Source organism: Amycolatopsis silviterrae (assembly GCF_042684085.1).
GTDB classification, from domain to species: domain Bacteria; phylum Actinomycetota; class Actinomycetes; order Mycobacteriales; family Pseudonocardiaceae; genus Amycolatopsis; species Amycolatopsis silviterrae.
Map to the genome: position 1 here is coordinate 181,649 of NZ_JBHUKS010000012.1, position 55,100 is coordinate 236,748.

55 protein-coding genes (2 of these 55 running past the window's edge) are annotated in these 55,100 nt (G+C 70.2%); 31 read left to right on the forward strand and 24 right to left on the reverse strand.

The window, feature by feature from the left end; genetic code table 11:
- The 3 genes in view from ACFSVL_RS18300 to ACFSVL_RS18310 are tightly spaced (at most 14 nt apart) and all read left to right on the forward strand, a layout consistent with a single transcriptional unit that may run on beyond the window.
- Positions 1 to 570, forward strand: the 3' portion of a protein-coding gene (locus ACFSVL_RS18300; RefSeq protein ID WP_378305850.1) for a glycosyltransferase family 4 protein. It extends 573 nt beyond the left edge of the window; 570 of the gene's 1,143 nt are visible here — the last part of the coding sequence; its start codon lies off the left edge, out of view; the stop codon is at positions 568 to 570.
- The gene (locus ACFSVL_RS18305) at positions 567 to 1,052 is read left to right on the forward strand and encodes an NUDIX hydrolase (RefSeq protein ID WP_378305644.1); all 486 of its coding nucleotides are present in this window, start codon (positions 567 to 569) and stop codon (positions 1,050 to 1,052) included. Before ACFSVL_RS18300 ends, ACFSVL_RS18305 begins: the two co-directional genes overlap by 4 nt.
- A 14-nt stretch (positions 1,053 to 1,066) precedes the next feature.
- On the forward strand, positions 1,067 to 1,579 hold the full coding sequence (locus ACFSVL_RS18310; RefSeq protein ID WP_378305646.1) for an XdhC family protein: 513 nt from the start codon (positions 1,067 to 1,069) through the stop codon (positions 1,577 to 1,579).
- 39 nt (positions 1,580 to 1,618) lie between these two features.
- Here the strand turns inward: ACFSVL_RS18310 and ACFSVL_RS18315 are convergent, their stop codons facing one another.
- The gene (locus ACFSVL_RS18315; protein ID WP_378305648.1) at positions 1,619 to 3,730 is read right to left on the reverse strand and encodes an elongation factor G-like protein EF-G2; all 2,112 of its coding nucleotides are present in this window, start codon (positions 3,728 to 3,730) and stop codon (positions 1,619 to 1,621) included.
- A 447-nt stretch (positions 3,731 to 4,177) separates the two neighbouring features.
- Between ACFSVL_RS18315 and ACFSVL_RS18320 the strand changes: the two genes are divergently transcribed.
- A complete protein-coding gene (locus ACFSVL_RS18320; protein ID WP_378305650.1) occupies positions 4,178 to 5,746 on the forward strand; it encodes a M4 family metallopeptidase in 1,569 nt (522 codons plus the stop codon).
- Positions 5,747 to 5,857: 111 nt separating this feature from the next.
- Here the strand turns inward: ACFSVL_RS18320 and ACFSVL_RS18325 are convergent, their stop codons facing one another.
- Positions 5,858 to 6,178: an AzlD domain-containing protein gene (locus tag ACFSVL_RS18325; RefSeq protein ID WP_378305652.1), complete on the reverse strand. Its 321-nt coding sequence runs from the start codon at positions 6,176 to 6,178 to the stop codon at positions 5,858 to 5,860.
- The gene (locus ACFSVL_RS18330; RefSeq protein WP_378305654.1) at positions 6,178 to 6,873 is read right to left on the reverse strand and encodes an AzlC family ABC transporter permease; all 696 of its coding nucleotides are present in this window, start codon (positions 6,871 to 6,873) and stop codon (positions 6,178 to 6,180) included. The genes ACFSVL_RS18325 and ACFSVL_RS18330 overlap by 1 nt, the downstream gene beginning before the upstream one ends.
- 70 nt (positions 6,874 to 6,943) lie before the next feature.
- Between ACFSVL_RS18330 and ACFSVL_RS18335 the strand changes: the two genes are divergently transcribed.
- Complete coding sequence (locus ACFSVL_RS18335; protein WP_378305656.1) at positions 6,944 to 7,507, forward strand: helix-turn-helix domain-containing protein; 564 nt, start codon at positions 6,944 to 6,946, stop codon at positions 7,505 to 7,507.
- Positions 7,508 to 7,519: 12 nt separating this feature from the next.
- Here ACFSVL_RS18335 and ACFSVL_RS18340 read toward each other — a convergent pair whose 3' ends face one another.
- Together ACFSVL_RS18340 and ACFSVL_RS18345 are read right to left on the reverse strand one after the other, a co-directional pair.
- Positions 7,520 to 8,542, reverse strand: a complete 1,023-nt coding sequence (locus ACFSVL_RS18340) for an NADPH:quinone reductase (RefSeq protein ID WP_378305658.1) — start codon at positions 8,540 to 8,542, stop codon at positions 7,520 to 7,522.
- A gap of 25 nt (positions 8,543 to 8,567) precedes the next feature.
- Entirely contained in the window at positions 8,568 to 10,166 is a 1,599-nt protein-coding gene (locus ACFSVL_RS18345; RefSeq protein ID WP_378305660.1) for an AMP-binding protein, read from the reverse strand.
- 208 nt (positions 10,167 to 10,374) lie between these two features.
- Here ACFSVL_RS18345 and ACFSVL_RS18350 point away from each other — a divergent pair, with 208 nt between their 5' ends.
- Complete coding sequence (locus tag ACFSVL_RS18350; RefSeq protein WP_378305661.1) at positions 10,375 to 11,550, forward strand: iron-containing alcohol dehydrogenase; 1,176 nt, start codon at positions 10,375 to 10,377, stop codon at positions 11,548 to 11,550.
- Positions 11,551 to 11,603: 53 nt separating this feature from the next.
- On the opposite strand, the gene ACFSVL_RS18355 is transcribed toward ACFSVL_RS18350, so the two are convergent.
- Together ACFSVL_RS18355 and ACFSVL_RS18360 are read right to left on the reverse strand one after the other, a co-directional pair.
- A complete protein-coding gene (locus ACFSVL_RS18355; protein WP_378305663.1) occupies positions 11,604 to 12,152 on the reverse strand; it encodes a TetR/AcrR family transcriptional regulator in 549 nt (182 codons plus the stop codon).
- Positions 12,153 to 12,259: 107 nt separating this feature from the next.
- Positions 12,260 to 13,237, reverse strand: a complete 978-nt coding sequence (locus ACFSVL_RS18360) for an NADPH:quinone oxidoreductase family protein (protein ID WP_378305665.1) — start codon at positions 13,235 to 13,237, stop codon at positions 12,260 to 12,262.
- A 119-nt stretch (positions 13,238 to 13,356) separates the two neighbouring features.
- On the opposite strand from ACFSVL_RS18360, the gene ACFSVL_RS18365 reads away from it, so the two are divergent.
- Positions 13,357 to 14,202, forward strand: a complete 846-nt coding sequence (locus ACFSVL_RS18365; protein WP_378305667.1) for a MaoC/PaaZ C-terminal domain-containing protein — start codon at positions 13,357 to 13,359, stop codon at positions 14,200 to 14,202.
- 64 nt (positions 14,203 to 14,266) lie between these two features.
- Positions 14,267 to 14,743 (forward strand): cupin domain-containing protein, encoded by a 477-nt coding sequence (locus ACFSVL_RS18370; RefSeq protein ID WP_378305669.1) that lies wholly within the window; start codon positions 14,267 to 14,269, stop codon positions 14,741 to 14,743.
- A 236-nt stretch (positions 14,744 to 14,979) separates the two neighbouring features.
- Here the strand turns inward: ACFSVL_RS18370 and ACFSVL_RS18375 are convergent, their stop codons facing one another.
- Both ACFSVL_RS18375 and ACFSVL_RS18380 read right to left on the reverse strand, forming a co-directional pair.
- Positions 14,980 to 16,221 carry a flavin-dependent oxidoreductase gene (locus ACFSVL_RS18375; protein ID WP_378305671.1) on the reverse strand — a complete coding sequence of 414 codons (1,242 nt, stop codon included), beginning with the start codon at positions 16,219 to 16,221 and terminating at the stop codon, positions 14,980 to 14,982.
- Between the two features lie 52 nt (positions 16,222 to 16,273).
- On the reverse strand, positions 16,274 to 16,888 hold the full coding sequence (locus ACFSVL_RS18380; protein ID WP_378305673.1) for a response regulator: 615 nt from the start codon (positions 16,886 to 16,888) through the stop codon (positions 16,274 to 16,276).
- A gap of 22 nt (positions 16,889 to 16,910) precedes the next feature.
- Between ACFSVL_RS18380 and ACFSVL_RS18385 the strand changes: the two genes are divergently transcribed.
- The gene (locus ACFSVL_RS18385; RefSeq protein WP_378305675.1) at positions 16,911 to 17,990 is read left to right on the forward strand and encodes a sensor histidine kinase; all 1,080 of its coding nucleotides are present in this window, start codon (positions 16,911 to 16,913) and stop codon (positions 17,988 to 17,990) included.
- On the opposite strand, the gene ACFSVL_RS18390 is transcribed toward ACFSVL_RS18385, so the two are convergent.
- The 3 genes from ACFSVL_RS18390 to pdxS form a co-directional block, all read right to left on the reverse strand.
- Complete coding sequence (locus ACFSVL_RS18390) at positions 17,950 to 18,699, reverse strand: polysaccharide deacetylase family protein (RefSeq protein WP_378305677.1); 750 nt, start codon at positions 18,697 to 18,699, stop codon at positions 17,950 to 17,952. The genes ACFSVL_RS18385 and ACFSVL_RS18390 overlap by 41 nt on opposite strands.
- A 401-nt stretch (positions 18,700 to 19,100) precedes the next feature.
- The gene (locus ACFSVL_RS18395; protein WP_378305679.1) at positions 19,101 to 19,697 is read right to left on the reverse strand and encodes a hypothetical protein; all 597 of its coding nucleotides are present in this window, start codon (positions 19,695 to 19,697) and stop codon (positions 19,101 to 19,103) included.
- A gap of 229 nt (positions 19,698 to 19,926) precedes the next feature.
- On the reverse strand, positions 19,927 to 20,838 hold the full coding sequence (gene pdxS, locus ACFSVL_RS18400; RefSeq protein WP_037811282.1) for a pyridoxal 5'-phosphate synthase lyase subunit PdxS: 912 nt from the start codon (positions 20,836 to 20,838) through the stop codon (positions 19,927 to 19,929).
- A 413-nt stretch (positions 20,839 to 21,251) separates the two neighbouring features.
- On the opposite strand from pdxS, the gene pdxT reads away from it, so the two are divergent.
- The 3 genes from pdxT (at position 21,252) to ACFSVL_RS18415 (ending at position 23,381) form a co-directional block, all read left to right on the forward strand.
- Positions 21,252 to 21,887, forward strand: coding sequence for a pyridoxal 5'-phosphate synthase glutaminase subunit PdxT (gene pdxT, locus ACFSVL_RS18405; protein ID WP_378305681.1), 636 nt, complete (start codon positions 21,252 to 21,254; stop codon positions 21,885 to 21,887).
- Positions 21,888 to 21,945: 58 nt separating this feature from the next.
- Positions 21,946 to 22,701, forward strand: a complete 756-nt coding sequence (locus ACFSVL_RS18410; protein WP_378305683.1) for a YebC/PmpR family DNA-binding transcriptional regulator — start codon at positions 21,946 to 21,948, stop codon at positions 22,699 to 22,701.
- 158 nt (positions 22,702 to 22,859) lie between these two features.
- Positions 22,860 to 23,381 carry a DUF4262 domain-containing protein gene (locus ACFSVL_RS18415; protein WP_378305685.1) on the forward strand — a complete coding sequence of 174 codons (522 nt, stop codon included), beginning with the start codon at positions 22,860 to 22,862 and terminating at the stop codon, positions 23,379 to 23,381.
- Between the two features lie 14 nt (positions 23,382 to 23,395).
- On the opposite strand, the gene ACFSVL_RS18420 is transcribed toward ACFSVL_RS18415, so the two are convergent.
- Positions 23,396 to 23,839 carry a cupin domain-containing protein gene (locus ACFSVL_RS18420; protein ID WP_378305687.1) on the reverse strand — a complete coding sequence of 148 codons (444 nt, stop codon included), beginning with the start codon at positions 23,837 to 23,839 and terminating at the stop codon, positions 23,396 to 23,398.
- Between the two features lie 153 nt (positions 23,840 to 23,992).
- Between ACFSVL_RS18420 and ruvC the strand changes: the two genes are divergently transcribed.
- From ruvC to ACFSVL_RS18460, 8 genes are all read left to right on the forward strand, one after another.
- Entirely contained in the window at positions 23,993 to 24,595 is a 603-nt protein-coding gene (gene ruvC / locus ACFSVL_RS18425) for a crossover junction endodeoxyribonuclease RuvC (protein ID WP_378305689.1), read from the forward strand.
- Positions 24,592 to 25,188: a Holliday junction branch migration protein RuvA gene (ruvA, locus tag ACFSVL_RS18430; RefSeq protein WP_378305691.1), complete on the forward strand. Its 597-nt coding sequence runs from the start codon at positions 24,592 to 24,594 to the stop codon at positions 25,186 to 25,188. The genes ruvC and ruvA overlap by 4 nt, the downstream gene beginning before the upstream one ends.
- 6 nt (positions 25,189 to 25,194) lie before the next feature.
- Positions 25,195 to 26,283 (forward strand): Holliday junction branch migration DNA helicase RuvB, encoded by a 1,089-nt coding sequence (gene ruvB / locus ACFSVL_RS18435; protein ID WP_378305693.1) that lies wholly within the window; start codon positions 25,195 to 25,197, stop codon positions 26,281 to 26,283.
- A 118-nt stretch (positions 26,284 to 26,401) separates the two neighbouring features.
- Positions 26,402 to 26,857, forward strand: a complete 456-nt coding sequence (gene yajC, locus ACFSVL_RS18440) for a preprotein translocase subunit YajC (RefSeq protein ID WP_378305695.1) — start codon at positions 26,402 to 26,404, stop codon at positions 26,855 to 26,857.
- 218 nt (positions 26,858 to 27,075) lie between these two features.
- Positions 27,076 to 28,773: a protein translocase subunit SecD gene (gene secD / locus ACFSVL_RS18445; protein WP_378305697.1), complete on the forward strand. Its 1,698-nt coding sequence runs from the start codon at positions 27,076 to 27,078 to the stop codon at positions 28,771 to 28,773.
- A 1-nt stretch (position 28,774) separates the two neighbouring features.
- Positions 28,775 to 30,025 (forward strand): protein translocase subunit SecF, encoded by a 1,251-nt coding sequence (gene secF / locus ACFSVL_RS18450; protein ID WP_378305699.1) that lies wholly within the window; start codon positions 28,775 to 28,777, stop codon positions 30,023 to 30,025.
- Positions 30,026 to 30,029: 4 nt separating this feature from the next.
- A complete protein-coding gene (locus tag ACFSVL_RS18455) occupies positions 30,030 to 30,548 on the forward strand; it encodes an adenine phosphoribosyltransferase (RefSeq protein WP_378305700.1) in 519 nt (172 codons plus the stop codon).
- Between the two features lie 551 nt (positions 30,549 to 31,099).
- Complete coding sequence (locus tag ACFSVL_RS18460) at positions 31,100 to 33,439, forward strand: RelA/SpoT family protein (RefSeq protein WP_378305702.1); 2,340 nt, start codon at positions 31,100 to 31,102, stop codon at positions 33,437 to 33,439.
- 155 nt (positions 33,440 to 33,594) lie between these two features.
- Here the strand turns inward: ACFSVL_RS18460 and ACFSVL_RS18465 are convergent, their stop codons facing one another.
- On the reverse strand, positions 33,595 to 34,044 hold the full coding sequence (locus tag ACFSVL_RS18465) for a cupin domain-containing protein (protein ID WP_378305705.1): 450 nt from the start codon (positions 34,042 to 34,044) through the stop codon (positions 33,595 to 33,597).
- 51 nt (positions 34,045 to 34,095) lie between these two features.
- Here ACFSVL_RS18465 and ACFSVL_RS18470 point away from each other — a divergent pair, with 51 nt between their 5' ends.
- Genes ACFSVL_RS18470 through ACFSVL_RS18480 form a run of 3 tightly spaced genes read left to right on the forward strand, consistent with a single transcriptional unit; the run spans position 34,096 to position 36,788 of the window.
- Positions 34,096 to 35,211: a helix-turn-helix transcriptional regulator gene (locus tag ACFSVL_RS18470; protein WP_378305707.1), complete on the forward strand. Its 1,116-nt coding sequence runs from the start codon at positions 34,096 to 34,098 to the stop codon at positions 35,209 to 35,211.
- A 9-nt stretch (positions 35,212 to 35,220) separates the two neighbouring features.
- Positions 35,221 to 36,000: an enoyl-CoA hydratase/isomerase family protein gene (locus tag ACFSVL_RS18475; protein ID WP_378305709.1), complete on the forward strand. Its 780-nt coding sequence runs from the start codon at positions 35,221 to 35,223 to the stop codon at positions 35,998 to 36,000.
- A 41-nt stretch (positions 36,001 to 36,041) separates the two neighbouring features.
- Positions 36,042 to 36,788 (forward strand): N-acetyltransferase, encoded by a 747-nt coding sequence (locus tag ACFSVL_RS18480; protein ID WP_378305711.1) that lies wholly within the window; start codon positions 36,042 to 36,044, stop codon positions 36,786 to 36,788.
- A 7-nt stretch (positions 36,789 to 36,795) separates the two neighbouring features.
- On the opposite strand, the gene ACFSVL_RS18485 is transcribed toward ACFSVL_RS18480, so the two are convergent.
- Positions 36,796 to 37,575 (reverse strand): aminotransferase class IV, encoded by a 780-nt coding sequence (locus ACFSVL_RS18485; protein WP_378305713.1) that lies wholly within the window; start codon positions 37,573 to 37,575, stop codon positions 36,796 to 36,798.
- Between the two features lie 7 nt (positions 37,576 to 37,582).
- Complete coding sequence (locus ACFSVL_RS18490; protein ID WP_378305715.1) at positions 37,583 to 38,467, reverse strand: peptidylprolyl isomerase; 885 nt, start codon at positions 38,465 to 38,467, stop codon at positions 37,583 to 37,585.
- A gap of 136 nt (positions 38,468 to 38,603) precedes the next feature.
- On the opposite strand from ACFSVL_RS18490, the gene ACFSVL_RS18495 reads away from it, so the two are divergent.
- Together ACFSVL_RS18495 and ACFSVL_RS18500 are read left to right on the forward strand one after the other, a co-directional pair.
- Entirely contained in the window at positions 38,604 to 39,188 is a 585-nt protein-coding gene (locus tag ACFSVL_RS18495; RefSeq protein ID WP_378305852.1) for an MBL fold metallo-hydrolase, read from the forward strand.
- Between the two features lie 56 nt (positions 39,189 to 39,244).
- Entirely contained in the window at positions 39,245 to 39,832 is a 588-nt protein-coding gene (locus tag ACFSVL_RS18500) for a hypothetical protein (RefSeq protein ID WP_378305854.1), read from the forward strand.
- A 359-nt stretch (positions 39,833 to 40,191) separates the two neighbouring features.
- Here ACFSVL_RS18500 and ACFSVL_RS18505 read toward each other — a convergent pair whose 3' ends face one another.
- Together ACFSVL_RS18505 and ACFSVL_RS18510 are read right to left on the reverse strand one after the other, a co-directional pair.
- Complete coding sequence (locus ACFSVL_RS18505; protein ID WP_378305717.1) at positions 40,192 to 41,898, reverse strand: YibE/F family protein; 1,707 nt, start codon at positions 41,896 to 41,898, stop codon at positions 40,192 to 40,194.
- Positions 41,899 to 41,956: 58 nt separating this feature from the next.
- The gene (locus tag ACFSVL_RS18510; RefSeq protein WP_378305719.1) at positions 41,957 to 42,934 is read right to left on the reverse strand and encodes a GlxA family transcriptional regulator; all 978 of its coding nucleotides are present in this window, start codon (positions 42,932 to 42,934) and stop codon (positions 41,957 to 41,959) included.
- Positions 42,935 to 43,032: 98 nt separating this feature from the next.
- On the opposite strand from ACFSVL_RS18510, the gene ACFSVL_RS18515 reads away from it, so the two are divergent.
- From ACFSVL_RS18515 to ACFSVL_RS18525, 3 genes are all read left to right on the forward strand, one after another.
- On the forward strand, positions 43,033 to 43,731 hold the full coding sequence (locus tag ACFSVL_RS18515) for a DJ-1/PfpI family protein (RefSeq protein WP_378305721.1): 699 nt from the start codon (positions 43,033 to 43,035) through the stop codon (positions 43,729 to 43,731).
- Between the two features lie 75 nt (positions 43,732 to 43,806).
- Complete coding sequence (locus ACFSVL_RS18520) at positions 43,807 to 44,151, forward strand: STAS domain-containing protein (protein WP_378305723.1); 345 nt, start codon at positions 43,807 to 43,809, stop codon at positions 44,149 to 44,151.
- Between the two features lie 61 nt (positions 44,152 to 44,212).
- The gene (locus ACFSVL_RS18525) at positions 44,213 to 44,581 is read left to right on the forward strand and encodes an SPW repeat protein (RefSeq protein WP_378305724.1); all 369 of its coding nucleotides are present in this window, start codon (positions 44,213 to 44,215) and stop codon (positions 44,579 to 44,581) included.
- A gap of 4 nt (positions 44,582 to 44,585) precedes the next feature.
- Here the strand turns inward: ACFSVL_RS18525 and ACFSVL_RS18530 are convergent, their stop codons facing one another.
- The gene (locus ACFSVL_RS18530) at positions 44,586 to 45,332 is read right to left on the reverse strand and encodes an SRPBCC family protein (protein ID WP_378305726.1); all 747 of its coding nucleotides are present in this window, start codon (positions 45,330 to 45,332) and stop codon (positions 44,586 to 44,588) included.
- Between the two features lie 126 nt (positions 45,333 to 45,458).
- Between ACFSVL_RS18530 and ACFSVL_RS18535 the strand changes: the two genes are divergently transcribed.
- Positions 45,459 to 47,207 carry a pyruvate dehydrogenase gene (locus ACFSVL_RS18535; protein ID WP_378305728.1) on the forward strand — a complete coding sequence of 583 codons (1,749 nt, stop codon included), beginning with the start codon at positions 45,459 to 45,461 and terminating at the stop codon, positions 47,205 to 47,207.
- 260 nt (positions 47,208 to 47,467) lie between these two features.
- Here the strand turns inward: ACFSVL_RS18535 and ACFSVL_RS18540 are convergent, their stop codons facing one another.
- The 5 genes from ACFSVL_RS18540 to ACFSVL_RS18560 all read right to left on the reverse strand — a co-directional run bounded on the left by ACFSVL_RS18540 (position 47,468) and on the right by ACFSVL_RS18560 (position 53,656).
- On the reverse strand, positions 47,468 to 49,369 hold the full coding sequence (locus tag ACFSVL_RS18540; RefSeq protein WP_378305856.1) for an ABC transporter ATP-binding protein: 1,902 nt from the start codon (positions 49,367 to 49,369) through the stop codon (positions 47,468 to 47,470).
- A 104-nt stretch (positions 49,370 to 49,473) separates the two neighbouring features.
- Positions 49,474 to 51,207 carry an ABC transporter ATP-binding protein gene (locus ACFSVL_RS18545; protein ID WP_378305730.1) on the reverse strand — a complete coding sequence of 578 codons (1,734 nt, stop codon included), beginning with the start codon at positions 51,205 to 51,207 and terminating at the stop codon, positions 49,474 to 49,476.
- A 40-nt stretch (positions 51,208 to 51,247) separates the two neighbouring features.
- Positions 51,248 to 51,874 (reverse strand): TetR/AcrR family transcriptional regulator, encoded by a 627-nt coding sequence (locus ACFSVL_RS18550; RefSeq protein WP_378305732.1) that lies wholly within the window; start codon positions 51,872 to 51,874, stop codon positions 51,248 to 51,250.
- Between the two features lie 274 nt (positions 51,875 to 52,148).
- On the reverse strand, positions 52,149 to 53,333 hold the full coding sequence (locus ACFSVL_RS18555; RefSeq protein WP_378305734.1) for a response regulator transcription factor: 1,185 nt from the start codon (positions 53,331 to 53,333) through the stop codon (positions 52,149 to 52,151).
- A gap of 161 nt (positions 53,334 to 53,494) precedes the next feature.
- Entirely contained in the window at positions 53,495 to 53,656 is a 162-nt protein-coding gene (locus tag ACFSVL_RS18560; RefSeq protein ID WP_378305735.1) for a hypothetical protein, read from the reverse strand.
- 569 nt (positions 53,657 to 54,225) lie between these two features.
- On the opposite strand from ACFSVL_RS18560, the gene ACFSVL_RS18565 reads away from it, so the two are divergent.
- Both ACFSVL_RS18565 and ACFSVL_RS18570 read left to right on the forward strand, forming a co-directional pair.
- A complete protein-coding gene (locus ACFSVL_RS18565; protein WP_378305737.1) occupies positions 54,226 to 54,591 on the forward strand; it encodes a VOC family protein in 366 nt (121 codons plus the stop codon).
- Positions 54,588 to 55,100, forward strand: partial view of a S41 family peptidase gene (locus ACFSVL_RS18570; protein WP_378305739.1) — the 5' portion only. Its footprint extends 438 nt past the window's final position; 513 of the gene's 951 nt are visible here — the first part of the coding sequence; its start codon is at positions 54,588 to 54,590; its stop codon lies off the right edge, out of view. The genes ACFSVL_RS18565 and ACFSVL_RS18570 overlap by 4 nt, the downstream gene beginning before the upstream one ends.

Sequence of the window (55,100 nt, forward strand, 5' to 3'; positions counted from 1 at the left end):
GGGTTCGTCGGGCGGTTCACCGAACCGCGCAAGGGCATGGACGTGCTGCTGGAGGCCGCGCGGCAGCTGCTGCCGGAGTTCGAGGACCTGCGGCTGCTGGTGGTCGGCCGCGGCGATCCGGACCAGCTGCGGCGGATGGCCGGGCCGCAGCTGTGGCCGCACATCGAGCTGCTGGGCCAGGTCGACGACGAGACGAAGGCGCGGGCGCTGCGCAGTGTGGACGTCTACTGCGCGCCCAACACCGGCGGCGAGAGCTTCGGGATGATCCTCACCGAGGCGATGGCCGCGGGCACCGCGGTGCTGGCCAGTGGCCTCGACTCGTTCCGGCGTGTGCTCGACGACGGCCGCGCCGGAATGCTCACCACGACCGGCGACCCGGCCTCGCTGGCCGACGGCCTGCGCGAACTGCTGGGCGACCCGGCGCACCGGGCGTCGCTCGCCGCTGCGGCGGGCGAGCGGGTGACGGCGTATGACTGGGGCGTCGTGGTCACCCAGGTGCTGCGGGTCTACGAGACGGCCATCGCGGCGGATCCCCGGCTGGTCGCGGCGGGGGAGCGGGAGCTGGCGTGACGGTGCTGGTGTGGCTGCTCGTGGCGGTGGCCGCGATCGTGGTGCTCGGCGGGCTGTTCCTGGTGGCGACGGCGAACCGGCTCGACCGCCTGCACGTCCGGACCGACGCCGGCTGGGCCGCGCTGGAGGCCGCCCTCGCGCGCCGGGCCGTGGTGGCGCGGGCGGTCGCCGCGGTGCTGCACGACGGCACCGACCTGCACGCCGCCGCCGCGCGGGCGGAAGGTGCCGCGCGGCCGGACCGCGAGGCGGCGGAAAACGAACTGACCCTGGTCCTGGCCCGGATCGACCGGTCCCGGCTGCCGGTGGTCCTCGCCGAGGAACTGACCGACGCCGAACACCGGGTCGTCATCGCGCGCCGCGTGCACAACGACGCGGTGCGGGACACCCTGGCGCTGCGGCGGCGCCGGAAAGTGCGGTATTTCAAGCTGGCCGGGACCGCGCCGCTGCCGGAGTACTTCGAGTTCGCCGAGCCGGAGCTCTGAGGCAGACTGGGCGCATGACGACCGAACCCGATGCCTGCGCCGTCGCCCACGGCGAAGCCGAGGAGCCGCCCGCCGAGCGGACGCTGGTGGCCGTGTTCGCCTCGCCGGTGGCCCGGTACCTGCTGCGCTACGCGGCCGACCTCGGATATCGCGCCGTGCTGTTCGAACCGGACGAAGCGCGCGCGACCGATGCTCCCGACGGCGTCGAGGTCCGCACGACCGCACCCGCTCCGGGACCGGACGCGGACGTCGTGGTGACCGATCACCACCGGCCGGAGCTGGGGACGGTCCTGCAGGCCGCGCTGGCGACGCCGACGCGGTGGGTGGGCGTGCTGGGCAACCCGCGGCATCCGGGCCCGCACGTGGAAGCGCTGCGGGCGCTGGACGTGCCGGAACCGGACATCGCACGGGTGCACCGGCCGGTCGGGCTGAACATCGGCTCGCGGACCCCGGCGGAGATCGCGGTCGCGACGCTGGCAGGGCTGGTGGCGGACCGGAACGGGCGGCCGGGCGGGTTCGAGTTCTGACTCGTGAGTGGCAATCCCGGTTCTAACCGGGATTGCCACTCACGAGGTGGTTACCGCCCCCTCCGGCATCGGCTCGAACCGGGCGTGCCGCCGGGTGAACGTCGCCGTCCCCGACGTCAGTGAGCGCAGGTCCACGGCGTACCGCAGGAGTTCCGCCGCCGGGACCTCCGCGTGCACCACCGTGTGCCCGCCCTCGCCGGATTCCGTGCCCAGCACCCGGCCGCGGCGGGACGACAGGTCGCCCAGCACCGTGCCCAGGTGCTCGTCCGGCAGGCTGACCTCCACCGTGTCCAGCGGCTCCAGCAGCGAGATCCGGCTGGCCGCAGCGGCTTCCCGCAGGGCCAGCGCGCCCGCGGTCTGGAACGCGGCGTCGGAAGAGTCGACGCTGTGCGCTTTCCCGTCGGTGAGCGTCACGCGCACATCCACCACCGGATAGCCGTCCTGGACGCCGCGTTGCAGCTGCGCCCGCACGCCCTTCTCGACGCTCGGGATGAACTGGTGCGGCACCGCACCGCCGACCACCTTGTCCACGAACTCGAACCCGCCGCCGCGCGGCAGTGGCTCCACTTCGATGTCGCACACCGCGAACTGCCCGTGCCCACCGGACTGCTTGACGTGCCGGCCGTGGCCGCGGGCGGGTTTCGCGAAAGTGGAGCGCAGGCTGATCCGCACCGGCTCGGTACCGACGTCCGCGCCGCCCGCGCGCAGCCTCGACAGGACGACGTCCGCGTGTGCCTCGCCCATGCACCACAGCACGAGCTGCCCGGTTTCCGCGTTGCGTTCCAGGCGCAGGGTCGGATCGCCCGCGACCAGCCGGGAAAGGTTGCGGGACAAGGTGTCCTCGTCGCTGCGGGACTTCGCGACGACGGCGACCGGCAGCAGCGGTTCGGGCATCCGCCACGGTTTCATCAGCAGGGGATCGTCCGGCGACGACACGGTGTCGCCGGTTTCCGCCGAACCCACTTTGGTGAGGGCGCACAGGTCGCCCGCCACGCAGTACGGCACCTCGCGCAGGTTCGCGCCGAGCGGCGAGTACAGGTGGGCGACGCGTTCGTCGGCGTCGTGGTCTTCGTGGCCGCGCTCGGCGAGGCCGTGGCCTGACACGTGCACCGCGTTCTCCGGGCGCAGCGTCCCGGAAAACACCCGGACGAGCGAAACTCGTCCCACGTACGAGTCCACCGCGGTGCGCACGACCTCGGCGGCGAGCGGGCCGGCCGGATCGGCGGACAGTGCGTCGTGCTCGGCGCCGTCGGGGCTGGTCACGCCGGGCGGCTGGTGTTCGAGCGGGGAGGGGAACGCGCGCACGATGCCGTCGAGCACCTCGGCGAGCCCGACGCCGGTCGTCGCGCACACGGGGATGACCGGGTGGAACGAACCGCGCGCGACGGCGGTTTCGAGGTCGGCTATCAGGACGTCCTCGGAGATCTCCTCGCCGCCGAGGTAGCGGTCCATGAGGGTCTCGTCCTCGCTCTCGGCGATGATGCCCTCGATCAGCTCGTTGCGGGCCTCGGCGAGCCCGTCGGACGCCGCCGGGTCGGGCTCGCCCACGCGCGGCGGATAGCCGGCGGAATAGTCGTACTGGCGCTGCGTGATGAGCCCGACCAGGCCGTCCGGCGCGGGCAGGTACAGCGGGAGCACACCGGCGCCGAAGGCGGCTTGGCAGGCGGCGATCTCGGCGAGCGCGTCGGCGCGGTGGTGGTCGAGCCGCGACACCACGACGGCGCGCGGCATCCCCACCGACGCGCACTCCTCCCACACCGCGACGGTGGCGGCGTCCACGCCCTCGGCGGCGCAGACGACGAACAGCGCGGCGTCCGCGGCGCGCAGCCCGGCGCGCAGCTCGCCCACGAAATCGGCGTACCCCGGCGTGTCGATGAGGTTGATTTTGTGCCCGGCGTGCAGCACCGGGGCGACGGAAAGCCCGACCGAGCGCTGCTGGCGCACCGCCGCCGGGTCGTGGTCGCACACCGTGGTGCCCTCCACGACCGAACCGGCGCGCGGCACGGTGCCGGACGCGGCGAGCAGTGCCTCGGTGAGCGTGGTCTTGCCGGAGCCGGAAGGCCCGACGAGGACGACGTTGCGCACCTTGGCGGGGTCGTCCACAGCGACGGCGGCCCCGGTGTCGGTACTCCTGTTCTGCTTGTCGGCCATAGCGGCCTCCTCAGCGACGGCGGATGAAAAAACTGTGTCCCCGATCACACACCCGCGACCCGCCGGGAGGCAAGGCGCACGGCCCGGGACCAGCCGTTCGCCCAGCGGCGGCTCCCGGCGGCCCGGCCCGCTCGATTCCACTGTGGACAGCCCGCGAAGCCACTGTCCACCAAGGATTTACCGGGGAATTCCCGCCGGATTCATCCGGTACGCCGGACTGCTGCCGAGGTGGGGTGTCTGGCGATTCGTGGGCGGAAAGCGGATATTCCGGAATGCGCGCACCGGAAATCGGGACGAATGCTGTCGAAGTTGATAACTTAACGACCTTCGTCGGTTGCCCGGAGTTGGGAAAAACCCGACTCTTGGCGGGGTTCGATCCCATTCCACTTCCGAATCCGGCCCCCACCCCCGGGCCTGATCCGGCCTGTCCGGAGGAGAACACCGCCGATGAAATCGCGCCGACCGCTCGTGCTGCTCGCAGCCGGGGTGCTGGCCGGGGCCGTCACCACGGCCACCGCCGCCCACGCGCAGCCCCTCGAACCGCAGAGTCCGCAGGCCGCCGAAGCGCTGGCGGCCAACGCCGCGCAGGCGCTGGTGGCCTCCCGGCCCGCCGCGCTGCACGCCGGCAAGGACGATGTTTTCCAGCAGCACAAGGTGATCTCCTCGGTCAACGGGCTGAAGTACGTGCCCTACGACCGCACCTATAAGGGAATGCCGGTGGTGGGCGGCGACTTCGTCGTGGCCACGAACTCGGCCGGGCAGGTCCTCGCCACGTCGGTCGCGCAGACCGCCGCGATCGACCTTCCCAGCACGTCGCCGAAGCTGACCGCCGGTCAGGCCGAGACGATCGCCCGCGGCCAAGTGCCCACTGTGGACAGTGTGCGCCCGGCGCAGCTCGCCGCTTATGCCCTCGGCAGCCCGAAACTCGCCTGGACGACCCAGGTGACCGGGCGGAACGCGGAGGGCCCGAGCAAGCTCGACGTCGTGGTCGACGCGATGACCGGCAAGGTGCTGAAAACGAAGGAACACGTGGCCTACGGCGACGCGCAGGCGGTGTGGAACGGCCCGGAGCCGCTGCACATCGACACCTCTTCGGACGGCGCCGGCGGCTACTCGATGACCGACCCGACCATCGGGAACGTCGCCTGCCAGGACGCCGACACCCAGCAGACCTTCACCAAGTCGACCGACAGCTGGGGCAACGGCGACGAGACCGACCGGGAAACCGGCTGCGCCGACGCCCTCTACGGCATCCAGCAAGAGAACAAGATGCTGTCGCAATGGCTGGGCCGCAACAGCTTCGACGGCAACGGCGGCGGCTGGCCGATCCGCGTCGGCCTCAACGAGCAGAACGCCTACTACGACGGCACCCAGGTGCAGGTCGGCAACAACACCGCGGGCCAGTGGATCGGCTCGATCGACGTGATCGCGCACGAGTTCGGCCACGGCATCGACGACCACACGCCCGGCAGCATGTCCGGCGGCGGCACCCAGGAATTCGTCGCGGACGTCTACGGCGCCGCGTCCGAATGGTTCGCCAACGAGCCCGCGCCGTACGCGGTCCCGGACTTCCTCGTCGGCAACCAGGTGGACCTCGTCGGCAGCGGGCCGATCCGGAACATGTACGACCCGTCCCAGCTCGGCCACGCGAACTGCTACGACAGCTCGATCCCCGGCACCGAGGTGCACGCCGCGGCGGGCCCCGGCAACCACTGGTTCTACCTGCTCGCCGAGGGGTCGAACCCGACCAACGGCCAGCCCGCCAGCCCGACCTGCGACAACTCCTCGGTCACCGGGCTCGGCGTGGAAACCGCGGTGAAGATCTTCTACAACGCGATGCTGCTGAAGAACAGCGGCAGCTCCTACGAGAGCTACCGCACCTGGACGCTGACCGCGGCGAAGAGCCTCTTCCCGAACAGCTGCACCGAATTCAACACCGTGAAAGCGGCCTGGGACGCGGTGAGCGTGCCCGCGCAGCAGGAAGACCCGACGTGCGGCGCGGTCGCCGCTCGATGACCGGAAATTGATTTCCGCGCCGACGGGAGGGGGAGGCGAGCACTCGTCTTCCCCTCCCGTTCGCGTTTTTCGCGCCCGGTGAATTCCGCCGCCTGAATTCGCCGCGGAGTTTTACGGAACCCCGGCGAGCCGCAATAACGCGGCAGTCGCCGCGGCGGCGATGACGACCAGCACGAACGGCGCCTTACGCCAGGCAAGCACCCCGCCCACCAGCACCCCGGCCGGCCGGGCGATCCCGGCGAATTCATGCCCTTGGGTCAACGCGCTGGTCGCCACCAGCGCGGCGAGCAGCACCACCGCGGAGAGAGTCATCAGCCGTTCGGATCGCGGGGACAGCCGCACCCGGGTGCGCAGCATCGGCCCGGCGAGCCGGAACGCGAACGTTCCCGCCGCCAGCGCGAGCGTCGCGACGATCAGTTCCGCGCCGTCCATCAGTGCGCTCCTTCCAGCGACTTCGGTTCTTTCGCCGCCGCGCCGGCGACCACTCCGACCAGCGCGAGGAGCACCGGCAGGCCCGCCGGGAGCAGGGGAGTGGCGGCGAGCGCGACCACCACGCCGATCAGCACCGGCAGCCGCGCCGCCCGGTCTTTCAGCGACGGCAGCACCAGGGCCAGCAGCACCGCCGGGAAGGCGGCGTCCAGGCCGAACGCGTCGGTGTCGCTGATCGCGGACCCGGCGAACGCGCCGGCCACGACCCCGAGGTTCCAGCACACGAACAGCCCGATGCCGCACGCCCAGTACGCCGCCCGGCGCCGGTCCGCCTCGCGCTGGGCCAGCGCGAACGCCACCGATTCGTCGATCATCAGATGGCTTCCGGTCAGCCGCCCGAGCAGCCCTCGGCCGAGCGCGTCGCCGACCGCGAAGCCGAACGGCACGTGCCGTGCGTTCACCAGCAGCCCGGCGGCGACCGCGGCGAGCGGATTGCCGCCCGAGGCGACGATGCCGACGAACATGAACTGCGACGCGCCGGCGAAAACCAGCAGGGACAGCAGCATCGGCGCCCACAGCGGGAAGCCGGAGCCCACCGCGATGGCGCCGTAGGACACGCCCACGAGGGCGTCGGCCAGGCACACGAGGCCGATGTCGCGGGCGAGCCCGCGATCGAGTGTTCGCCAAATCGAACGCATAGTGTCCTATGCTGAACACGTCCGGCCCTGTTCGTCAAGGCGAACGACAAGACTGATGGAGCGAACACACATGCCGAACGAGAGCACCGGCGCGCCGCTGGACATCATCGCGGCGTCCCTGCGCCGCGAACGGGCCCGCGCCGGCCTCTCGCTGACCGAGGTCGCGCGCCGCGCCGGCCTGGCGAAATCCACGTTGTCCCAGCTGGAATCGGGATCCGGCAACCCGAGCGTGGAGACGCTGTGGGCACTCGGCGTCGCGCTGGACGTGCCGTTCTCGCGCCTGGTCGAGCCGGAGCGGCAGGAGGTGAAGGTGATCCGCGCGGGCAAGGGGCCGACGGTGTTCGCCGAACACGCCGACTACGCGTGCACGCTGCTGTCGGCCTGCCCGTCCGCGGCCCGCCGGGACGTCTACCTGGTGCGCGCGGAACCGGGCATCCCGCGGCGGTCGGATCCGCACATGAGCGGCGTGGTCGAGCACACCGTGCTGTGCGCCGGGCGGGCCCGGATCGGCATCATGGACGACCCGGTGGAGATGCTGCCGGGGGACTACATCTGTTATCCCGGGGACGTGCCGCACATCTTCGAGGCGCTGGAGCCGGGGACGTTCGGGGTGGAGATTTCCGAGTACAACTGACCGGCTGGCGGGCTAAGCCGGGGCCACGTCGACCAGAACCTTCCCCAGTACGCCGCCCGCGACCGCGCGATGGGCCTTCGCGACGCGGTCGAGTCCGTACCGGTGGATCGGCAGCCCGTGCTCGGTGCCGACCTCCAGCGCGCCGTCCGCCGCGGCGGCGTGCACGTCGGCCAGGGCATTCGCTTTGCTTTCCGCATCGGTCGTGTAGGTGAAGGTGAAGTCCAGCTGCACGTTCTTGACCAGCATTTCCCGCGACGGGATCGGGAGGTGGTCGCCGTTGCCGTAGCTGTAGACGTTGATGTTGCCGCCGTGGGCGAGCACGGCGAGGTCGGTCGCCAGGTTGCTGCCCAGGTCGACCTCGACGATGTGGTGCGCTCCGGCGGGCGACAGTTGCGAGACGCGCGCGGCGACGTCCTCGGTGCGGTAGTCGATGACGTGGTGGGCACCGGCTTTTCGGGCGAGTTCCGCCTTTTCCGGGCTGCTGACGGTCGCCAGGACGGTCGCGTCCGACCAGGCCGCCAGCTGGATCGCGGCGTGGCCGACCGCGCCGGCGCCACCCTGGACCAGTACGGTTCGGCCGGTCATGGTTCCGGGGCCGAGGCGGTACGGTCCGCGCGCCGAAGTGGTCAGGGTGCGATGTGCGGTCAGCGCCGGAATGCCGAGGCTGGCGCCGACGTCGAAGCTCGCGTTGTCCGGCAGCGGCACGACGTGGTGAGCGGGCACCGAGACGAACTCCTGCGCGGTACCCGCCGGGCTTTCGGAGGCGACGTCCCACAGCCAGACCCGTTGGCCGGGCGAGAAATCGCGGACGTCGTCGCCGACCGCGTCCACGACGCCGGCGCCATCTTGGTGCGGGACTTGCTCCGCGAACCGCAGCCCTGACGATTGGCCCGAGCGGCTGCGCCAGTCGGTCGGATTCACCCCGGACACGACGACGCGGACCCGGACCTCGCCCGGCGCGACGGCGGGGAGGTCCCGCTCGACGAGCTGAAGCACCTCCGGGCCGCCGGTGCCGCGGTAGACCACTGCCTTCACGAATCAACCTTTCCGAGCATTGTCGTCAGCGCGCGAGCTTGATCCCGGCGGCTTCGCGATCCCAGGTGTCGGCAGTGACGGCCGATTCCCGCAGGACCGCTTTCTGGATTTTGGCGGTGGGCGTCTTGGGTAATTCCGGCACGAACCGGATGTACCGGGGGATCATGTAGTACGCCATCCGCGGTTCGAGGAAACGGATCAGTTCCACCGGGTCGAGGTCGGCTCCGGGAACGGTCGCGATCACCGCCAGCACTTCGTCTTCGGAAATCTCGCTCGGCACCGGGACAACGGCCGCCTCGCGCACGCTCGGATGCGCCATGATTTCCGCTTCGACCTCCATCGACGAGATATTCTCGCCGCGCCGGCGGATCGCGTCCTTGAGCCGGTCGGCGAAGTAGTAGTTGCCGTCGGCGTCCTTGCGCGCGGTGTCCCCGGTGTGGAACCAGCCGTTGCGCCAGGCCTTCGCGGTCGCCTCCGGCATCCGGAAGTACCCGTGGGACAACGCCCACGGCGCGTCGGTGCGGAGCACGATCTCGCCGACCGAACCGGTCGGCACCTCGCGGTCGGCCTCGTCGACCAGCCGGATTTCGACGCCGGGCCGCGCCTTTCCGCAGGTCCCCTTTTCGGCCGGATTCGGCCCGGACACGATCGGCGCGGACAATTCCGTCATGTTGTAGATCGTGTAGACGTCGACGCCGAACCGCTTCGAGAAAGCCGCGATGTCGTCGAGGAGCGGAACGACGAAAATCTTGGCGAGCGGATTGTCCGCGTCGCCGGGTTCCGGCGGGCGCCGGTTCACGAAATTGGCCATCACTCCGAGCAGGAAAACCATCGTGGCCCTGGTCTCCTGGATCTGCCGCCAGAACTGCTCGCCGCTGAACCGTTCGACCACCGCGACCGAACCGCCGTTCAGCAGCATCGCGTAGAGCAGGGTCGAGCCGCCCGCGTGGAAGGCGGGCATGTTGATGAGGAACCGGTCGTCGGCTGTCATGATCGGCATCGAGACCGGGCCGAGGGCCGACCACGCCTGCATGTACGAGGTCAGCACGCCTTTGGACGGGCCGGTCGTGCCGGAGGTGTAGAGGATCGCCTGGGTGTGCCAGGGCTCGACGGGGGTGCCCGGTTCGGACACCTCGCCGTCGAGGTTCGGGAGCTCCGCCGCCCGGAGCACCGGGAGGTCGTCGAGGCCGGGATCGCCGTCGCCGACCTGGACCGCGAGGCGGAGGCCGCCGGGCCGGTCGATCTCGGCCAGGCGGGGCAGCAGGTCCGCGTCCGCGACGATGATCTCGGCCTCGGCGTTGTCCAGCACGTGCGCGAGAAGGCCGCCGCGATATGCCGTGTTGATCGGCACGAACACCGCGCCGAGATAGTTGATCGCGAACCAGAACCGCACCACGTCCGGGCCGTTGGGGAGCCAGCACACGACGTTGTCGAACTGCCGCACGCCCAGCGCTTCCAGCGCGGCGGCGGTCCGCCGGACCTCGCGCAGCAGATCGGCCCGCGTCCAGGCCGGTCCTCCGTCGAAGACCGCGAAAACCTTGTCCGGGTCTTCGGCCGCGCGGCGTTCGAGCAGGTACCGCAGCACCAGCTCCTCGCGGGGCGGGACCCTCGGATCCACAGGCACGGCGGGCTCCCTTCGGATCACTTCTCGAACGGTCGGTACAGTTTCACGCTCAGCGCGGCGCGTCAAGTGCGGAAACGTGCCGGAGGCGCTCGACTAAATACCGGATGACCGGTACAGTTCTGCTCGCTGCCCGGCCGGACCTGCGACGATCCGGCCGCGAGCCGGCCGCGAGCCAGTCACAATGACGTGCGAAACCCGGAGGTTCCCCATGCCCGAAGTGCTGACGTTCGAGATGCCGCGGGTCGAAACTGTCGTCCAAGGCGCCGGAGCGGTGCGCGAGATCGGCGCGGAACTCGACCGCCGGGGGCTGCGGCGCGTGTTCCTCGTGACCGGCAGGTCGGTCGGCGGGAGCGAGGCGTTCGCGAAGCTGGCCGCCGGCCTCGGCGACCGGGTCGCCGGGACGTTCTCCCGGGTCAAGGCGCACAACCCGGTCGAGCTGATCGTGGAGCTGATCGGACAGGCGCGTGCCGCGCAGGCGGACGCGTTCGTCGCGGTAGGCGGCGGTTCGCCGTGCGACGCCGCGAAACTGGCCGCGGTCGGACTCTGCGAGGGCTCGGACTCGGTCGAAGATCTCGCCCGCAACTACCTGGAGTTCGAGTACCCGAGCACGATCCGGCAGCGTCCGCTCACCGGCACGCCGATGCCCGTCTTCGCAGTCCCGACGACGTTGTCGGCGGCCGAATGGGACGGTTTCGCCGGATCCGTCGACGAATCGCGCGACACCAAGGACCTGACGGTCTACCTCGAAGCGACGCCCCGCGTGGTCTTCCTCGATCCCGAGTTCTGCGCGAGCACCCCGCGCGGCCTGTGGGCGACCACCGGCGTCCGGGCGCTGGACCACGCGGTCGAGACCGCCTACGCGAAGAACGCCCACCCCTTCACCACGGCGCTGGCCAACGGTGCGCTGACCATGCTCACCGAGTACCTCCCGCGGTCCGTCCGCGATCCGCACGACCACGAGGCCGCGCTCAAGTGCCTGGAGGCGGCGTGGATGTCCATCATCGGCGTGCACAACGTCTCCCTCGGCCTCTCCCACGCGATCGGCCACCAGCTCGGCGCGGTCGGGATCCCGCACGGGGTCACCTCCTGCATCATGCTGCCGCACGTGATGCGCTTCCTGGAGCCGGTGACGTCCGCCGAACAGGCCCGGATGGCGCAGTCGCTGCAGCGGGTGCAGGGCGACGACGAGGAGCTTCCCGCGGCGGACCGCCTGGAGCGGATCCTCGACGAGCTGGGCGTGCCGCGGCGGGTGTCGGAATTCGGCGTCGGGCGCGAGAAGCTGAACGGCGTCGCGCGGGCCGCGCTGGGCGACATCGTGGTCCGCGAATCGCCGCGGACGGTCGACGAGACGGTGATCCGCGAGCTGCTGGAGGCGGTCTGGTAAGCGGAGCGCGAAAAGGCGGGGCCGGGATCGACCGGCCCCGCCTTTTTCGTTCGCTACCGCGGCTCGCGCAGGACTCCGTTGAGCACCGTGTCGGTGAACAGGTCGGCGATCTCCTCCGGAGTGCGCTCGCCGTCCGGCCGGATCCACGCGTACGAGTAGTTGAAGTGCCCGAGAATGCCTTTGACCACCAGCGGATCCAGCTCGCGGAACTCGCCCGCGCCCGCTCCGTCGCGGAGGATCCCGGCCACCATCGCCTCGTACCGGTCGCGCGCGTCCTGGATGACCGCGCGCCGCTGCCCGGTGAGGGCCTTGAACTCCTGGAACGCGACTGTCCACTCCAGAGCGTGCTCGGCGAGATTGCGCATCGTGGACCGCATGAGCTGCCGGAACCGCTCCTGATGCGCCGCTTCCGCCGCGACGATCCGGCCCGACTGCGTGAGCAGGTCCGACAGCCGGGTGTGGCAGATTTCGAACAGCAGCGTCTCTTTGCTGCCGATGTGGTGGTACAGCGCGCCCCGGCCGATCCCCGTGTCGTGGGAGATCATCTCGATCCCGGTGGCGTGGTAGCCGTTCTCGGCGAACAGCCGGACAGCGGACGTCATGATGCGCTGCCTGGCTTCCGCCCCCGCCCGGTTCGAGCGTCGTGCGGTGCTGCCGGGCTTCACGGGCATAGAACGCTTCCTTCGCTGGTCGACGGGCGGAGACGAGGCTAGCCGATGGCCGCGACGTCGAGAACGACCTTCCCGGACGTGGCGCGGTCTTCGATGGCCTGCAGCGCCTTCGCGGCGTCGGCCAGCGGGTAGACGCCGCCCACCACCGGCCGCACGAAGCCCTCGCGGGCGAGCCGGGAGAGTTCCGCGGCGGAGGCGGCCGCGATGCTGTCGTCCCGCTCGACGAAACCGCCCCAGTACACCCCGGCGACCTCGATGTTCTTGAGCAGCAACCGGTTCACCGCGATCTCCGGGATCCCGCCCGCGGCGAAGCCGATCACCAGGTGCCGCCCCTCCGGGCGCAGCAGGCGGATGGAGTTCGCGAAGTACTCGCCGCCGACCGGATCCACGGTCACGTCGATGCCGTGCGGGGCGGCGGCGCGCACCGCGTCGGCCCAGCCTTCTTCGGCGACCACGACGTGATCGGCGCCGGCGGTTTCGGCGACAGTGACTGTGGCCGCCGAATCGACCACCGCGGTGACCGTCGCGCCGAGGCCCTTGGCGACCTGGATCGCCGCCGTGCCTACGCCGCCGGCGGCTCCGTGCACCAGCACGTGCTCACCCGCTCGCAGGCGCCCGCGCCGGACGAGGGCGAAGTGGACGGTCTGGAAGTTCATCGCGAACGCCGCGCCCTGCTGGAACGACAGCTCGTCGGGCAGCGGGAACGTCACCGCGGGCTTGGCGGCGACCACCTCGGCGTACCCGCCGCGCGGGACGTAGGCGGCGCACCGGTCGCCCGCTTGGACCGCCGCGCCCGCTGGGGCTGACCGGACGATCCCGGCCACCTCGACCCCGGGAACGAACGGGAGTTCCGGCCGGACCTGGTACTGGCCGCGGGTCATGAGGGCGTCGACGAAGCTGACGCCGACGGCCTTCACGTCGATGACGATGTCGCCGCCGGCGGCCTCGGGCTCGGCCACCTCGACCAGCTCCACCGCGGCGGGTCCGTCGAGCGAGGAAATCTGGATCGCGCGCACTGTGCTCCCTCAAATCGGAAAACGGGCCGGCCGGTCCGGAAAAAGGGCGGACCGGGCTCGGCGAGGTTCTGTTACTGTACCGACTGTTCAGTTTTTGGCAAGCGAGGACGGATGGGCCGATGGCGACCGAGCACGTGATCCGAGTACTGCCGACCGACCGCCCCGGACTGGTCCGGTCCGCCGGCCACCGGATCGACGACCGCTGGCTGCGCGCCTTCGCGGCGGCGGTCGGAGACACCCGCGACGAGTTCTTCGATCTCGACCGCGGCATCGTCGGCCACCCGGTGTTCCCGGTCTGCATCGAATGGCCGCTCATCGAACAGGGGGCGCCGGGGATCGAACTGTCCACGGAAACGCTGCGGCTGGGTCTGCACGTCGGGCACCGGATCCGGATGCACCGGCCGTTGTGTCCCGGCGAGGAGGTGCGGACCGAGGCACGGCTGCATCGCGCCGAGGCACGGACCAATTCGGCGCTCATCGTCACCGAGTTCCGCACCACGACGCCCGGCGGAACGCCGCTCGTCACCACGCAGGTGAGCACGCTGTACCGAGGTGTCCGGCTCGAAGGCGGCGAAATCACTGCCCCAGCCGAAAAACCCCGGTCGTCCGGTGCTGCCGAACTCGCCCGGATCGCGACGTTCGAGACCGACGGAACCAACGCGGTCGTCTACAGCGAATGCGCGAGGATCTGGAACCCCATCCACACCGACATTCGCGTCGCGCGTGCCGCAGGCCTGGCCGACACGGTCCTGCACGGTACAGAAATTCTCGCGCGAGCAGTGTCCGCCGTGGCTCCGGGCCGAACTGATCTCACCGGGGTCGAATGCCGCTTCACCAGTCCGGTCTTCCCGGGGATGACGCTGTCGGTCCACGCGGGACAGGCACGTCCCGACGCCGTCGCGTTCGACGTGCGCGCGGCGGACGGGACCCCGGTTTTGGCGGACGGCCTCGTCACGTTCTCGTGACTGGCGCCTGTACACGGGCGGCGCGATAGCGCAGAGTCGGACGAAACATCGGCCAGGAGGTGTGATGACCGGCGAGGAAATCGTGCTAGGTCCCCTGCCCAAGGGGATCACGCCCGCCCGCGAGGGCATGCGGAACAAGGTGTGGAACGTGCTCGGCCACACCTACTCGATGAAGGCGGCCAGCGAGTCGAGCTTCGCGTTCGAGACCCTCGACCCGCCCGGCACCGGCGTGCCGCCGCACGTCCATCCGACCCAGGACGAGCACATCTACATCCTCGAAGGCGTTTTCACCCTCTACCTCGACGGCAAGTGGGAGACCGCGGGTCCCGGCGACACGGTGCGGATGCCGAAGGGCCTTCCGCACGCCTATTACAACCGCAGCGAAGGCATGACCCGGGGGCTGTTCTGGGTGAGCCCGGCCGGACAGCTCGCGACGCTGTTCGACAAGCTGCACAACCTGACCGACCCGGCCGAGGTGGTCCGGGTGTCGGCGCTGCACGACGTCGACTTCCTGCCGCCCGGTTCGGTGGAGGGCGCCTGAACCCCGGGGCTTAAGGCTGCGCTGTGGGGGTGGTTGAGGCGCGTCTGCCCAGGCCGAAGGAGTCGGCGCGGCTCTGGCCTGGCCTCGGCAGGATTGCCGTCCGTGAGGGGAACCCTGCCGGACTCTGATTCCCTCAGGGCTCCCCTCACGGACCTCCGGACCTGGCCATACGGGCAAATCACCGGTTTTGAGTCGGCAGGCGTGGGACCACGCGGCTCAAGCTCCTGGCCTGGGGCTCAGGCGCGGTTCACCTGCTGCTGGGACGCCCCGGTCACCTGGGCGTATCCAGCGATGATCTCCTCGAGGGCGGCCGCGTCGATCACGTCTTCGAGCCGGGAAAAGCCGTCCGGAGCACGCCGTTCGACCTCGTCGATGACGTTCTCCGGGCCGCCCCGGCGGTTGCGCAGCACGATCTCGCCGGTGGCCGCCAGCCGGTCGGCTTCGTAGGCCCGGAGCGCTTCGGCGGGATCGGCGTGCTGGGTCAGGTGCGACGCGAGGCTGGTCGCGTCGAGAATCGCCTGGCCGGCCCCGTTCGAGCCCATCGGGTACATCGGATGCGCGGCGTCGCCCAGCAGCGTCACGCGTCCGTGCGACCACGCGGGCAGCGGATCCCGGTCGCACATCGGGAATTCGAAGATCTCCTCGGTGGCCTCGGCCAGCGCGACGTGGTCGACCCCCGGGCAGCGGAACCGCCCGAGGTGCCGGGCCAGCTCCGCCCGGTCGCCGGCTTTGGCCCAGTCCTGCCGCTCCGGGGGAGGGTCGCCGGGCCGTCCGGTCTGAATGCAGACGGCCCAGTTCGTGAGCCGGGTGCCCGCGGACCGGCCCGGTCCGATCGGGTAGATCACCAGCTTGGCCGCGGTGCCGCCGGACACGATCATCGAACGGCCGCCGCCGAACTCCGGCCAGTCGGTCGCGCCGCGCCACATCAGGACGCCGTTCCAGCGCGGCGGCCCCTCGTCGGGGAACAGCTGGGACCGCACGGCGGAGTGGATTCCGTCCGCCGCCACCAGAACGTCGCCGGTCACGGTGACCGGGGCGTCGCTGTCCCGCACGGCGAAGCGCGCCTGGACGCCGTGCTCGTCCTGCTCGAACCCGGTCAGCCGATGTCCGATCCGCACCGCGCCGGGACCGAGTCGGTCCTCGACCGCTTGCAGCAGCATGCCCTGCAACCTGCCCCGGTGCAGGCAGTACTGGGGGAGCGTGAACCCGGCGTCCAGCCCGCACAGCCTGCGCAGGATCACCTGCCCGAGCCGGTGGGTGTAGAACAGTTCGCGGGTGCGGATGCCGATCTCGTCCAGCGCGTCGAGCAGCCCGAGCGCGGCGAGTTCCTTGACGGCGTGCGGCAATGCGTTGATCCCGACGCCGAGTTCGCCGATCCGTGCGCTCTGCTCGTACACCGCGCACTCGATGCCTTCGCGGTGCAGCCGCAGCGCCGCGGTCAGCCCGCCGATGCCCGCTCCGACGATGACGACCTTCACGGCGACCCCCTTGTCCTCGAACGCTCAGCGTGACGGAGACCGGCCGGGCACGCTACCGCCGACCGGAGGTGCTCCCGAGGACGTCGTCGGCGAGCAGTGCGGCCTGCGTCCGGCTGTCCACCTGGAGCTTCGCGAGCAGGTTGCCGACGTGGACCTTCACCGTGCGCTCGGCCAGCCCCAGTTCGGCGGCGATGTCGCGATTGGACAGTCCGCGGCCGAGCAGGCGCAGCACGTCGCGTTCGCGCGGGGTCATCGCGTCGCCGGCCGGGGTGCGGAGCGTCGCCGCGACCGCCGGGCTCATGGCGGTGATGCCTTCGTGCGCCGCGCGGACCGCGGCCGCGAGTTCGGCGCCGGTGCTGTCCTTGAGCACGAATCCGCTCGCTCCCGCGGCCAGCGCGCGCCGGATTTCGCCCGCGCGGCCGATCGTGGTGAGCATGACGACCTTCGCCGCCCATTCCCGCCGGACCCGGTGCAGGACCTCGATTCCGTCCATCTCCGGGAGATAGAGGTCCAGCAGGACGACGTCGGTGTCGGCGTCCAGCGCGGCGAGCAGTTCGGTGCCGCCGGGGTGCGCGCCGAGCACGTCGAGGTCCGGCTGGGCGCCGAGGATCAGCGCGAGGCCCTCCCGCACCAGCGCGTGGTCGTCGACGACGCGGACCCTGATCACCACGGCAGTCTACGCTCGATTCGTGCGTTGGTTCCGCGACCGGAAGTCGTTGCCAGACCTCGGAACGACCGTGCTCGTCGCCGTCTTGCTCGGGGTCGGCGGGGCATGGGGGTGGGGCGGTCTCGCGCTCGTGACCGCGCAGGTCCTGCCGCTGGCCGTCCGCCGCCGTTTCCCGGGCTGGGTGCTCGCCGTCGTCACCGCGGCCACCCTTGCCCGGCTGCTGACGACCCAGCCCCACAACATCGACTACGTGCCGGTGCTGATCGCGCTGTACACCGTGCCGAGCGCGCGCCGGGCTTCGGTGCGCTGGGGACTCGGCGGGTTTTCCGCGGCCGCCGTCAGCGCCGCGATGACCGTGTCGAAGGGACCGATCGACGGCGCGTTGCTCACCCTCGCGGTCTGCGTCATGGCGTGGCTGCTCGGCGCCGAGCGACAGCGGCACGCCGCTGAACGCGCGGAGTTCGCGGCGCAGCGCACGCGTTTCCGGCTGGAACGCCTGGCCGCCGAGCGACGGGAACAGACCGCGCGGCGCTTGCACGACACGCTCGCGCGCACCACCACGGTCATGCTCGTGCAGGCCGAGGCGCTCCTGGCCGTCGGCAAGCTGACCGACGCGGACCGCGCCAGGGTGGACGCGATGCTCGCCGCCGGGCGGGACGCGCTGGGCCAGGTCCGCGAAACCCTCCGGGAATTGCGGGACGACGGCGAACAACCGCCGGGACCGGCGCTCGCCGCCGTCCTCGCCGAGCTGTCCGCGGCGGGCCTCGTCATCGAGGAAGAGCCCGCCCTGCACCGGATTCCGGACCGGGTGCGGGACCTCGCCGACCGGATCGTCTCGGAAGCGGCCATCAATGCCTTGCGGCACAACGGCCCCGGCGTCCGGCTGCGCGTCGGCGTCGAGGTGCTGCCGGAGTCCGTGCGGATCGTGCTGCGCAACGACCAACGTGGACAGCCGACGCCCGGTGCCGGGTACGGATTGGACAGCCTGCGCGCCCAGCTCGCCGCCCGAGGCGGTTCCCTCGACGCGGGTCCCGCCGGCGGAGGCTGGTCGGTCGTGGCGGTCATCCCTTGCCTTGCAGAGCCAGCAACTGCGACACAGTGACGAACCGGTAGCCGAGCGCCCGCAACCGGTCGATGGTCGGGCCGATCGCCTCGCGCGTCTGCTCGCGCCCGGCGTACATCGGGTGGAACAGCACGATCGATCCGGGGCGCACGTTCTGCACGGTGTAGTCGGTGATCGCCGCGGCGCTGCGGTCGATTTCGGGGAAGGAGTTCGGTTCGACGTCCCAGGTGATCGTCTTGCGGTGGTGCTCGTGCAGGTAGTACGGCAGCGCGAACAGCTTCTTCCCGTTCGGCGGGCGGACCGTGATCTCGCCGGGATAGCCGGTGCCGCGGATCAGCGCGTCGGTGCGCTCGATCTCGCTCGCCGCGTAGCCGGGCGTGATCAGCAGCATGCGTTCGTGCGAGTAGGTGTGGTTGCCGATCTCGTGACCCGCGGCCGCGATGGCACGGCCGAGATCCGGATGAGCCGCCAGGTCCGACCCGATGAGGTAGAAGGTCGCGTGGATTTTTCGCGAGGCCAGCGCGTCGAGGACCGGCTGCACCCCGGCGGGATCGGGACCGTCGTCGAAGGTCAGCGCGACCACTTTCTCCGCCGTTTCCACGCGGGCGGTGAGACCGCCGAAGAACTGGAACGTCCGGGAGCTGGCGATCCGGAGCAGCACGTAACCGCCGACGAGGAGCACTACCAGTACTACGGCCACGGCGATCGTCCAGCGGCGAGCCCGTCTGGAGAAGGAGAAGCGGAGCATGCGGCGAGCTTGCCGACGGGGGAGGGAAGCGGGAAGCCGCGAAGGTACTAGTCCTTATTGCACAGGCGCGTGCGGTTCACCGGGATTCTCCGAACGGGCTGGCCGGACTCCCCGGCCCGTGTGCGAGCAGGGGCGTCTCAAGGCGGTCAGGCGTTGATCTGCCGTCCCGCGGGGCGACTGGCGAGGCGTACCGTTGTGGTTCCCGTGCATCCGGGGGCGGCGACGTCGTGGGTGCGATCGTATGCGTCGGCTGCGGCGTTGACGACCCTCGGCCAGCACGGAGAAAGGCCCCGCGAACCCGACGTTCACGGGGCCTCCCGCCTGTTCGCCGCGCGAAGCGCTTGGGGCGCAACGGATCTCCGGCTATTCCGGCCGTTCCGCCCGAGCCGCGCGCGGCAATATCACTTCGACATTTTCTTCAGCCCCGCAGTCGCCTGGTCGACCGGGATGCCGACCGGGGCGGGGGTGGCCTGCCCGTTCGGGTACCGGTCGATGACGACGTGGAGGTCGAGCGGCGCGAAACCCCAGATCGGCTGGTCGTGGCCCCACTGCCCCCACGGCAGGCAGGTCTGCGCGGTGCCGGTGAACCGGACGACGTCGAAGCCGTAGGTGGCGCGGCCGGTCTCGCCGGGCTTGATCGAGTACGGCCCCACGTTCTGCCCGAGCGTCCAGGACAGCTGGTAGGAACCGCCGATCGTGCCGCCGATCCCCTGGTAGCTCATGGTGATGTTCCCCGACGCGGTCAGCGTCTGCGTCGTGGACAGCGTCTGCTGGAGGTCGATCGGCGCGTCGGTGCCGTTGGCCGTCGAAATGGCCCCGACCCGGAGGAAATCCTCCGAGCTGGCGCTGACGGTGTAGCGGGTGCTGAACGCCTGCGTGGCCGGATCGCAGGAGTTTCCGGGCGTGCCCGCTTCCGCGGCCGAAGGCACGGCCATGGTCGTGAGCACCGCCGCGGTCACCACGCCGACGGCGGACGGAGTGCGAAATTTACCGAGCATTTTCCAGGACCCTCTCTTGACCTTGCTTGTCCACAGTGGATCTCGGGGCCGGACCGGGTCCCGGACGTTACGGTCCGGCGCTGATCGTGGACAAGGCGGCTTTCCGCGTTCTTTGCGGACTGGGGCGGTTTTCCTGAGGGCCCCGCCGCCGGTCTCCGCGCGAACGGCGACGGACAGTGCCCGTCGCCGTTCGCGCTGGAGAAGCCAAAGGCCGCTGGACGCCGGCTGGTTACCAGCCGCGCTCGGCGAGCCGGTGCGGTTCCGGCACGTCCTCCACGTTGATCCCGACCATCGCCTCGCCGAGCCCGCGCGACACCTTCGCCAGCACGTCCGGGTCGTCGTGGAACGTCGTCGCCTTCACGATCGCCTCGGCGCGCTGTGCCGGGTTGCCGGACTTGAAGATGCCCGAGCCGACGAACACGCCCTCCGCGCCGAGCTGCATCATCATCGCCGCGTCGGCCGGGGTCGCGATGCCGCCCGCGGTGAACAGGACCACCGGCAGCTTGCCCGCTTCGGCTACCTCGCGGACCAGCTCGTACGGGGCCTGCAGCTCCTTGGCGGCGACGAACAGCTCGTCCTCCGGCAGCGACTGCAGGCGGCGGATCTCGCCGCGGATCTTGCGCATGTGCGTGGTCGCGTTCGAGACGTCGCCGGTGCCGGCCTCGCCCTTCGAGCGGATCATCGCCGCGCCCTCGGTGATCCGGCGCAGCGCCTCGCCGAGGTTGGTCGCGCCGCACACGAACGGCACGGTGAACGCCCACTTGTCGATGTGGTTCGCGTAGTCGGCGGGGGTGAGCACCTCGGACTCGTCGATGTAGTCGACGCCGAGCGACTGCAGCACCTGCGCCTCGACGAAGTGCCCGATCCGCGCCTTCGCCATCACCGGGATCGAAACCGCCTCGATGATGCCGTCGATCAGGTCCGGGTCGCTCATCCGGGCGACGCCGCCCTGCGCGCGGATGTCCGCGGGCACGCGCTCCAGCGCCATGACGGCGACCGCGCCCGCGTCCTCGGCGATCTTGGCCTGGTCGGCGGTCACGACGTCCATGATCACGCCGCCCTTGAGCATCTCCGCCATGCCGCGCTTCACCTTCGCGGTGCCGGTGACGGTCTGGGGTTCGGCGTTCTGCTGCTGCGACACCTCGGGGGCCTTTCTCGGGGGAGCGGAAGTGGTCTTCCCGTCCAGCGTAGGACGGCGGTGGACCGCTGAGGCAGGCCATTGACCGGCTATCTCGGAAGGCCACTTTCCGTGCGGAGAGATCCACTTCGGCTCGGTCACTTTTCCGGCCGGAAGCGTTGACCTGGGCCTTCCGGGACGGCCTACCATGGAAGACAGGTCCGGGCCGGGAACGCCCGCCCGGACCGGCTCCGGTGGAGACCACCTTCGAGGTGGCCACTGGCGACAGATTTCAGCAGTCCACTTCACGCCGGCGAGGGACCGGCGCCCGGAGCGCCGCCCGGGTGGGCGGCGGCCCCGGTGCGGCCCGCCTGACCTGCCCGGTTGCGCTTTGGGCGGCCCCCCTAAGCTGGAGTGAACGTCTCACGGGAGGTCGGGTGGCGACAGCTACGGGAGCACGGCCGGCGGTCGGCGTGCTCGCCTTGCAAGGCGCCGTGCGCGAGCACGTCGCGATGCTGGAGGGCGCGGGCGCCCGCGCGGTTCCGGTGCGCCGCCCCGCCGAACTGGCTCAAGTGGACGGCCTGGTGCTCCCCGGAGGGGAGTCCACCACCATGTCGCGGCTGCTCGAGACCTTCGAGCTGCTCGAACCGCTGCGCGAGGCGATCGCGGGCGGCCTGCCCGCGTTCGGCTCGTGCGCCGGGATGATCCTGCTGGCCCGCCAGGTGCTCGACGGGCGCCCGGACCAGCAGCAGCTCGGCGGGCTCGACGTGGTCGTGCGGCGCAACGCGTTCGGCAGGCAGGTCGACTCCTTCGAGGCCGACCTCCCGTTCGCCGGCGTGCCCGGCGGGCCGCTGCACGCGGTCTTCATCCGGGCCCCGTGGGTCGAGAAGGCGGGCGGCGGAGTCGAGGTGCTGGCCACCGTGCCCGACCCGGACGATCCGCCGGACGGGCCCCGGGCGGATAGGATCGTCGCCGTCCGGCAGGGGGCGGTGGTGGCCACGGCGTTCCACCCGGAGATCACCCGGGACGAGCGCGTGCACCGGCTGTTCGTCGAGCTTGTGCGAAAAGCCTGAGCAAGGATTGCGGCGGCCGCGCCGGGAGGCCCGCGGCCGCGGAACAGATGGAGGAAAGATGAGCGGCCACTCCAAGTGGGCCACGACGAAGCACAAGAAGGCGAACCTCGACGCCAAGCGGGGCAAGCTCTTCGCGCGGCTGATCAAGAACATCGAGGTCGCCGCCCGCACCGGGACCGGGGGAGGGGACCCGGACGGCAACCCCACGCTGTACGACGCCATCCAGAAGGCGAAGAAGAACTCCGTCCCGCAGGACAACATCGAGCGCGCGCGCAAGCGCGGCGCCGGCGAGGAGGCGGGCGGCGCCGACTGGCAGAACATCACGTACGAGGGCTACGGCCCGAACGGCGTGGCGGTGCTGATCGAGTGCCTCACCGACAACAAGAACCGCGCCGCGATGGAGGTCCGGACCGCGCTCACGCGCAACAACGGCTCGCTCGCCGACCCGGGTTCGGTCGCCTACATGTTCAACCGCAAGGGCGTCGTGATCATGCCCAAGGCGGACGCGAGCGAGGACGACGTCCTGCTGGCGGTCCTCGACGCGGGCGCCGAGGAGGTCAACGACCTCGACGAGAGCTTCGAGATCGTCTCCGAGGGCGGCGACCTGGTGCCGGTGCGCAAGGCGCTGCAGGAGGCCGGGTTCGAGTACGAATCGGCCGAGCTGACCTTCCTGCCGTCGGTGAGCGTGCCGCTCGACGTCGAAGGCGCGAAGAAGGTCTTCAAGCTGATCGACGCGCTCGAGGACTGCGACGACGTGCAGAACGTCTACGCCAACTTCGATGTGTCCGACGAGGTCATGGCCGCGGTGGACTGATCCAATCGCACGCGACACGGCCGCGCTCCCGGCACTCCGGGAGCGCGGCCGTTTTCGTCTCGAATCCCGTTGGCACGCAAGGGTAATCGGGAAAATCCTTGGGGCGTCCGGAAAATGACCGGCGCGGGGACTGGGCTCGGGCGCGCGGGTGGGGCAGAATGTCCGCCGTGACGACCTCCTCCCTCACCGAACAAGAGCAGAGCCTCATCGCCTGGATCGAAACCCAGGCGAGGGAACGAGGGAACGCGGTCATCGCCGTGGCCGCCGATGACGAGGGCGCGGGCTACTGCTTCACCGCGTGCGCGTGGGCGCTGCACAACGTGCCCGAGGCGGTCGTGATCGGGCTGCCCGACCACATGGCCCCGGTGCTGCTCGACGCGTACGTCGACCGCTCCGCCAACGGCGAGATCTTCGAGGTCGGCAAGCGCTACGACGATTTCTTCGACGGCGCGCCGGTGATCTTCGAACGCGTCGCGAAAGGCCACTACCCGGAGTACTTCGGGTCCGCGTTCCTCGTGTACCCGGACGGCGACTTCCCGGCGCTGCAGATGATCGTCGCGACGCCGGACGGGCACTTCCCGTGGCACGCCGACGCGCCCGAGGGCTTCGCCGAATGGCAGCCGGTGCTCACCGAGAGCGGGGACCCGGAAAGCTGGACGCCCGGCGTCGACGGCCCCTGACCTGCGGTTCCCGGCTAGCCCAGCGCGGCGAGGTCGGCGGCGGCGTCCGGAAACCGCGCGGCCAGCGTCGCCGGATCCGCGAACTCCACGCAGTCGTCGGTGTAAGGCGGCACCACCACGGTGCCGAGCAGGCTCCACGCGCCCAACGGCACCGTGGCCTGCCATGTTCCAGCAGGCACGACGACCTGCGGACGTTCTCCGGCGGTCACGTCGCTGCCCAGCACCGGGCGGGTCACTTCGCCGCCGGGATGCAGCAGCAGCATCCGCGCGGGCGAACCGGCGTGGTGCACGAACACTTCGACGCGGTCCAGCCGGTGCGGGGCGGAGATCTCGGGCGCGGTGAGCCGGTAGTAGATCGACGACCCCTCGGCCGCGCGCCAGCTCTCCGCGAACCGGCCGCCCTCCACCGGGAGCGGCTTCAGGCCGAGGTGCGCGACGTAGTCCTCCGGTCCCGGCACGCCTCCATCGTGCTCTCGGGCGGGCTCCGTCCGCCATGTCATCGCTGGTGCCGACACGTGTGCACGTGTGTTAGTGCGTGTCTGCGCGGGGCCATCAGCTTCGACCGTTAGCCTGCATCTCGAACTAATGTTCGCGCGGGCGAAGGAGAAACGGTGCGGGTGCTCGGGGTCGACCCCGGTCTGACCAGGTGCGGCCTCGGCGTGGTCGACGGCGGCAAAGGCCGGTCGGTGCGCCCGGTCGCGGTCGGGGTCGTGCGCACGCCCGCGGACCAGGATCTCTCGCAGCGGCTGCTCGGCATCGCCGACGAGGTGGAGCGCTGGCTCGACCGGTACCGGCCGGAGGCGGTGGCCGTCGAGCGGGTGTTCGCGCAGCACAACGTCCGCACCGCGATGGGCACCGCGCAGGCGGGCGGGGTCGTGGCGCTGTCGGCGGCGCGGCGCGGGCTGCCGGTCGTCTTCCACACGCCCAGCGAGGTCAAGGCCGCCGTCACCGGGTCCGGCCGCGCGGACAAAGCGCAGGTCACCACCATGGTGATGCGGCTGCTCGGGCTCGAGGTCAAACCGCATCCGGCGGACGCGGCCGACGCGCTCGCGCTCGCCATCTGCCACCTGTGGCGCGAGCCGATGCGGGTCCGGCTCGCCGAGGCCGAGGCGCGCGCGGCCGAACTGGTCCGCGCGCACAAGGCCCGGCTCGCGGCCGCGGCCAAGGCGGCGGGCACCACCAAGAAGCAGAACGAAACAGGAGCACGACGATGATCTCCTCGGTACGCGGCGAAGTGCTGTCCGTCGGGCTCGACCACGTGGTGGTCGAGGTCGGCGGCGTCGGCCTCGCCGTGCAGGCCACCCCGGCGACGCTGGCCACGCTGCGCCGCGGCGAGCAGACGCGGCTGCACACCGCGCTGGTCGTGCGCGAGGACTCGCTGACCCTCTTCGGGTTCGCCGACGAGGACGCGCGCGAGCTGTTCGGCCTGCTCCAGACGGTGTCCGGGATCGGGCCGCGGCTCGCGCTGGCGACACTGGCCGTGCTGGAGCCGGACAAACTGCGCGCGGCGCTCGTCGAAGGCAACATCACCGTGCTGACCCAGGTGCCCGGCATCGGCCGCAAGGGGGCCGAGCGGCTCAGCCTCGAACTGCGGGACAAGGTCACCGCGCTCGGCGGCGCGGCCGACGCCCCGGTCGTGGCCGCGCCCGGCGCGCTGCGCGGCGAGGTCGTCGAAGCGCTGGCCGGACTGGGTTTCCCGGCGAAACAGGCCGAGCAGGCGGTGGACCGGGTGCTGTCCGAAGGGGACGGCCACACCACGTCCTCGGTGCTGCGTGCGGCGCTGGCCGCGCTGGGCCGCAAGCGGTAGCCGCCGATGAACCACGAAGTGACCGAGTTCGACACCGGCGGGTACGAGGCGGACGACGAAACGCTGTCCGCGCTCGCGCAGACCGGCGAACGCGACCTGGAGACCTCGCTCCGGCCCCGGAAACTGGACGAGTTCGTCGGCCAGGAACGCGTCCGCGAGCAGCTGGAACTGGTGCTGGAGAGCGCCCGGCGGCGCGACGTCCCGCCGGACCACGTGCTGCTGTCCGGCCCGCCCGGCCTCGGCAAGACGAGCATGGCGATGATCGTCGCCGCCGAACTGGGCGCGGCCATCCGGATCACCTCCGGGCCCGCCCTGGAGCGCGCGGGCGACCTGGCCGCGATGCTGTCCAACCTCGCGCCCGGCGACGTCCTGTTCATCGACGAGATCCACCGGATCGCCCGGCCCGCCGAGGAAATGCTGTACCTCGCGATGGAGGACTTCCGGGTCGACGTCGTGGTCGGCAAGGGGCCGGGGGCGACCAGCATCCCGCTGGAGATCGCGCCGTTCACGCTGGTCGGGGCCACCACCCGGTCCGGCTCGCTGACCGGGCCGCTGCGCGACCGGTTCGGCTTCACCGGCCAGATGGAGTTCTACTCCGCGGCCGAGCTGGAGCTGGTCGTCCGCCGCGCCGCCACGATCCTCGGCATCGAGATCGACCGCGACGGCTGCGCCGAGATCGCCGGCCGGTCGCGCGGCACCCCGCGCATCGCCAACCGGCTGCTGCGCCGGGTCCGCGACTACGCCGAGGTGCGCGCCGACGGCAAGGTGACCCTGGAGGTCGCGCAGGCCGCGCTGAAGGTCTACGACGTCGACGAGCTGGGCCTGGACCGGCTGGACCGGGCCGTGCTCAGCGCGCTGACCCGCTCGTTCGGCGGGGGACCGGTGGGCATTTCGACGCTCGCGGTCGCTGTCGGCGAGGAGTCCACTACGGTCGAGGAGGTGTGCGAACCGTACCTGGTCCGGGCCGGTATGCTCGCCCGCACTCCGCGCGGCCGGGTCGCGACCGCGGCCGCGTGGCTGCACCTCGGACTGGAGCCGCCCCCCGAGGCGGGGCGGCCCGATCCGGGCGGTCCGACGCTGTTCGACCAGGCCTGACAAGGGCGGACAGCGGCCCGGGTGGTGGCGTTTCCGCCGGTACCTGGCACACTCGAATACAGCACATCCGTCGAAACCGGACGCGGGCAGCCGAGCGAGGCGTCCGTCGAGGAGAGTCATGAACCAGTTACTGCTGCCGTTGCTGCTGCTGCTCGTGGTGGCCGTGCCGCTCGTCATGGGCACCCGCAAGCAGAAGAAGCAGCAGGCGGCTCAGCAGGAGATGCAGAACAGCATCGCCCCTGGCGACCGCGTGATGACCACGTCGGGCATGTACGGCACGGTCGCCGACACCAGCAGCGACACCACGATCGACATCGAGATCGCGCCGGGCGTCGTCACCACCTGGCTGCGGCTCGCGGTGCGCGAGAAGGTCGAGCCGGTCGTCGAGGGCGACGAGACCGCCGAAACCGACGGCGACACCGCGGTCGCGGGCATCGAGTCGGCCCCGGCCGAGACCGCCGCGGCGACCACTGCGACCTCTTCGGAGGCCCCGGCCCAGGAGTCGATCTCCGCCGAGGAGAAGCAGACCTCCGGTGCGCAGGTGGCGCCCCCGCTCGAGCACGGGAAGAAGTAGCCTCCGCGCTTCACCGGGCAGTGATCCGCCCACAGCCGACGAAAGTCGGTACGGGCGAACGCCGGGCTCACGCAGCACCGAGTACTGTCTCGGTGCTGCGTGCGTGTCCGCCGCCATAGTTCACGCCCAGCCGCGTCCGGGGGACCCCCTTCCGGCTCGCGCACCCGAACCACTTGGGGTCCATCCAGTCCGTGCCAGTTCGAGGAGACCGAAGCACCGTGGCACCATCGGCCGGGCATCTCCGCCCGGGACGCTATCTCGCCTTCTTCGCCCTGATCGTGGTCGCGCTGTACGCCTTGGTGTTCTTCACCGGCGGCGGCAAACCGACGCCGAAACTCGGCATCGACCTCCAGGGCGGCACCCGGGTCACGCTCACCGCGCGCACGCCCGACGGCAGCCAGCCCACCCGCGAGTCGCTGAATCAGGCACGCCAGATTCTCGAGACCCGAGTGAACGGGATCGGCGTCAGCGGCGCCGAGGTGGTGCTCGACGGCAACAACATCGTGATCACCGTGCCGGGCGAGCAGGGCGACCAGGCGAAGAACCTCGCCCGCACCGCCAAGCTCGGGATCCGCCAGGTGATCACCTCGGTCCCGAACACCCCCGGCGCACCGCCGGGCGCCCCGGCCTCCGGCGCCCCGAGCGCGCCGCCGAGCCAGCCGGCAGGCGGCGGGGGAGCGGAAGGCGCCCCGGCGCAGCAGCCGCCGAGCACGACGCCGTCGGCTCCCGCCACGGGCAGTGGCAACGCGGGCAAGAACCCGATCGAGGAAGCCCGTGCGGTGCGCCAGGCTCCCGCGCTGATGCCGAAGAGCCAGCAGGAGGCCGCCGCCGCGCAGGCCGCGCAGCAGAAGGCGCTCGCCACGCTCAATTGCGCGCCCAACGCCCACGACCCGCTGGAGGGCAACGACCTGCCGAACCAGCCGCTGGTCACGTGCGGCGACAAGGGCGCGACCAAGTACGTGCTCGGCCCGGAGTTCATCCCCGGCACCGAGATCTCCAGCGCGAACTCCGGCTACGACCAGACGCGCGGCCAGTGGATCGTCGACCTGAGCTTCAACGGCGCGGGCGGCAAGACCTGGGGCGACTTCACGTCGGCCAACGTCGGCAAGCAGGCGGCGTTCGTGCTCGACACGAACGTGGTGTCCGCGCCGACCGTGCAGAACGCCATCCTCGGCGGCAACACGCAGATCACCGGCCAGTTCACCCAGACCGACGCGAAGAACCTGGCGGACATCCTCAAGTACGGTTCGCTGCCGCTGTCGTTCGACTCGTCTGACGCCACCACGGTGTCCGCGACGCTCGGGTACGCCTCGCTGCAGGCCGGCCTCATCGCCGGCGCGATCGGCCTCGCCGTCGTGTTCATCTACTGCCTGTTCTACTACCGGCTGCTCGGCCTCCTCACGATCTGGTCGCTGGTGCTGTCGGGCCTGCTCGTGTACGCGGTGCTGGTGCTGCTCGGCCGGTGGATCGGGTACACGCTGGACCTGGCGGGCGTCGCCGGCCTGATCATCGCGATCGGCATCACGGCGGACTCGTTCGTCATCTACTTCGAACGGCTGAAAGACGAGATCCGGGAGGGCCGGACCTTCCGGTCCGCGGTGCCGCGCGGCTGGACGCGAGCGCGGCGCACGATTCTGGCCTCGGACGCGGTCAGCTTCCTCGCCGCGGCGATCCTGTACATCATCGCCGTCGGCGACGTGCAGGGCTTCGCGTTCACCCTCGGCATGTCGACGGTGCTCGACCTGGTGGTCGTCTACCTGGTCACGCATCCGCTCGTGGCGATGGTGTCCACCTCGAAGTCGAAGTTCCTGTCCAACCCCCGGAATCTCGGCCTCGGCGCCGTCCTGAAGCTCGGCGCGCAGCGCAAGCCCACGCGTCCCGCTCCCGGCCGCCGCTCGAACGTGAAGGAGGCCTGACGTGAGCGACGAAACCTCGGGCGTCACCTCGGAGAGCCCGGAAGGCTCGACCGGCTCGAACGGCACTGACAGCGCCGCCGCGGCCAAGCCCGGCAAGAAGGAAAGCTTCTTCCACCGGCTTTACGTCGGCACCGGCGCGGTCGACATCGTCGGCTCGCGCAAGCGGTGGTACATGTTCTTCGGGCTGCTGCTGCTGGTCTGCATCGGCTCGATGGTCTTCCGCGGCTTCAACGTCGGCATCGAGTTCGAGGGCGGCACGCAGATCCAGCTGCCCGCGCACGGCACGCACGGCCAGATCACCCAGGACCAGGTGATCAAGTCGTTCAACACCGCACTGGGCGAGGCCCCGGCGGAGACCCAGACGGTCGGCACCGGCAACGCGTCGACCATCCAGACCCGCTCCGAGACCCTCACCGCCGACCAGGTGGCGAAGGTCAAGAAGCAGATCTTCGAGGACCTGGGCCCGATCGGCAGCAACGGCCAGTCGAGCGTGCAGGCGATCAGCGACAGCGCGGTGAGCGCGTCGTGGGGCGACGAGATCTCGCGCCAGGCCCTGATCGCGCTCGGCGTGTTCCTCGTGGCGGTCGTGCTCTTCCTGGCGATCTACTTCGACACCAGGATGGCGCTCGCGGCGCTCGTCTCGCTGCTGCACGACATCGTGGTCACCGCGGGCGTGTACTCGCTCGTCGGCTTCGAGGTCACGCCCGCGACGGTGATCGGCCTGCTGACCATTCTCGGGTTCTCGCTGTACGACACCGTGGTGGTGTTCGACAAGGTCCGGGAGAACACCCGCGGCCTGCTGGGCCTCTCGCGGCGGACGTACGCGGAAGCGGCGAACCTCGCGCTGAACCAGACGCTGATGCGGTCGTTCAACACGGCGTTCATCGCGCTGCTGCCGATCCTGGGCCTGCTGATCGTCGGCTACATCCTGCTCGGCTCGGGCACGCTGCAGGACCTGGCGCTGGTGCAGCTCACCGGTACCCTGGTCGGCGTCCTGTCGTCGGTCGCGCTGGCGACGCCGCTGCTGGTCGACTTCAAGATGCGCGACCCGCAGTACCGGCAGCAGGCCGACCGGGTCGCCGCCCGCCGGGCGAAGGCCGCGAAGCGCGAAGCCGCCGCCGACGACGACTTCGACGCCAACGACGACGACCAGCTGGCCGCCGAACTCCGCAAGGAAAAGGCGATGGCCGCCGCGGCCGGAGTCCCGGCACGGCACCCGAAGCAGCGTCCGTCCGGGAAGAAGAAGCGCTGACCGCATGAAGCTCGACGAGGCTCTGGACCTGATCGCCGAGGTGCCGGACTTCCCGGAACCCGGCGTCCTGTTCCGCGACCTGAGCCCGCTGTTCGCCGACGGCCCCGGCTTCGCCACGGTCGCCGACGCGATGGCGGACACCCTCGACCCGGCGACCGACCTGGTCGCCGGCGTCGAGGCCCGCGGCTTCCTGCTGGCCGCGGCAGTCGGCTACTCCCGGGGCATGGGCGTGGTCCTGGTGCGGAAACCAGGCAAGCTCCCGTCGGTGGCAGGCCGGGTGGACTACTCCCTGGAGTACGGCACCGCGAGTGTCGAACTGCCAGCCGGAGTCGTCCGCCCCGGCCAGCGCATCGCAGTACTGGACGACGTCCTGGCCACCGGCGGCACCGTCGCGGCCACGGCGAAACTCCTGGAAGACGCAGGCGCAACAGTCACCGGCGTTTCGGTAGTGCTGGAGCTGGCAGCCCTGGGCGGCCGCGCCGCCTTGGGCGGCCGCACCGTGCACACACTCCGCACCGTCTGACCCCCCTCGCACCGGGCACCCGTCTGTGAGGGCCACCTTCACGGACTCTGATTCCCTCAGGGTTCCCCTCACGACCCTCGGCGAGCCCGCCCCAGCCCGGTCGGTCCGTGAAGGACTCCTTCACGTACTTAGATTCCCTCAAGGAGTCCTTCACGGACCGCTCCGCCCTCGCCGCTGCTGTTGCGCCCCAATGTGGCGTTGGTTGCGTCAGATGCACCCAATGCCACATTGGGGCGCTAGCCCCCACCCGGCTACCAACCGCCACCGATGCACCCAAAGCAGCGAGGCACCCAGACCCACCCCCGCACCCCGATACGAAGCCTCCCTGCGGTCTGGTGGTGCTTGTCAAGGCATCTTTCCCGCCTTGACAAGCACCACCAGACCGTCAGCACAATCAGGCTTCGGGGTGCCCCACCGCACAGAGCCCGCAATGTCGCCGCCAGGCGACGAGCCCCCCAGGCACACCGCACCACGGCACGTCACCAACCACGCCAACAGACCAACCAGTTACCCTGAAGGTTCGAAGCCGCACGAAGCAGCTGGAGGTGCGGGTGAGCCAAGAGCTTGACGCCGACGTCCCCGCCAAGGGAGGCGTCACCGCCGCGGACACCGGGACCCGGCCCAACGGAGCCGCCCCCAACCCGTCCGCGACCCGCCGCGTCCGCGCCCGCCTGGCCCGGCGCATCACCGCCCAGCGCGCCGCCCCGGTCAAACAGGTCCTCGAACCCCTGGCGGTCATCCACCGCGAACTGCACCCGAACTCCGACCTGGGCCAGCTCCAACGCGCCTACGACGTCGCCGAAGAACTCCACCGCGAGCAACGCCGCAAATCAGGCGACCCGTACATCACCCACCCCCTCGCGGTAGCCACCATCCTCGCCGAACTGGGCATGGACACCACCACCCTCGTAGCAGCGCTGCTGCACGACACCGTGGAGGACACCGGCTACTCCCTGGAACAACTGAAGGCCGACTTCGGCGACAAGGTCGGCGAACTCGTCGACGGCGTCACGAAGCTGGACAAGGTCAAGCTCGGCACCTCAGCCGAGGCGGAGACGATCCGCAAGATGGTGATCGCGATGGCGAAGGACCCCCGCGTCCTGGTCATCAAGCTCGCCGACCGGCTGCACAACATGCGCACGATGCGCTTCCTGCCGCCGGAGAAGCAGGCCCGCAAGGCGCGCGAGACGCTCGAGGTGCTCGCCCCGCTGGCGCACCGGCTCGGCATGGCCACGGTCAAGTGGGAGCTGGAGGACCTCGCGTTCGCGATCCTGCAGCCGAAGAAGTACGACGAGATCGTGCGGCTGGTCGCCGACCGCGCGCCCTCGCGCGACACCTACCTGCGCAAGGTGATCGCGGACCTGACGAACAACCTGGTGTCGTCGCGGATCACCGCGAAGGTCGAAGGCCGGCCGAAGCACTACTACTCGATCCACCAGAAGATGATCGTCCGCGGCCGCGACCTCGACGACATCCACGACCTGGTCGGCGTGCGGATCCTGGTCGAGGACGTGCGCGACTGCTACGCCGCGATGGGCGTGGTGCACGCGCTGTGGCAGCCGGTCCCGGGACGGTTCAAGGACTACATCGCGCAGCCGCGGTTCGGCGTGTACCAGTCGCTGCACACCACGGTGATCGGGCCGGACGGCAAGCCGCTCGAGGTGCAGATCCGCACCTACGACATGCACCGCACCGCCGAGTACGGCATCGCCGCGCACTGGCGGTACAAGGAAACCAAGGGCACGCACGCCAGCAACAACGCGATGGAGCTGGACGAGATCGCGTGGATGCGGCAGCTGCTCGACTGGCAGCGCGAGGCCGCGGACCCGGGCGACTTCCTCGAATCGCTGCGCTACGAGCTGGCCGCGCGCGAGATCTTCGTGTTCACGCCGAAGGGCGACGTGATCACGCTGCCCGCGGATTCGACGCCGGTGGACTTCGCGTACGCGGTGCACACCGAGGTCGGCCACCGCTGCATCGGCGCGCGGGTGAACGGCAGGCTGGTCGCGCTCGAGCGGAAGCTCGAGAACGGCGAGGTCGTCGAGATCTTCACGTCCAAGGCGGAAAGCGCGGGCCCGAGCCGGGACTGGCTGCAGTTCGCCGGTTCGCCGAAGGCGCGCGCGAAGATCCGGCAGTGGTTCGCGAAGGAGCGCCGCGACGAGGCGATCGACGCGGGCAAGGAAGCGATCACCAAGGAGATCCGCAAGGTCGGGCTGCCGATCCAGCGGCTCGTGTCGGCCGAATCGATGGGCTCGGTCGCCACCGAGCTGCGGCACGGCGACATCTCGTCGCTGTACGCGGCCGTCGGCGAGGGCCACACCAGCGCGAAGCACGTGGTGCAGCGGCTGGTCGCGCTCATCGGCGGGGTCGAGGAGGCCGAGGAGGAGCTGGCCGAGCGGGCCACGCCGTCCACGGTCACGCGCCGCCGGGGCTCGAACGACGTCGGCGTCATCGTCAAGGGCGCGAGCGACGTCTGGGCGAAGCTGGCGCGCTGCTGCACGCCGGTGCCGGGCGACGAGATCCTCGGCTTCGTGACGCGCGGCGGCGGCGTGAGCGTGCACCGGACGGACTGCACGAACGCCGACGACCTGCGGACGCAGCCGGAGCGGCTGGTCGAGGTGGAGTGGGCGCCGTCGTCGTCCTCGGTGTTCCTGGTGGCGATCCAGGTCGAGGCGCTCGACCGGCACCGGCTGCTGTCGGACGTCACGAAGGTGCTCGCGGACGAGAAGGTGAACATCCTGTCGGCCTCGGTCACGACCTCGCGGGACCGGGTGGCGGTGAGCCGGTTCTCGTTCGAGATGGGCGACCCGAAGCACCTCGGGCACGTGCTCAAGGTCGTCCGCGGCGTCGAGGGCGTGTACGACGTGTACCGGGTGACCTCGGCTTCATAACCGATCCGGCGGCGTACAGGCGGACGGCTGACAGCTTCTCGGCCGGGTCCGGGGGTATCCCCGCGTGCTCGGCTGGGCGGCCGGACAGGAGCACTTCTCCCGGGAACGCCAGCAGGTGCAGCGGCTCTGCGATTCCGGCGAGGACCGGCGCGCGTTCACGGCACCAGCTCCCCGAACGCGACCCCGTGCCGGGCCACGATGCCGCCGAGCAGCGGCACCGCCTCCGGCCACGGGGCGTCGGACGGCACGGTGGCGTCGACTTCGCGGAAGAACCGGCCCATCGCGTCGTCCGGGGTGAACACCAGGAATTTCGCGTGCGGCGAGTGCACGGTGAAGGTGTTGGCCGTGCCCGCCGGGATGTGCACGCAGGCACCGGGGCCGAGGTCGTGCAGCTCGCCGTCGAGGCACACGGTGAGCCGGCCGTGCAGGACGTAGAACGCCTTCGCCCACGGGTCGGCGTGCGGCGGGACGGCGGGGCCGCGTGGTGCGTCGACCTCGAACAGTTCGTAGCCGCCGGTGTCCTCGGCGGCCGCTTTCACCGTCACGGTCGCGTCTTTGGTGTCGAGTTCGGGGCCTTCGCCCGCGGTGCTGAGATGAATGGTCATGCCCTCGAAGCTAGAAACGCCGTGGCGGCTGGGCCATCCCGGAAATCAGGGATGTCCGCGCGGGAACGGCGCGCGCATACTGCGTCGGTGTGGGAAGGCCGGGCGCGGAGCGTACGGCGGGAGCTGGCGGCTCTCGCCGCGACCGGGTGCGGTGTCGCCGAGCTGCACACGGCGGCCATCGACCTGGTCGACCGGATCGTGCCGACGGACCTGACCTGCTGGGCGTCGCTGGATCCGGACACCGCCGTGATCAGCTCGATGACCAGCGGCCGCGCCCGGATCCCGGGGGAGTACGAGCCGCTGCTCGCGACGTACGAGTACGACGGCGCGGAACCGCACACTTTCGCCCAGCTGGCCCGGCGTCCGGTGCCGGTGGCGCGGCTTTCCGACCTGCCCCGCCGCGAACGCGAGCGGAGCGGACGGTGGGCGCAGGTGTGGCGGCCGCTCGGGCTGGAGAGCGAGCTGCGGGTCGGGTTTCGCGCGGACGGCGTCTGCTGGGCTGCCGCCGGGCTGGTGCGCCGCGGCGAGTTCAGCGATCGCGAGGTGGAGTTCCTGACCTCGATCGGGCCGACGCTGGCCGCGGCCACCCGCGTCGCGGCGCTGGCGCGGGGTGCGGTGTCGGCGGTCGAACCGGCGATCGTCGTGGTCGGCCCGGACGGTCGCCGCCGAGGGGCGACTGAGGGCGTCGGCGTGTGGGAGTCCGAATTGGACGCGATCGCCGACGGCCGGTTCGCGGTGCTGGTGCGGGCGGTCGCGGTCGGCGCCCAGTCCGCGGCGGGTGGGACGTTCCGGGCCCGGGTCCGCGACGCGCGCGGCGGCTGGATCGTGTTGCAGGCCAGCAGATTGGTCTCAGACGACGCTGCCGGCGACGACGCCCGCGACGTCGTGGTGACGATCCGCCGCGCCTCCGGCGGTGAGCTGCTGGACGTGCTGCTCGCGGCCTACCGGCTGACCGCGCGCGAACGCGACGTGTGCCGGGAAGTCCTCTCCGGACTGTCCACTTCGGACATCGCGGCGCGGCTGGGGATCTCGGCGAACACCGTGCAGGACCACCTGAAGTCGGTGTTCGGCAAGGTCGGGGTGCGCAGCAGGGGCGAGCTGACGGCGCGGCTGTCCGGTTGGGCCGGTGACCTGTCCCACAGCGGGATCGTGGGTTCGCCGCATTAGGGTGCTGGCATGACGGACGGACTCGAGTTCACCCGCGAAGGCGCCGTGGCCCGGCTGACGTTCTCCCGCCCGGAGAAGATGAACGCGATCACCCACGGCATGTGGGCGGCGATCCCGGGCGTGGCGGCCGAGGTCGAGGCCGATCCCGGGCTGAAGGCGCTCGTGCTGACCGGGGCCGGCCGGCATTTCTCCGCGGGCGCGGACATCGGCGAGTTCCGCGAGCTGCGCTCCACCGCGGACGCCGCCGCGAAGTACGACGAGGCGGTGGACAGCGCGGTGGCGGCGCTGACCGCGATGCGCAAGCCGACGGTCGCGATGGTCCAGGGCAACTGCATCGGCGGCGGCTGCCAGATCTCGGTCGCCTGCGACTTCCGCTTCGCCGCCGACGACGCGCGCTTCGGCATCACCCCGGCCAAACTCGGCATCGTCTACCACTTCGCCTCGACGCGGCAGCTGGTGTCGCTGGTCGGCCCGGCGCACGCCAAGTACTTCCTGCTGTCCGGCGAGCTCGTCGACGCGTCCCGGGCCCGGGAGATCGGCCTGGTCAACGACGTTTTCCCGGCCGCGGACCTGGAAACGGAGACGGCGCGGTTCGCCGAGACGCTGTGCGGGCGTTCGCAGGCGTCGATCCGCGGGATGAACCGGATCATCGAGAAGATCGTCGCGGGGCAGGAGAAGACCGACGACGAGGTGGAGGAGATCCGGCTCGCCGCGCTGCACGGGGAGGACTACGCGGAGGGCGTGGACGCGTTCCTGAACCGGCGCGCGCCGAAGTTCACCTACCGCTGACCGGCGCGATAAGCAGTTGACGGCCGGGTGAGACTGGCTCTGTGGCGCTGACCATCCACCACCGCAGCCGGAACCCGGAGATCTTCCGGGCGACCGACCACGCCGACTTCGACCGGTCGTGGCCGGTCTTCATGCAGCACAACCCGACCGGGCACCTCTACTACGGCGAACTCGACACGGTCGCCGACTACGTGCTGCTGGCGACGGACGACGACGAGCCGGTCGCCAAGGCCTACTCGACGCCCTTCGCGTTCGGCGGCCCCGGGCGCGAGGAGCTGCCCGACGGCGGGTGGGACGAGGTGATTCGGTGGCAGCACGCCGATCGGCTGGCCGGACGGGAACGCAACGCGGCGACCGCGCTGGAGATCGTGGTCCGCAAGGAACAGCAGGGCACCGGACTCGCGTCGGTGATGGTGAAAGCGTTGCGGGACAATGCGTTCCGCCTCGGGCACGAGGTGCTCTACGCGCCGGTGCGGCCGTCGCGGAAGGCGGACGAGCCCGAGACTCCGATGAGCGAGTACGCCTTCCGGACGCGTGACGACGGCCTGCCTTACGACCCGTGGCTGCGGGTCCACGTGCGCGCGGGCGGGCGGATCCTCAAGGTCTGCCCGGTGTCGATGACCATTCCCGGCACCCTCGCGCAGTGGCGGGAGTGGACCGGGCTTCCGTTCGACACCGACGGACCGGTGGCCGTGGAAGGTGCGCTGAGCCCAGTCCAGGTGTCGGTGGCGCAGGACGCGGCGGTCTATGTCGAGCCCAACGTCTGGGTGGAACACCGCAAGCCCTGAGACTGCGTCAGATCTCGTCCCACGGTGCGGCTTCGTAAGCCGCTGTCAGCAGTTTCGTCGCGACGGGCGAGGTGCGCAGCGGCACGCCGTCCACCGAGGCGACCGGGCGACCGATAGTCGCGGAGTTCGTCAGGAACATCGCGTCGAATTCCGGGAGTTCCGCCGGGTACACCGGACGGGTCTCCTGCGGCACGCCGGCCGCGCGCAGCTGCTCCGCGAGCACCAGGTACGTGATCCCCGGCAGCACCTCGGCCTCCGGCCACACGATCGTCTCGCCGCGCAGGAAGCCGACGTTCCAGATCGTCGCCTCGCTGATCCGGCCGTCGCCGGCGAGGAACACGGCGTCGTCGTATCCGGCGAGGGCGGCGGCGCGCGAATGGTGGGTGAGACCGAAGCCGCCGAGATGCTTCACGTGCGGCAGATCCCGTTGGTAGGCAACGGATCGCAGCCTGATCGGGGCGGCGACGTGCTCGCTGGGCGGCGCGGTGCGCACCAGGATTTCGGGCTTCATGGCGGCGTCGTGCGGCGACGATCGCGAGAAAATGATCACCCGCACCGACAGCGCGCCCTGACCGGCCACGAGCCGCCGGACGTAGCTCCGGACGAGATCGGTGTCGAGGTCGCTGCCGAACACCTCCCGGGTGCTCGTCGCGAGCCGGTCGAGGTGGTAGCCGAGGCCGCGCACGCGCCCGTCGCGGACCTGCATGGCGGTGAAGTGGCCGTAGCTGGTCGCGGCGGCAGCGAGATCGGCGGTGCCGGGAGCAGCACCGCCGATCTCGACTCGCATTGTCAACTCAGGAAACCGTGACCGCGGTGAACTTGACCGGCTGCTTGGGCTCGCCGGTCGAACCGTCCTGGCCGATCGCGCCGATGCCGTTCTTCGCGATCTTGTCGAGCACCTTCAGGCCCTCGTCGGAGATGCTGCCGAAGATCGTGTACTGCGGCTGCAGCGGCGCGTTGCCGTAGACCATGAAGAACTGGCTGCCGCCGCTGTTCGGCTGGCCGGTGTTGGCCATCGCGAGGATGCCGCGGCCGTACTTGGAGGTGTCGACGACCTCGTCCGGCACGGTGAAGCCCGGGCCGCCGCGGCCGTCCTTCAGCACGTCGCCCTTCGCGTCCGGGTCGCCGCACTGCAGCATCTGCAGGTCGGTGACGCCGAGGCGGTGGCAGATCGTGTCGGTGAAGAAGCCCTGCTTCGCGAGGCTCTCGAACGCCTGCACGGTGCACGGCGCGAGCGCGCGGTCCAGCGTCATCGGGATGTCGCCCTGGGTGGTCTTCATCGTGACGTTGACGGTCCCGCTCGACGACACGTTCTTGCCGTCCGGCACGGTCGCCTTCTTGCCCGACGGCGGCTTGCCGCTGGCGTCGGCCGGGTACGAGCACGTCGTCGGGTTCGGCAGCGCCTTGGGGCGCTTGGGGAGCGCGGTGCGCTCGGTGGGGATGTTCGTGGCGCTCGGGACCGGCGGCGCGGAGCTCGACGGCGGCGGCGTCGCGGACTGCTCGTCCCCGCTCCCGCTGCTGTTCACGATCCACACCACGAGACCGGCGACGATGAGGACCACACCGCCGACCACTCCAGCGCCCACGATCTTGCGTCGCTTCGCCTGTTCCGCCCGGCGCACGAGCTGCCGCTCGAGTTTGCGCTTTGCGGCTTCTCGGCGCTGCTGGTTGGTCGCCACCCGCCCTCCAGTTTCCGCTCGAAGTCACACGTCTGAGGTAGCGGCAGTGTATGGGCACAGCCTGTTAGGACTCCGTACAGGGGCGGCTAGTCTTCACCGGGTCGTGATCAAGGCCGCTTCCGGGGAGGAGGGTTCGGTGCTCGTCGCCGGGTTCGCCGCGGGTCCGCTGCGCTCGAATTGCTATCTGCTGGCCCCCTCCGCCGGTGGTCCGTGTCTCGTCATCGACCCGGGTGAGGGGGCTGCCGAACCCCTGGCCGGGGCGCTGGCGGAGCATGACCTGACGCCGGTCGCGCTGCTCGCCACGCACGGCCATCCGGACCACGTCGGGGCCGCCGCCGAGCTGTCGCGAGCGTATCGCGCGCCGGTGTGGCTGCACCCGGACGACGCCGAATGGCACGACGGGCCGTTTGAACCGCTCACCGGGAACGAGGTCGAGGCGGCCGGGCTGGCCGTCGGCGTGCTCCCGCTGCCCGGGCACACGCCGGGGTCGGTGGCGTTCACGGTGGAGACCGGGGAGGGTGGCAGGCTGGTGTTCACGGGGGACACGCTGTTCGCCGGTTCGGTCGGGCGCACCGGCGGATCCGGCTCCGACCTGGAGAATTCGTTGCGCACACTGCTCACGCTCGCCGACGACACCGTCGTGTTGCCCGGTCACGGGCCGGCGACCAGTATCGGGCGCGAGCGCGCCGCCAATCCCTTTGTGCCAGGAGACGTGAAGTGACCGGGAACGACGAGAAGCCTGCCGAGCGGTTGCCGCTCTTCGCGGACGAGCCGAAGATGCGGCGGCGGCGTGCTTGGTCGGGGATTTTCGGGGTGCTGATCCTCGCTGCGGCGTTCGGCGGGATCGTGGGGTTGATCGCCGGGCAGGTGCCTGGGTTGATCGTCGCGGCCGTGGTGGCGTTGCCGTTGGTTTATGTGGTGCTGTTCGCTTATCGCCGCCGGATTTGGCTGGAGGGTACGACGTTGATCGTGCGTACCTGGGGGATTCGGCGGGTGGACCTGCTGGAGGCGCCTCGGCTGGATGTCGTGATCAGCGATGTCCGGGGGAGCCGGACGGTGGCGTTGCTGGTGAATGCGGGGCATCGGCGGCGGGCGGTGAAGCTGGATCTGGCGGTGTTTTCCGGGACTGGGGGCCGGGAGCTGGGGGCGCTTCAGTTGCGGCGGTTGGCTGATGCGGTTTTGAATAATACTGAGGCTAATGGGTTGGTTTTTTCGGAGCTGCTGGTCGCGGAGTTGAGGGCTGAGGCGCGGGGGGACGGGGTGGCGGAGAGGCCGTTGTATCGGTTGGCTTCTGCTGCGCCAAGCGGGAAGTATTTGCAGCGGTTTCCTATGGAGGCTGTGAGCCGGTTCGTCGCGACTCTGTAATTTGGCGCGGTCGTGGTTGGGTTAGTCGTGTCCGGCCGGTTCTCGAGTGTGTTCTTCTAAAGCGGCTACTCGCGCGCGGATTTGGTCTAGGTGGTCCGTCAGTTCGGGGAGTTCTTCAGCTACATAGGCTAGAAGTCGTTCGAGGTGGCGCAGGCTTGTGCGGACCTCATCGAGTGCGGTGGCGATCCGGGGGACCGTTTCGGCGGCTTCTAGAACCGATGAGAACAGGCGGCGGATTAGGTGCACGGTGACTCTGGGTCCGGCCAGGGCGGCTGAGAACACGGGCCCTCCTCGGGGGCGGGGGTCGCGGTCTTCGTACCTCATCTGCGACGCCTGTCCTCGGCCGGGGCTGGCTGCTGTTACTGGTGTTGCTTGGTGGTGTTGATGAGGTGTTCTGTTGGCTCTCGGGCGGCGATCAGGGCGGCTAGGACTGTCGTTACCGGTACTGCGGCGACGATGCCTACTGAGCCGGCCAGGGTGCGGATGATTTCTGCGGCGATGTCTTCGCTGCCTAGCAGGGCGCCTAGGCCTACGCCGGAGATGGCGGAGTAGAGCATTACTGGGAGTGCGGCGCCTGCGTAGGCCATGACCAGCGTGTTTACTGCGGAGCCGACGTGGTCGCGGCCGATTCGCAGGCCTGAGCTGTATAGCTCGCGCCAGCCTAGGGAGGGGTTCGCGCGGCGTAGTTCCCAGACTGCGCTGGTCTGGGTGATCGTCACGTCGTCCAGGACGCCTAGTGCGCCGATTACGATGCCGGCCAGCAGCAGGCCTCGGGCGTCGATGCCGTGGCCTAGGGAAGCGATCAGGGTCGTGGTGCTGTCGTCCAGGCCGGTGAGGGACGCGGCGGCGGAGAAGATCGCGGACAGGATTCCGATCAGGGCCAGGCTGACCAGCGTTCCCAGTACGGCTACCGAGGTTCTCGCGGAGAGGCCGTGGGTCAGGTACAGCGCGAGGAACATGATCGCGCCTGCTCCGGCGATCGCCACTACGAGCGGGTTTTCTCCGGCGAGGATCGCGGGCAGTACGAAGAGGACGATCACTACGAAGCTCAGTACCAGGGCGACCAGCGCGGCGAGGCCTTGCCAGCGGCCGAGTACCAGGACGGCGATCGCGAACAGCGCGGCTAGCAGGACTAGCGGCGTGCCGCGCTGGAAGTCGACCAGGGTGAAGGACTGCGGGTCGAGGGGGTTGCCGCCGTTGTAGGCGAGCACGACCTTGTCGCCGGCGGTGAAGCGCGGGGTGCTCGGTTCGATCGGCACGGTGAGGCGGACTGGTTTTCCGGCTGCTGGGCCGTCGCTCATCTGCAGGTCGACGGTGAGGCAGGGTTTGGCGTCCGGGTCTGGTTGCGAGCCGACCTGGACTTGGCCGGGTTGCAGGCACGGGCCGGACGTGGCCGTCGTGATCGCGGCTTGGACCGGGGTGCCTTGCTGCACCGCGCTTTTCGGCAGGGAGCTGCCCCACGGGTACAGCACGATCATGCCGACGACGGTGGCCAGGGCCAGCGGGGCCAGGAGCCAGATCAGGAGTTTGCGGACTCGTTGCGACGCTGGGGCGGCTGGGCCGTGCCCATGGCCGTGACCGTGCCCGTGGCCGGTTTCGGTGGCTGCTGGGGGTTGCGGAGTGTCCTTTTCGGACTGTGGCGGGCGGCGGCGGGTGCCGGGCGGCGGGGTGTCGCCGGTGCGGCGGGGGAGTCGCTGTTCGCCGGATTGTGCGCCGCTGCGCGGGGTGCCGGGTTGGGCGGGCCGGGGTGCGGCGGCGCGCGGGCGGCGGGGCTCGCCGGATCGCTCCGGTCGCCGTCCCGGGTCGCTGGTGCGGCGGGGTTCGCCGGAGCGGTTGGCCGGGCGCGGGCGTTCGCCGGTGCGGTCGGCTGGCTGGCCGGACGCGGGCGGTCGTGCGTACTCGCCGGAGCGGTCGGGGCGTCCGGGGTCGCGGCGCGGGCGGGCGCGCGGCGGGGTGGTGGAGGGCGGCACAGCGGGGGACGCGGGCGGCTCGCCCGGCACTCGCGGCAGCGGGCCGGTGTCGTCGGGGTCCTGATCGGGGTAGTCGTGCGGTGCCACGGCGGACATCCTGCCCTCCCCGCTCGCGGTTCACCCGTACCGGGTGGGGAGGAAGCGGGCGTTTCGTTCAGGCGTGCGCAGAACGGAGGTGCACGCGGCGGTAGGCCGAGGGCGGCGTGTCGAAATGGTCCAGAAACGCTTGCCGGAGCGTCTCGGTGGAACCGAAACCGCACCGGCGCGCGATCGCGGTGAGCGGGAGATCCGTGCCGGACAGCAGGCGGGCGGCGTGTTCGGCGCGCACCGTCCGGACGTATTTCCCCGGCGTGGTGCCGAGATGGGCGTCGAACAGCCGGGTCAGCTGGCGGGTGCTGATGCCGGCCTGGCTCGCCAGCGCGGGGGTGCCGAGGTCGTCGGCGAGATGCTCGGCGACGTACGCGGTGAGGTCGCGGACCTGCCGGTGTTCCGGCGGCGGGCCGGCGAGGAACATGCTCACCTGCGCCTGGTTGCCGGGCCGCTGCAGGTAGGTGACCAGCGAGCGGGCGGCTTCGCGGGCGAGCGTCGGGCCGTGGTCCTCCTCGACGAACGCGAGGGTGAGGTCGAGCCCGCTGGTGACACCGGCGGAGGTGTAGACGTCGCCGTGCCGCACGAAAAGCGGCACCGGATCCACTGTCACCGACGGGTACTGCTCGGCGAGCCGCGAGGCGTACGACCAGTGCGTGGTCGCGCGGCGGCCGCTCAGCAGCCCGGCGGCGGCCAGCACGGTCGCGCCGGTGCAGACCGACGCCGTGCGCCGGCTCAGCTGCGACAGCCGCCGTACATGCGCGAGCAGCCGTTCGTCCTTGGCGGCGGTGTGGTGGCCGAGCCCGCCCGCGACGACCACCGTGTCGAGCGGGCCGCGGATCTGGTCGACCCGGGCGTGCGGGGCGAGCGTCAGCCCGGATTGGCAGGCGAAGGGGAGCCCGTCGACAGTGGCGAGCCGGACCTCGTACGGCCGGGCCGCGCCGAGCCGGGTGGCGGCGTCGAAAACGTCGGATACGCAGGCGATGTCGAGCAGTTCGGCGTCGGGGTACCCGAGGATCACGACCTGCCGGGCGGTACTCGGCATGGCCGCACGGTAGCAGCTCGCCCGGCCGAATCAACCGGCTTCGCAGGATTTCGGACACGCGTGTCCCGGCCGGGTCCCGGCGGCGGGAGGGTGGCGGCATGACCCAGAAGACGTTCGCATTCGTCGTTTACCCCGGCCTGACCGTCCTGGACCTGGTGGGGCCGCTGCAGGTGCTCAACACCTACGCGGCGGCCGAGCCCTCGGTGCGGGTCGCGGTCGTGGGCGAGACCCTGGACGCCGTCGGCACCGACACGCCGCTGCGAATCGCGCCGAGCCACACCTTCGCGCAAGTTCCGGACCCGTCGTGGGTGCTGGTCCCCGGCGGCGGCGCGCCGACCATGCGCGCGCTCGGCGACGAGACGCTCATCGGCTACCTCCGGGAGTCGGCGAAGACGGCTGAGCTGATGACGTCCGTGTGCACCGGTTCGCTGCTGCTCGGCCAAGCCGGGCTGCTCGAAGGACGCGAGGCGACGACACACTGGACTTTCCTGGAGACCCTGCGCGCGTTCGGCGCGACGCCGGTACAGCAGCGCTGGGTGGACACCGGCCCGGTGATCACCGCCGCCGGCGTGTCGGCGGGCATCGACCTGGCGTTGCACCTGGTCGAGCGCATGAGCGGGGAGGACGCCGCGCGGCTGGTCCAATTCGGCATCGAATACGACCCGCAGCCGCCGCTCGGCGCGCTCGACTGGTCGCTCGCCCCGCGCGAGCGGATGCGGCCGTTTGTCGACTTCACCGTCCGGGAGGGCCTCGCGGACCAGCCGGAGCTGCGCGAGAAACTGCTCGCTCAGCAGTGAGATCGCGGTGAATTGCCCCACCCGGCCGCGGCTGGATGGTTTGCCAGCGCCGCGCGGGCGCGTACCGTACCGCGAATGGGTTTTCGCGGGGGTGCCGGCCTCACCGTCTTCACCAGCAGGCGGGACGGTGACATTGTGCTGGTCACGGCGGCGGGCGAGATCGACGTCGCGTCCGTGGGGCAGTTCCGCACCGCGCTGAGCGCTGCCTCCGGGGCTGGCGGGAAACTGGTCGTGGACCTGTCGCGGGTCGGCTATCTGAGCTGTGCCGGGCTGCGCGCGCTGGAAGAAGCGAGGCGCGTCCGGCCTGCCCTTTCGATCGTGGCGACTCGGCCGCTCGTGCTGCGTGCCTTCGCCGTGTCCGGGATCGAAGCGCCGGTGCGCAGCGGCCTGCGCGAGGCGTGTGCTGCCGCGGGGGCGTGAATCCCCGGCCGGAATCTGGGTACCCGTGGGGTGGAACCGAGATCTGCTGAGGTGATCCGAGATGTCCACCAGCACGATGTCCGGCAAGACCGCGGTCGTCGGCGGCGCAGCGGGCCTCGCTGTGCTGGCCGGTCTGTACCTGATCGCCGCGCCGTGGCTGATGCGCTTCGGCGGCGCGGCGGAACTCGCGGTGAGCAACACGGTCGCCGGGCTCGCGATCGTCATTTTCGCCGCCATGCGCGCGCGGGACTCCGGTGCGCAGGCGTTGACCTGGGTGCTGCCGGTGCTCGGCGCGTGGGCCGCAGTGTCGCCGTTCCTGCTGCGGTACGGCGACGAGACTGTGCCCTCGGCCGGTGCGGTGACCGGCAACGTGATCGCCGGTGCCGTGGTGGCGGTCGGCGGCGCGGCGTTGCTGCTGCGCCGCCGTTGACCGCTTAGCTGAGCGCGTCGGCCAGCCACTTGCTCCAGGTCGCGATTTCGGCCTTCTCGTCGACGTCCGGCCGGAACAGGTGGTGCCCGACCGCGACCGGCATGCCGAGCAGCGACCGTTCGTGGAACCGGTAGAGGGCGTCCGAGGTGCGGACTCCGGCGTAGTTCGGGGTCGAGTAGTCGAGGACGCCCTCGACCGTTTCCCCGCCGACGGCGAACCGGACCTCCTGCCCGGCAGTGGGTTCGGCGGGCAGGCCGAGCGCGGCCAGCAGCTTGGTCCAGGCGTCCCGGCTCGCCGACGACTCCGGGCCGTCGGCGGTCACGTACGTCGCGAAGCGGCCGGGGAAGTGGGCCAGCAGTTCGGCGAGCGTGTGCAGGTACATCTCCCAGCCGACGGCGTAGGACTCGTGGTATTCGTCGTCCCAGCCGTCCTCGGCGAACCCGCGGTGCACGAATCGCAGTACAGAAGTGCCGCCTTCGGCCGCCTCCACGAGGAACTCCATCGCGTCGAACGTGCCGTCCTCGGCCGCCTCGCCGCGATAGGCGAACCGGCGCGGCGGGTCCCACGCGGTGATCTCCGCCTCGGTGCGCATTTCGCCGAGGCTGAACCGGATCCGCTTGGCCGCGGCGTCGACCTCGTGGCGGCCCATGAACCACGAGTCGATGCCGGGCCCGGTCGCGACGGCCTCCCACACGGCCTCGGGCTTCGCGGGCAGCTGGATTTCCTTGCGCACCTCGAACTCGCGTGGCATGGGCGGTGTTCCTCCTCGGATCGGTCCTGATCACCGTGCCATTGACAACATTACTTGTCAATGCGGTGGCGGATCGCCCGATCGGTGCCAGACTGCGAAGGGACTCTCACGAAGGGACACATACGCATGGCAACGGTGGCCGACCAGCTGATCGACGTTCTGGTGCAATCCGGGGTGCGCCGGATCTACGGGGTGGTGGGCGACAGCCTCAACCCGGTCGTGGACGCGGTGCGCCGCACCGGCGGTTCGGCACGCGGCGGGATCGACTGGGTGCACGTCCGCAACGAGGAGGCCGGCGCGTTCGCCGCCGCGGCCGAGGCGCAGCTCACCGGACGCCTCGCGGTGTGCGCGGGCAGCTGCGGACCTGGCAACCTCCATCTGCTGCAAGGCGTTTACGACGCGCACCGCTCAGGAGCCCCGGTGCTCGCGATCGCGTCGCACATCCCTTCGACGCAGATCGGCACCGGGTTCTTCCAGGAAACGCATCCGCAGCACCTGTTCGCCGAGTGCTCGCACTACTGCGAGATGGTGAGTTCGCCCGAGCAGATGCCGCGGGTCGCGCGGATCGCGGTGCAGAACGCGGTCGGCCGGCGCGGGGCGGCGGTTTTGGTGCTGCCCGGGGACGTGTCGCACGAGCCCGCTGCGCACGCCACCGGGGAGTCGGCGTCGCTGGGCAGCCCGCCCGCGGTGGTGCCCGCGGAGGCTGACATCGCTCGCCTTGCCGACCGGATTGACCGGGCGGAGAAGGTGATGATCATGGCGGGTGCGGGGTGTCGTGACGCGCACGACGACGTGCTCGCGCTTGCCGCCGCGATCGGGGCTCCGGTGGGGCATTCGTTGCGGGGCAAGGAGTTTGTGCAGTACGACAATCCGTTCGATGTGGGGATGAGCGGGTTGCTCGGGTACGGGGCCTGTTACGAGGCGATGCACGAGGCTGACCTTGTGCTGCTGCTGGGCACGGACTTCCCGTATGACAATTTCCTGCCGCAGCGCAATACCGTGCAGGTGGACATCGATCCGGCCCGGATGGGGCGGCGGTCGGTGCTGGAATTCGGGGTGCAGGGGGATGTCGGGGCCACGATCCGGGCGGTGTTGCCTCGGCTGCGTGAGCGTGAAGATCGGTCGTTCCTGCATGCGATGCTGCGCAAGCATGAGCGGGGGTTGCAGCGGGTGGTGGATGCTTACACCACTGAGGTTTCCCGGCATGTTCCGCTGCATCCGGAGTATGTCGCTGATGTGCTCGACGAGGAAGCTGCCGAGGACGCGGTGTTCACTGTGGACACTGGGATGTGCAATGTGTGGGCGGCTCGGTACATCACGCCTAACGGGCGGCGGCGGATTCTCGGGTCGTTTGTGCACGGGAGCATGGCTAATGCGCTGCCGCACGCGATCGGGGCGCAGGCTGCGGATCCTGGGCGGCAGGTCGTGGCTATGTGCGGGGACGGCGGGTTGGCGATGTTGATGGGGGAGTTGCTGACGCTCAAGACGCATGCTTTGCCGGTTAAGGCGGTGGTGTTCAATAATTCATCGCTGGGGATGGTGAAGCTGGAGATGCTCGTGGACGGGTTGCCGGAGTTTGGTACCGATCACGATCAGGTTGATTTCGCGGGGATTGCTCGGGCGGCTGGGTTGTATTCCCGGCGGGTGGAGAAGCCGGGGGAGGTGCGGGAGGGGGTTCGGGAGATTTTGGCGCATGACGGGCCGGCTGTGCTGGATGTGGTGACCGATCCTAATGCGTTGTCTATTCCGCCTAATATTACTGCTGCGCAGGTTAAGGGGTTTGCGTTGGCGGCTAGCAAGACTGTGTTGAGTGGTGGGGTGGGGAAGATGCTGGAGCTGGCTAAGTCTAATTTGCGGAATATTCCTCGGCCTTGATGGGGCTCGTCGCCTGGCGGCGACATTGCGCCCTGGTGCTTGCGGCGGGCACCCCGAAGCCCGATTGTGACTACGGCGCGGGGGTGTTTGTCAAGGCGGGAAAGATGCCTTGACAAACACCCCCGCGCCGCGTTTTTGGCTTCGTATCGGGGTGCGGGGGGTGTGGGTGCCTTGGTGGCGGTTTCGCGGGTGGGTGGCGGTTTTGGTTGTGAGGGGAACCCTGAGGGAATTGGATTCCCTCAGGGTTCCCCTCACGGACTTTACTCTGTTTCTGCCATTGCTTCGGCGAATTGTGCTGCGTAGAGGCGGGAGTAGGCGCCGCCTGCGTTGATGAGGGTTTCGTGGTTGCCCTGTTCCACTATGTTGCCGTTTTCCATGACCAGGATTACGTCTGCGTCGCGGATCGTGGAGAGGCGGTGGGCGATCACGAAGCTCGTGCGGCCGGTGCGCAGGGAGTTCATCGCGTGCTGGATCAGCACCTCCGTGCGGGTGTCCACCGAGCTGGTTGCCTCGTCCAGGATGAGGATCGCGGGCTTGGCCAGGAAGGCTCGGGCGACGGTGATCAGCTGCTTTTCGCCTGCGCTTACGGTGCCGCCCTCGTCGTCTAGCACGGTGTCGTAGCCGTCTGGCAGGGTGCGGACGAAGCGGTCCACGTAGGTTGCCTTCGCGGCTTCGATGACCTGTTCGCGGGTCACGTTGTCCGCGCCGTACGCGATGTTGTCCGCGATTGTGCCGCCGAACAGCCAGGCGTCTTGCAGGACCATGCCGGTCTTGGAGCGCAGCTCCTCGCGGTCCATCGCCTTGATGTCGACGCCGTCCAGGGTGATCCGGCCGCCGTCGATTTCGTAGAAGCGCATCAGCAGGTTGACCAGCGTCGTCTTCCCCGCGCCGGTCGGGCCGACGATCGCGACCGTGTGGCCGGGCTCCACCGAGAGCGACAGGTCTTCGATGAGCGGGGTGTCCTCCAGGTAGCGGAAGGACACGTGCTCGAACTCGACCTGGCCGTGCACGACCTCCGGGCGTTGCGGGTGCTCCGGCTCCGGTTCCTGCTCCTTGGCGTCCAGCAGCGCGAACACCCGCTCGGCCGAGGCGACCCCGGACTGCAGCAGGTTCGCCATGCTCGCGATCTGCGTGACCGGCTGGCTGAACTGGCGCGAGTACTGGATGAACGCCTGCACGTCGCCCAGCGTCAGGGTGCCCGAGGCGACCCGCAGCGCGCCGACGACGGCGACCAGCACGTAGCTCAGGTTGCCGATGAACATCATCGCCGGCTGGATCGTGCCGGAGATGAACGACGCCTTGAAGCTCGCCTGGTACAGCGCCTCGTTCTGCTGCCGGAAGACCTCCTCCGCCTCGTCGCGGCGGCCGAAGACGTGCACCAGGGAGTGGCCCGAGTACATCTCCTCGACGTGCGCGTTGAGCTTCCCGGTCGTCGACCACTGGCGGATGAACTGCGGCTGCGCGCGTTTGCCGATCTTGGCCGCGACGTACACCGACACCGGCACCGTCAGCAGCACGATCACGCCCAGCAGCGGCGAGATGAGGAACATCATCACCAGCACGCCCAGCACGGTGAACAGCGACGTGACGATCTGCGACAGCGTCTGCTGCAGCGACTGCGCCAGGTTGTCGATGTCGTTGGTGACCCGGCTCAGCACCTCGCCGCGCGGCTGGCGGTCGAAGTACCGCAGCGGCAGCCGCGCGAACTTCTCCTCGATGTCCTGGCGCAGCCGGAACACCGCGCCCTGCACCAGGTTCGTGGTGAGCCGCGCCTGGATGACGCCGAGGAACGACGCGAAGACGTACAGCGCCAGCACGATCATCAGCACCTGGCCGACCGCGGTGAAGTCGATGCCGTGGCCGGGCATCAGGTCGACCCTGGTGAACATGTCGGCGAGGGTGTTCTCGCCGCGTTCCCGCAGGCCGGCGATCACCTGCTCCTTGGTCGCGCCCAGCGGCAGGTTCCGGCTGATCACGCCAGCGAAGATCAGGTCCGTCGCGCGGGCGAGCACCTTCGGCCCGACCACGGTGAGCGCGACGCCGATCGCGCCGAGCACCAGCACCCCGGCCAGTGCTGCCCGTTGCGGGCGCAGCAGCCGCAGCAACCGGGCCAGGGAACCCTTGAAGTCGAGCGCTTTCTCCGCGGGAGCCCCGGCGGACATCATCCGGGCGGCGGGTCCCGCGGTCGGTTCCGGACGGGTCTTGTCGCGCGCGGCGGCGGCCGGTTCGTCGGCGTCGGGCGCGGTGGCGGTTTTCGTTTCCTCGCTCACGCCGCCTCCTGCTCAGTCAGCTGCGAAAGCACGATTTCCCGATAGGTTTCGTTGGTGTCCATCAGCTCGTGGTGGGTTCCGGTGCCGACGACGCGGCCGTCGTCGAGCACGATGATCCGGTTCGCGCCGCGGATCGTGCTGACCCGCTGCGCGACGATGACGACGGTCGCGTCGCGGGTTTCGTCGGCGAGCGCGCGGCGCAGCGCGGCGTCGGTGGCGTAGTCGAGCGCGCTGAACGAGTCGTCGAACAGGTAGATCTCCGGCCGGTGCACCAGCATCCGCGCGATCGCGAGCCGCTGCCGCTGCCCGCCGGAGACATTCGTGCCGCCCTGGGCGATGGGGGAGTCGAGGCCCTGTTCCATCCGTTCCACGAAGTCCTTGCCCTGCGCGACTTCCAGCGCGTGCCAGAGCTCTTCGTCGGTGGCGTCCGGATTGCCGTAGCGGAGGTTGCTGGCGACCGTGCCCGCGAACAGGTACGGCTTCTGCGGCACCATGCCGACGACGGCCGAAAGCGCCGCCGGGTCGAGCCGGCGCACGTCCACGCCGTCGACCCGGACACTGCCCTCGGTGGCGTCCATCAGCCGCGGGATCAGGTTCAGCAGCGTGGTCTTCCCGCTGCCCGTGCTGCCGATGATCGCGGTGGTCTCGCCGGGACGGGCGAACAGCGAAACGTCCTGCAGCACCGGCTTTTCCGCGCCGGGGTACCGGAATTCGACGCCCGCGAGGTCGAGGTGCCCGCGCTCGGCGCCGGCCCGTACCGGCTCGGCGGGCGGGCGCACGCTCGACTCGGTGTCCAGCACCTCGGTGATCCGCTCGGCGCTGACCTCCGCGCGCGGCACCATCATGAACATGAAGGTGGCCATCATGACCGCCATCAGGATCTGCAGCAGATAGGCCAGGAACGCGGTGAGCGCGCCGATCTCCATCGCGCCGCTGTCGACCCGCTGCCCGCCGAACCACAGCACGGCGACGCTGGACACGTTCACCACCAGCATCACGGTGGGGAACATCAGCGACATCAGCCTGCCGACCCGCAGCGACACGGTGAACAGCTCGTCGTTGGCTTGGCCGAAGCGCTCCCGCTCGTGCTTGTCCCGCACGAACGCGCGGATCACCCGGATGCCCATGATCTGCTCGCGCAGCACCTGGTTGATCTTGTCGAGGCGCACCTGCATGAGGCGGAAGGCCGAGCGCATCCGCATGATGATGAGGCCGACCGCGACGCCCAGCACCGGCACGATGACGACGAGCAGCGCCGACAGCGGCACGTCCTGCTGCAGCGCGAGCAGGATGCCGCCGACGCACATGATCGGCGCGGACACCATCAGCGTGAAGGTGAGCGCGGCGAGCAGCTGGATCTGCTGGACGTCGTTGGTGGTGCGGGTGATCAGCGACGGCGTGCCGAATTTCCCGATCTCGCGGGCGGAGAAATCCTGCACGCGGTGGAAGACGCCGGCGCGGATGTCGCGGCCGACGGCCGAGGAAATGCGGGAACCGTAGTAGACGGCCCCGATCGACCCGGCGATCTGCACCAGCGTGACCAGCAACATCACGCCGCCGATCCGCATGATGTAGCCGGTGTCGCCCTTGACGAGGCCGCCGTCGATGATGTCGGCGTTGAGCGTGGGCAGGTACAGCGCCGCGATCGTCTGCACCAGTTGCAGTGCGACGACGAGCCACAGCGCGGCCCGGTACGGGCGCAGGTAGCTGCGCAACAGTTTGACCAGCACGGTCGGGTACTCCCCCAGGTGAAATGGCGTCAGTTCGGGTCTAGCTGGCCGCGCCGGGCGCGGCGAGTGCCGGCATCCCGGCGGCGGCCTCCCGCAGGAGGCCGGTGAAGGCCGTTACGAACTCTTTGTCGTCGGAGTCCGAGTTGAGCCAGGTTTCGAAGGCGATGCGCGAAGCGTTCTGCACAATGCTCGCCATCAGCCGGGCGTGCAACGGATTTGCGTGCTCGCCCGCTCGTTCGGCGATGGCGTCGGCCAGCACGCGCTCGACGGTGGCGTACGCGCGCAGCATCTCGCCGAACAGGCCGCCGTTCTCCATCATCGCGCGCACCCGCCGCACGTGCTCGCGGATCGGGCGGTCGTCCTCGGCGAACCGGGTGATCGAGGCGTTGACGACCGCGTCCCAGAGCGGCTCGTCGGCGGGCCGGGCCAGCAGCGCTTCGCGCACTCGCTCCTGCCGTTCGACGATGAACGCGCAGACAGCTTCCTCCTTGCTTGAGAAGTAGTTGTTGAAGGTGCGCGGGGAAACGCCCACCTCGTTCGCGATGTCCTCCACCCGCAGCTGGTCGAGGCCCCGTTCGAGCGCGATCCGCAGCGCGGCTTCGGCGAGCGCCCTTCGCGCGGCTCGTTTCTTGCGCTCGCGCAGGCCCAGAGGCGCGGTGGTGGTCACTGGGACGAGAGTAGCAGCGAAAGTTGCGTGGTGCGAAAAATTATGCGGACCGCGAAAAGTTGCGTTCCCGTAAGTCCGATTTGTGCCGGGATGCCTCGTCGAGAAACGTCCGACCGTGTGGTCCGACCTTCGACCGCACGGTCTAATCGTAGCGACACGCAGTGCGGCTAGCTGCGACGACAGGTGATAGCTGGCATATTCCAGCGCTAGTCGGCGTGGTGGCTTGGTGCCGCCGACCGGACCTGCTGTGCCCGCAGGCCAGCGGGTAGGCGGGTCAGCCTTGGCCGGGAGTCTCGGAGTGCGTTTCCTGACGCTCGCGAGCGTTGAGGATGTCGAGGACTCGGCTGGCGTGGCCGTAGCTTTGAGCGGGCGGCTGTGCCGCTTGTCCGGCAGGTGTTGCCGGCACTTGGTACAGGTAACCCCTGCCCCGCGCGGCGACGATCGGGCTCTCGCCCAGGTCGGTCGATTTCAGTTTCTGGCGCAGCCGGTGGGCCACGACGTCCAGCAGGTTCGTCGTTGACGGTTCTTTGCCCCACAGTGCGCGGATGAGCTTCTCCCTCGACTGGATCGCTCCGGCGTTGCGCACCAGCACTTCGAGGAAGCGGAATTCCTGCCGGGTCAGCGGCACCGCGATGCCGCTGACCCGGAGTTCGCCTGCCTGGAAGTCCATGTGAACGAAACTGTCGGCATAGGTCTGCTCGGTCTGGCTGTCGGGACGGGATCGGCGCAGCACCCTGCCCACCCGTGTGAGGAGGTCTTCGAAGCCGAACGGTTTGACGATGTAGTCGTCAACGTGAAGTTCGAAGCCGTCGAGCCGATCGGCGAGCGAGTCGCGCGCGGTCAGGATCACCACCGGGATCGCGTTGCCGCGGGCGCGCAGATTCTGCACCCAGTAAAGAGCGTCTCCGCTGGGGACCATGCGGTCGAGCAGCAGCAGGTCCGGCGGGTCGGTGCGCACCTGCTCGTCCACGGCAGGCAGATCCGATTCCTCCGCCACCTCGTATCCTCGCGCCCGCAGCCCGTGCGCGATCGTGGCGCGCAAGCCGGCGTCGTCTTCCAGCAGCAGGATCCGGCCGAGGAACCGGTCGTCGCGTGCGAGGGGAGCGCTCGAGCGCCCCGCGGGCGGTGCCTTGTCGAGCGGCTTGAAGTCCACGGTCGTGGCGGTCGAGCTTTGCCTGTCCAGGAACGCGATGGCCAGTTCGCGGCAGATGCCGCAGGTGCGCATCTCCCGGCCGTCGACCGTCAGCAGGAACTCCGCGGGCCGTTGGCAGGCGTGCCCGGCGATGCTGTTCGCGCACCGGTGCGCTTTGCGGGCCTCGGCCATGCTGCGCTCGCGCTCGCGGGAGCGATGGCCCGCCGTTCGGCATGCGGCCGAGCAGTACTGCCGGGGGCGTCCTTTTCCGGAGTTCGGCGGCAGCGGATCTCCGCACGACGGGCAGACGCCAGCAACGTCCCCCACCAGACCGCCCCCTTCCGGTTGCGCAAGAATTCGACGTAACGAAACCATATTTCGTTACGGCTCGGAGCCTGATCCCGCAGTCTGCCCTTGGCATGCCGACGTCAGTGCGGTTTCCTGGGTTTGGTGGTGGCCCGACCGCCGTGCGGCGGCCGGACCTGGTGCTATGACCGCTTGTGCCGACCAGCGTTGACGATCATGTCACCAACCGCGATGAGCGCCCTTGCCGCAATGGCAAGGGCCTCGTTGTCCTCCAGCGCTGCCACGGCGACGGCCAGCAGGCACACCACCGGACGCAGCCCCTTCCAGACATCAGGTTCCCTCATGCGGGCCACCTCGCGACCGGCTCGGACAGATCGGCTGGACGACGCGCTCCCCAGCTTCCTCGCCCGACTCGATCGGCTCCGGGTTTGACGCATCAGCGACCTCCTCTCGACAGCGAACGCGACCGTCGCGAACTGTCGCGACAAGCACGCGAGGGCCGTTCATCAGCGAAGGCAGTCGCGGAGCAGGCAATCCCCGGCACCAGACGAGACGGCTCCTCAACAGTCGCGCGACGTCATGCCGATCGACAAGGGCATGCAAGAAACCTCGCCTCCCGCGCCACCACCGCCGCGCGACCGAAACCGCCCATATCCAAGAGGAACGGGCCGTGCGCGCGCTCTTCGCAGACGGGCTTCGTCCGGGACCGTCCACCGCGCCTAACCGCGATGCGTGACTCCACCCAATTGCATGCGTGCGACCACACCGGCGCCTGCTCGGCCACCGCGACATCCGAGCGCACCATGCTGAAGCCGGCAGACACGAGACGCCGCCAGCCATGCCAACTCTCACCTGTCGTCACAATCGCCCGCGATCCGCCCCGAAACCGCATCGGCACGGGTATACAGAACACATGTTCGATGGATTGCGCACGATCGTGTATCCGGCCGACGACCTGGCGGCCGCCAAGGAGTGGTGGACCCGGGTGCTGGGCGTGCCGCCGTACTTCGACGAGCCGTTCTACGTCGGCTTTAGCGTGCACGGCTACGAACTGGCACTGGACCCCCACGGCCGCGCGGAGAACGGCGACGGGCCGGTGACGTACTGGGGAGTGCCCGACGTGGAAGCCGCCGTGGCGAAGCTGGCCGGGGAGGGCGCGGGCGAGCACGCGGCGGTGACCGACTTCGGCGGTGGCATCCGGACCGCGCTGGTGCGGGCGCCGGACGGGAACCTCGTCGGGGTGATCGAGAACCCGCATTTCCCGGGGACCCCGGCTTGAGAAGAGCACTGGCCGCGGCCGTCGTGCTGGTGCTGCTCGGTGCCGGGCTGGTGGCGGCCCAGTCGTCGGCGCCGACGCCGCGGACGTATCTGCTCGGCGTGCTGAATCTCCTGCGGAGGTATTCGATCGACCGGGACCGGGTGGACTGGCCGCGTGCGGAGGCGGAGGCGTTGCGTGCCGCGGAAGGGGTTTCGACCCTGTCCGGGACCTATCCGATGATCCGGACCGTGATCGCCGAACTGGGCAATCCGCACACCAGCCTGCTCAGTCCCGCGCAAGCGAAGGCACCTTCGGCGGAGACGATCGAGGTGCCGTCGAGCCGCGCGGAGAACGGTATCGCGGTGCTGACGATTCCCGGCCTCATCGCTGACCCGGAGGGCGAGCATAGGTACGTCGAGGCCGGGATAGCCGCACTGCGGGCAGTCGAAGCGCGGGCCTCGTGCGGATGGATCGTCGATCTCCGCGAGAACAGCGGCGGGAACATGTGGCCGATGCTGACCGTGCTGGCC

Excerpts from the sequence above, each read along its gene's own strand:
- ACFSVL_RS18310 (WP_378305646.1), top strand. The coding sequence starts at position 1,067 with ATGACGACCGAACCCGATGCCTGCGCCGTCGCCCACGGCGAAGCCGAG.
- ACFSVL_RS18315 (WP_378305648.1), bottom strand. The coding sequence starts at position 3,730 with ATGGCCGACAAGCAGAACAGGAGTACCGACACCGGGGCCGCCGTCGCT.
- ACFSVL_RS18320 (WP_378305650.1), top strand. The coding sequence starts at position 4,178 with ATGAAATCGCGCCGACCGCTCGTGCTGCTCGCAGCCGGGGTGCTGGCC.
- ACFSVL_RS18325 (WP_378305652.1), bottom strand. The coding sequence starts at position 6,178 with ATGGACGGCGCGGAACTGATCGTCGCGACGCTCGCGCTGGCGGCGGGA.
- ACFSVL_RS18330 (WP_378305654.1), bottom strand. The coding sequence starts at position 6,873 with ATGCGTTCGATTTGGCGAACACTCGATCGCGGGCTCGCCCGCGACATC.
- ACFSVL_RS18335 (WP_378305656.1), top strand. The coding sequence starts at position 6,944 with ATGCCGAACGAGAGCACCGGCGCGCCGCTGGACATCATCGCGGCGTCC.
- ACFSVL_RS18350 (WP_378305661.1), top strand. The coding sequence starts at position 10,375 with ATGCCCGAAGTGCTGACGTTCGAGATGCCGCGGGTCGAAACTGTCGTC.
- ACFSVL_RS18355 (WP_378305663.1), bottom strand. The coding sequence starts at position 12,152 with ATGACGTCCGCTGTCCGGCTGTTCGCCGAGAACGGCTACCACGCCACC.
- ACFSVL_RS18365 (WP_378305667.1), top strand. The coding sequence starts at position 13,357 with ATGGCGACCGAGCACGTGATCCGAGTACTGCCGACCGACCGCCCCGGA.
- ACFSVL_RS18370 (WP_378305669.1), top strand. The coding sequence starts at position 14,267 with ATGACCGGCGAGGAAATCGTGCTAGGTCCCCTGCCCAAGGGGATCACG.
- ACFSVL_RS18390 (WP_378305677.1), bottom strand. The coding sequence starts at position 18,699 with ATGCTCCGCTTCTCCTTCTCCAGACGGGCTCGCCGCTGGACGATCGCC.
- ACFSVL_RS18395 (WP_378305679.1), bottom strand. The coding sequence starts at position 19,697 with ATGCTCGGTAAATTTCGCACTCCGTCCGCCGTCGGCGTGGTGACCGCG.
- ACFSVL_RS18410 (WP_378305683.1), top strand. The coding sequence starts at position 21,946 with ATGAGCGGCCACTCCAAGTGGGCCACGACGAAGCACAAGAAGGCGAAC.
- ACFSVL_RS18415 (WP_378305685.1), top strand. The coding sequence starts at position 22,860 with ATGTCCGCCGTGACGACCTCCTCCCTCACCGAACAAGAGCAGAGCCTC.
- ruvA (WP_378305691.1), top strand. The coding sequence starts at position 24,592 with ATGATCTCCTCGGTACGCGGCGAAGTGCTGTCCGTCGGGCTCGACCAC.
- ruvB (WP_378305693.1), top strand. The coding sequence starts at position 25,195 with ATGAACCACGAAGTGACCGAGTTCGACACCGGCGGGTACGAGGCGGAC.
- yajC (WP_378305695.1), top strand. The coding sequence starts at position 26,402 with ATGAACCAGTTACTGCTGCCGTTGCTGCTGCTGCTCGTGGTGGCCGTG.
- ACFSVL_RS18455 (WP_378305700.1), top strand. The coding sequence starts at position 30,030 with ATGAAGCTCGACGAGGCTCTGGACCTGATCGCCGAGGTGCCGGACTTC.
- ACFSVL_RS18465 (WP_378305705.1), bottom strand. The coding sequence starts at position 34,044 with ATGACCATTCATCTCAGCACCGCGGGCGAAGGCCCCGAACTCGACACC.
- ACFSVL_RS18470 (WP_378305707.1), top strand. The coding sequence starts at position 34,096 with ATGTCCGCGCGGGAACGGCGCGCGCATACTGCGTCGGTGTGGGAAGGC.
- ACFSVL_RS18475 (WP_378305709.1), top strand. The coding sequence starts at position 35,221 with ATGACGGACGGACTCGAGTTCACCCGCGAAGGCGCCGTGGCCCGGCTG.
- ACFSVL_RS18485 (WP_378305713.1), bottom strand. The coding sequence starts at position 37,575 with ATGCGAGTCGAGATCGGCGGTGCTGCTCCCGGCACCGCCGATCTCGCT.
- ACFSVL_RS18500 (WP_378305854.1), top strand. The coding sequence starts at position 39,245 with ATGCGGCGGCGGCGTGCTTGGTCGGGGATTTTCGGGGTGCTGATCCTC.
- ACFSVL_RS18505 (WP_378305717.1), bottom strand. The coding sequence starts at position 41,898 with ATGTCCGCCGTGGCACCGCACGACTACCCCGATCAGGACCCCGACGAC.
- ACFSVL_RS18510 (WP_378305719.1), bottom strand. The coding sequence starts at position 42,934 with ATGCCGAGTACCGCCCGGCAGGTCGTGATCCTCGGGTACCCCGACGCC.
- ACFSVL_RS18515 (WP_378305721.1), top strand. The coding sequence starts at position 43,033 with ATGACCCAGAAGACGTTCGCATTCGTCGTTTACCCCGGCCTGACCGTC.
- ACFSVL_RS18520 (WP_378305723.1), top strand. The coding sequence starts at position 43,807 with ATGGGTTTTCGCGGGGGTGCCGGCCTCACCGTCTTCACCAGCAGGCGG.
- ACFSVL_RS18525 (WP_378305724.1), top strand. The coding sequence starts at position 44,213 with ATGTCCACCAGCACGATGTCCGGCAAGACCGCGGTCGTCGGCGGCGCA.
- ACFSVL_RS18530 (WP_378305726.1), bottom strand. The coding sequence starts at position 45,332 with ATGCCACGCGAGTTCGAGGTGCGCAAGGAAATCCAGCTGCCCGCGAAG.
- ACFSVL_RS18535 (WP_378305728.1), top strand. The coding sequence starts at position 45,459 with ATGGCAACGGTGGCCGACCAGCTGATCGACGTTCTGGTGCAATCCGGG.
- ACFSVL_RS18540 (WP_378305856.1), bottom strand. The coding sequence starts at position 49,369 with ATGTCCGCCGGGGCTCCCGCGGAGAAAGCGCTCGACTTCAAGGGTTCC.
- ACFSVL_RS18560 (WP_378305735.1), bottom strand. The coding sequence starts at position 53,656 with ATGAGGGAACCTGATGTCTGGAAGGGGCTGCGTCCGGTGGTGTGCCTG.
- ACFSVL_RS18565 (WP_378305737.1), top strand. The coding sequence starts at position 54,226 with ATGTTCGATGGATTGCGCACGATCGTGTATCCGGCCGACGACCTGGCG.